This is a genomic window from Nonomuraea rhodomycinica (assembly GCF_013363995.1).
Classification (GTDB): Bacteria; Actinomycetota; Actinomycetes; order Streptosporangiales; family Streptosporangiaceae; genus Nonomuraea; species Nonomuraea rhodomycinica.
The window spans coordinates 227,205-283,518 of sequence record NZ_JABWGO010000011.1 but is presented as its reverse complement, the minus strand read 5'-3'; the positions used below and the strand labels follow the sequence as shown (position 1 = coordinate 283,518).

Below are 56,314 nucleotides of genomic sequence, written 5' to 3'. Positions count from 1 at the left end.
CTGCTGCCCGACGAGAGCCTGCTCGTGTCGGGCGGTGACGCGCGCGGCCGCGCGGAGGCGTGGGGACGGGTGCCGCGCACCTACATCAGGCACGCGCGGGACCGGACGATCCCACCCGCGCTGCAGGATCGGATGATCAGGGAGGCCGACGCGGCAACCCCGGGCAATCCGTTCGACGTGCACACGGTGGAGGCTACCCACGCGCCGACGGCGGCGGTGTACCGGCAGATCAGCGACATCCTGGATCGGCTGGCGACGGGAAAGCCGGTGACATGAAAAACGGACGCCTCGGTTTCCGAGACATCCACTGCTCACTGCTGGGGTACCAGGACTCGAACCTAGACTAACTGAACCAGAATCAGTCGTGCTGCCAATTACACCATACCCCACCGCTCCGAGCCCCGTGGGGCGCGTTCGGCGACGTCCGAAAGAATAGCCCAGCTTGGGGAGAAGACCAAAACGATTCCCCCGGACCGCCCGGCGGGTCCCTCCCCGTGCCAAGCTGAGGGGGACAAAACACCATGTGGAGGAGCCCGAGCGTTGGCCGAGAACCCCTTGTTCGCCCCTAGTTCCCTGCCGTACCAGCTGCCGCCTTTCGCGGACATCCGCGAGGAGCACTACCTGCCCGCGTTCGAACGGGGGATGGCCGAGCAGCTGGCCGAGGTCGACGCGATCGCCGGGAACGCCGAGCCGCCGACGTTCGACAACACGGTCGCCGCGCTCGAACGCTCCGGCCGGCTGCTCGCCCGGACGGCCACGGCGTTCTACAGCGTCGCCGCGTCCGCCTCGACCGACGGGATCATGGAGATCGAGAAGCGGATCTCTCCCGAGCTGACCCGGCACAGCGACGCCATCCGCCTCAACCGCGCCCTGTGGGCCCGCGTCAAGCAGGTCGCCACCGAGGACCCCGAGGAGGCGTGGCTGCTGGAGAAGTACCGCGAGGACTTCGTCCGGGCCGGCGCCGACCTGTCCGAGACCGAGCAGGAGCGGCTCAGGCAGCTCAACGAGGAGCTGGCGCGGCTGTCCACCGAGTTCGCCCAGAACCTCATGCGCGCCTCCACCGACTCGGCGCTCGTGGTGGACGACCCCAAGGAGCTCGACGGGTTCGACGAGGACCGGATCGCGTCGCTGCGCCGCGACGGCGCGTACGTCCTGCCGCTGCTGAACTTCACCAACCAGCCGGGCCTGGCCCAGCTCACCGACCGGGACGTGCGCCGCCGGCTCTACACGCTGAGCGTCGGGCGGGCGCCGGGGAACTTCGGCCTGGCGGCCCGCATGGCGACGCTGCGCGCCGAGCGGGCCCGGCTGCTGGGCTTCCCGAACCACGCCGCGTACTCGGTGGCCGACCAGACCGCCAAGACCGTCGAGGCGGTCGAGGAGATGCTCGGGCAGCTCGTCGGCCCGGCCGTGCGCAACGCCCGCAAGGAGGCCGAGGCGCTGGCCGAGCAGGCCGGGTTCCCGATCGAGCCGTGGGACTGGTCCTTCTACGCGGAGAAGGTGCGCCAGGCCCGTTACGACTTCGACGCGAGCGCGATGCGGCCGTACTTCGAGCTCGACCGCGTCTACCGCGACGGCGTCTTCCACGCGGCGACCCTGCTGTACGGCATCACCTTCACCGAGCGTCCGGAGCTGCGCGGCTACCACGAGGACGTGCGGATCTTCGAGGTGTTCAACGAGGACGGCAGCGCGCTGGGCCTGTTCGCGCTCGACCCGTACGCCCGCGAGGGCAAGCGCGGCGGCGCCTGGATGAACAACCTGGTCGACCAGTCGCTGCTGTTCGGCGAGAAGCCGGTCGTGGTCAACAACCTCAACGTCTCCAAGCCGGCCTCGGGCCCGACGCTGCTGACCTACGACGAGGTCAACACGGCCTTCCACGAGTTCGGGCACGCCCTGCACGGGCTGTTCTCGGAGGTGCGCTTCCCGCGCGTCTCCGGCACCAGCGTGCCGCGCGACTTCGTCGAGTACCCGTCGCAGGTCAACGAGATGTGGGTCACCTGGCCGGAGGTGCTGGCGAACTACGCGCGCCACCACGAGACGGGCGAGCCGATGCCGGCCGAGCTGGTCGAGAAGATGAAGGCGGCCGAGCAGTTCAACCAGGGCTTCATGACCGTGGAGTACCTCGCGGCCACGCTGCTCGACTGGGCCTGGCACAAGCTGGAGCCGGGCCAGGAGGTGGCGGACGCCGAGGCGTTCGAGCAGGCGGCCCTGGAGGCGGCCGGGATCGCCTTCCCGCCGGTCCGGCCGCGGTACCGGACCAACTACTTCGCGCACATCTTCTCGGGCGGCTACAGCGCCGGCTACTACTCCTACATCTGGAGCGAGGTGCTGGACGCGGAGAGCGTCGAGTGGTTCAAGGAGAACGGCGGGCTCAGGCGCGAGAACGGCGACCACTTCCGGCGCACGCTGCTGTCGCGGGGCGGCGCCACCGACCCGCTGACGGCCTTCCGCGCGTTCCGCGGCCGTGAGGCGTCCATCGAGCCGCTGCTGAAGCGCCGCGGCCTCGTCTGACCGGACCGTGCGTGGCGTGGGGGCCGGCGACCCCCACGCCCGCGGCGGCGGGTTGCATGGTCAGCCGGCGTTGGTGAGGGGCAGCAGGCCGCGCTCGGCGAACACCTTCTTGGCCACGAGGGTGGCGTTGATCGCGCGCGGCATGCCGCAGTAGACGGCCGAGTGCAGCAGCGCCTCGGAGATCTCCGCGGGGGCGAGGCCGACGTTCAGCGCGGCGTTGACGTGCACCTCCAGCTCGATCTCGCAGCCTCCGAGCGCGGTGAGCACGCCGAGGGTGACCAGTTGCCGCTCGCGCGGCGGCAGCTCCGGGCGGGCGTACATGTCGCCGAAGGCCCAGGCCACGACCTGGTGGCCCAGCTCGGGTGAGATGTCGGCGAGCGAGTTCACGACGCGCTGCCCGGCCTCGCCGTCGATCTGTTCCAGCACCTTCATGCCGTGTTCGTAGCGTTCCTGGCGGTTCATGGTTTCTCCCGATGTTTCATGCGGTTCGACGGGTTTCAGTCTGTCGAGCACGGCGCCGGGATCTGCCTGAGCGCGCATCCTTCCTATACTCGCCATGCCTGGGAGGTATGGCATGGAGTTGCGGTTGCTCACGTACGTGGTCACGATCGCGGAGGAGGGCAGCGTCAGCGGCGCGGCCAGGCGGCTGCACCTGACGCAGCCGACCCTGAGCCGCCAGCTCCGCGAGCTGGAACGACAGGTCGGCGGGGCGCTCTTCGACCGCACGGGACGCGGGCTGACCCCGACCCCGGCCGGCGAGGCCCTGGTGCGGCGGGCGCGCGTCGTCCTGGCCGAGGCGCGGGCCGCCCTGGACGAGGCCCGCCTGGCCGGCCAGGGACTGTCGGGGCGCTTCACCGTCACGTTCGCCGGCTCGGGCATCAACGGGCCGCTCGGAGCCGCCCTGGGCCGGCTGCGCCGTGAGCTGCCCCGCGTGGACCTGCGGCTGCGCGAGAGCTTCAACGACGCCGAGATGTCGCAGGCCGTGCTGGACGACCACTGCGACCTCGCGGTCCAGCGGCTCCCGCTGCGCGACGCCCGTCTGGCCACGCGGCTCTGGTGGCGGGAGCCGATGACGCTGTTCCTGCCCGAGGGTCATCCACTGGCGCACGGCGCCGAACCCGCCCCGCTGTCGGCGCTGGGCCAGATCCCGCTGGTCCTCTGGCCTCGCGAGGTCTCCCCGCGATCGCACGACGAGATCATCGCCCTGTGCCACCACGCCGGCGTCGTGCCGCGGATCGGCGCGGAGGGCCACAGCGTCCAGACCCTGCTGGCGCTCGTCGCGGCCGGGTTCGGCGGGGCCGTGCTGGCCGACTCGCACCGGGCGCTGCGCCGCGTCGGGGTGACCCCGCGCCCGCTGGCCGGCACCTCCACGGGGCTGTACCTGGTGTGGCGGGCTGGCGACACCGGCCCCTTGCTCCAGCGGGTGCGCACGGTCCTCACCGAGCTGGGGCAGGGCTGACGCGCGCTCGCTCAGCAGGCGTCGGCGAGGCGCTCGCGCAGCCACTCCTTCTCCGCCCGGCTCATGGCCCGCGCCACCAGCAGCATCCCCTTCCGGTACGGGTCGGGCTCCTCCTCCGCGCGCACCGGCCGACCGCCCTCGTAGAAGAAGCCGGCCGGCGCCTCCAGGAAGTCGAGGCGGCGCCGGAGCACCGCGGCGCGGTCGGCCGGGTCGGGCAGGGCCGACAGGAACGTCAGCAGGACGAAGAAGCGCGCCTGGTCGCTGATCTGGAGGTCGGCGGGGTTGCGGAGGCGGTCGAGCAGCTCCTCGCGGCCGGCGGGGGTGAGGGTGAGCACGTACCGGCGCGCCGCCGCCACGCCCGCCTCCTCGTGCCGCTCGACCAGGCCCGCCGCTTCGAGCCGTGAGATGGCCGGGTAGAGGGCGCCGTCGCTGACCGGGCGCAGGTGGCCGGACAGCGCCGCGATGCGCGCCTTCAGCTCGTAGCCGTGCATCGGCCGTTCGTTGAGGAAGCCCAGGATCGTCAGGGCCAGGTCGCCGCCGCTTGCCATGGGCCGCATCGTACCGCTATACCTCTCTTCGATATACAACGAAACGAGGTAGATGATGATCCGGCTGGCGATCCCCGTGTACGTGGAGCTGCTGACGGCCGTCGTGGCGGTGGGGCTGATCGACCTGCTGTGGGTCTCCGGGCTGGGCGAGGCCGCGGTCGCCGCCGTGACCGTGGGCACCACCGTCGAGTACCTGGCCTACGGCCTCTTCCTGGCCGTCCCGACGGGCGTCACGGTGCTGGTCGGCCGCCGGGACGGGCACGCGCCCGTCACGCCCGTCGTCCGCGCCGGCTGGGCGCTGTGGGCGGTCCTGTCGGTCGCGATCGCGGTGCCGGGCGTGCTGCTGCGCGAGCCGCTGGCCGCGCTGTTCACCGACGACTGGCGGCTCACGGCCGGCTTCTTCCTGGTCTCGCTCGGCGGGCTGCCCGTGTACTTCGCCCAGACCGTCGTGGACGGCATCCTCAAGGGCCGCGGGGACACCCGGCGGCCGATGCGGCACGCCATCCTCTGCAACGTGCTCGTGGTCGCGCTGGACCCGCTGTTCATCTACGGGCTGGACCTGGGCGTGCAGGGGGCCGCGCTGGCGACCGTGGCGGCCCGGCTGCTGACTCTGGTCGTGGCGCTGGCGACCTCGCGCCGCCTCATCCGGCCGCCGTCCACGGAGGGGGACGCCGGTGTGGGTGCCGGTGCTGACGCCGTCGGGGGCGCGGCGGTCGCGTGGGACGTGGTGCGGACCGGCCTGCCGATGTCCGGCGACTTCCTCGCCCGCTCGGCCGTGGGCATGGCCCTGGTGGACCTGGTGGCCGGATTCGGCACGCGGGAGCTGGCCGGCTACGGCATCGGGCAGAAGGTCATGCTCGCCGGCGTCATGGTGTTCTACGCGCTGCGGCAGGCCGCGATGATCCGCACCGCCCGCTCCGAGCCGGTCGGCTCGCCGCTGCTGCTCGGCCTCGGCGCCGGCGCGGCCGTGGCGCTCGCCGTCAACGCCGTGGCGGCGCCCGTCGCCGCGCTCTTCACGGCGGACCCGGAGCCCGCCGTGAGCTTCCTGCGCTGGATGACGCTCTACCTGGTGCCGTTCGGCGGGCTCATCGCCGTCGGCGGGGTGCTCCAGGCGAGCGGCCGGGGCGGGCGGCTGCTGGCCGCCACGCTCGCCGGGTTCGCCGTGCAGGTGCCGCTGGCGTACGCGCTGAGCGCGCACGCCGGCGTCACCGGGGTGTGGCTGGCGATGGCCGCCGGGGCGGCCGTCAGCCTCGCAGGCGCGCTAGCGCCGCGCGCAGCCGCTCCTGGCTCCGCTCGCGGCCGAGCACCTCGATCGACTCGAACAGCGGCAGACCGACCGTCCGGCCGGTGACCGCCACGCGGACGGGGGCCTGCGCCTTGCCCAGCTTGAGGCCGTGGGCGGCGCCCACCTCCTCCAGCGCCTCCTTCAGCGACTCGGGGTCCCAGCTCACGGTGTCGAGCCGCTCCAGGTAGCCGGTGAGGATCTCGACCGGGGCGTTCTTCATCGCCTTGTCCCAGGACGCCTGGTCGAACACCGGCTGGTCGAGGAAGAGGAAGTCGACGTTCTGCCGGATCTCCGACAGCACCGTGATGCGCGTCTGGGCGAGCGCCGCGACCTTGCTGAAGGTCTCGCGGTCCCAGTCGGGGTCGAGGTACGGCGAGCAGCGCTCCTCGAAGACGTGGATCGGCAGCGCCCGGATGTACTCGCCGTTGAAGGCGCGCAGCTTCTTCTCGTCGAAGAACGCGTTGGAGCTGTTGACGTCCTCCAGCCGGAACAGCGGCACCATCTCCGACCACGGCATGATCTCGCGGTCGTCGCCGGGGCCCCAGCCGAGCAGCATGAGGTAGTTGACCATGGCCTCGGCCAGGTAACCCTCCTCGCGGTAGTCCTCCAGCGCCACCTTGTCGCGCCGCTTGGACAGCTTCTTGCGCTGCTCGTTGACGATGACCGGCAGGTGCGCCCACACCGGCGGCGTCGCGCCGAGCGCGGGCCACAGCAGCTCCTGCCTGGCCGCGTTCGGCAGGTGCTCCTCACCGCGGGCGACGTGCGTGATGCCCTGCGTGATGTCGTCGACGGCGTTGGCGAGCACGTAGAGGGGCGAGCCGTCGCTCCGCGCGATCACGAAGTCTTCCTGCGCCTTGTTGGGGAACTCCACCCGGCCGCGGATCAGGTCGTCGACCACGGTGACGCCCTCGTCGGGGGTGCGGAAGCGGACCGCGCCCTCGGTCAGGCCGCGCTCGCGGCAGTGGCCGTCGTAGCCCTTGTCCTTGGAGCCGGTGCGCTCCTGGACCTGCTCGCGGGTGCAGTCGCAGTGGTACGCCTTGCCGTCGGCCAGCAGCTTGGCCACGGCCTCGCGGTGCTGCGGCTCGTACGCCGACTGGAAGTAGGGCCCCTCGAACGCCGGGTTGGTGCCGTTGATGCCGATCCAGTCGAGCGCCGAGATGATGCCCTCGGTCCACTCGGGCCGGTTGCGGGTGGCATCGGTGTCCTCGATGCGCAGGATGAACCGCCCCTTGTGCTGCTCGGCGACGGCCCAGTTGAAGAGCGCGGCGCGGGCGCTGCCCACGTGGAACATGCCGGTGGGGGACGGCGCGAACCGCACCCGGATGTCAGTCACGAGCGACCACCTTGTTCGTCAGAGTGCCGATGCCTTCGATGCCGACGCTGACCTCGTCGCCGATCTCGACCGGGCCGACGCCCGCCGGGGTGCCGGTCAGGATCACGTCGCCGGGGATCAGGGTCATGACCGCGCTGACGTAGGCGACGAGCGCGGGGATGTCGTGGATGAGCTGGCTGGTGCGGCCGCTCTGGCGCACCTCGCCGTTGACCGTCGTGGTGAGCGCGAGGTCGCTCGGGTCGAGGTCGGTGCGGATCCACGGGCCCAGCGGGCAGAACGTGTCGAAGCTCTTGGCGCGGGTGAACTGCACGTCGCGCTTCTGCAGGTCGCGGGCCGTCACGTCGTTGGCGCAGGTGTAGCCGAAGATGACGTCCTTGACCCGCTCGACCGGGACCTCCCGGCACAGCCGCCCGATGACCACGGCCAGCTCGCCCTCGTAGTCGACCCGGTGGGACAGCGAGGTGGGGTAGGCGACGGCCTCGCCGTGACCGATGACGGAGGTGGACGGCTTCATGAAGATCAGCGGCTCGTCGGGCACCTCGTTGCCCAGCTCGCGGGCGTGCTCGGCGTAGTTGCGGCCGATGGCCACCACCTTGCTCGGCAGCATGGGGGCCAGCAGCTTCACCTGGGACAGCGGGTATCGCTCGCCGGTGAACTGGACCTCGCCGAACGGGTGGCCGGTGATGGCGGAGACGAACTCCTCGCCCGGTCCGCCCTCGACCACGCCGAACGTGACGCCTTCGCCTGTGGAGAACCTCGCTATACGCACCCGACAAGGCTATCGCCGCCGCCGAGCCGGTCCGCCCCCCGGAGGTGCGGCAGGTTAGCCTGGCAGACGGCACCGGGTCGCGACGGGGCACCCGGTGCGGTGAGGCTGCCGCGAGAGGGGTCGCGTTGTCCGTCGTGAAGATCAATGTGCTGACGGTTCCCGCCGAGATGCGGGAGGAGCTGGAGCGCCGGTTCGCCAACCGGGCGGGGATGGTGGAGTCGTCCGACGGGTTCGAGTGGTTCGAGCTCCTGCGGCCGGCCGAGGGCACCGACCGCTATCTCGTCTACACGCGCTGGCGCAGTGAGGACGACTTCCAGAACTGGCAGAAGGGCATGGCGTTCCAGCGCGGCCACGCCCAGGCCGCCGCCGACGCGGGCCGCGCCGGCGGACAGGGGCAGGGGCACGGCCACGGGCAGGGTCCGGCCGCCACGGACTCGGAGGTGTGGTCCTTCGAGGTGGTGCAGAGCGCCGGCCCGAAGTCCTAGCCGGCGCTTCCGGGGGCGGTCAGTCGTCGAGGGGGTTGCGGGCGATGCGCTCCGCGATCCCCGACCGGACGAACCCGCCCGCCAGGCTGGACGGCTTGCGCTCGCCCTGCTCGGCGATGCAGGCGGCGAACTCCTTGGCGATGTCCAGGCGCGGGTGGCGGGCCAGGACCTCCTCCCGCAGGCCGGGCGGGATCAACTCGGTGCGCCGGCCCGAGATGTCCATGCCCGTGGACAGCTCCAGCAGGTGCCCCTCAGGATCGTCCTCCAGGGACACCTCGGCCCACATGTGCCGGACGATCACTTCGAGGGCGCGCTGCCTGCGCTCGCGCGACCAGCCGGCGCCCGCGCAGAACGCCCACGCCACGTGCCCGCCCGCCTCCTCGAACGGCACGGTGTGGCTGTCGAACTCGGCGGTCAGCCCGAGGTCGTGGAGCATCGCCGAGACGTAGAGCAGCTCCGCGTCGAAGCCGATGCCCTGCTTCCTGGCGTAGGCGGCGGCCCACAGGTAGGCCCGGACGGAGTGGTTCAGCAGCGAGGGCGTGTGGTATCTGGCCGCCACCTCCAGCGCGCCGCGGCAGGCGGCGGTGTCGGGGATCACCAGGTCGTTCAGCTTCATGGGGCCATCATGGCTCAACGGGCGCGGGCGGCGGGCCGGGGGACGCCCCGGCGGCCCGGCGCGGCGTCGCCCGGGTCCGCGGGCGGGGTGCGGCGGGCCAGCGCCAGGCCCGCCGCCAGGCAGGCGAGCGGCACGCCGGGCAGCACGTACCGGTGGTCGAAGGCGGCGATGAGCACGGGCAGCAGGAGCAGCGTCACCGAGGCCGCCCACGGCAGCAGCACGTCGCCGCCCAGCGACCGCCACCTGACCACGACCCCGGCCAGGCCGACCAGCAGGAGCGCCCCGAGCAGCGGCCCCCGCAGGAAGCCCCAGCCCTGGTAGCCGCGGATCAGGCCCGCGTACGGCTCGACGACCGCGCTCTGGCCGGAGGCGCCCTGGTAGTCGGTGGTGATCTCGGCGGCGGTGCGGTCCTTGGAGGCGGGCACGTCCTTGAACGGCGGGATCCGCTCCGGGAAGGAGTAGGCGCTCTGCGGCCCGTCGACCGGGTACACCCAGCGCTCCCAGCTGAAGATGTGCGCCGAGTCGGCGAGCCCCGCGGCGAGGAAGTCGAGGGGCTGGGCGAGGATGGCCTGGCGCGCGAAGCGGCTTGCGGCCTCGTCGCGCGCGGCGTTGCCGCCCTTGATCGTGGTGATCGGCGAGTCGGCGTCCCAGATGTACTCGGGCGGCTGCCGGCGCTGCCCCAGCGGCTCCTTCGGGCAGAGCTGCGGCAGGTCCGGCTGGATGCGCGCGCAGTCGGCGAAGGTCAGCGTGCGCGCCCACAGGAACGTGCCGCCGCGGCTCAGCGCGAACGTGCCGTGGACCGAGGCGAACCACGAGGCGTAACCGGCGAGCGGGATCGCGGCGGCCACGGCGAGCGCGGCGACGGGGCGCCAGCCGGCGCGGCGCAGCAGCAGCGCGACCGCGACCACGGCGATCAGCGGGAGCCCGATCGTGCGGGTGACGGTGGCGGCGGCCAGCAGGACCCCGGCCGCGGCGGCCGTTCCGGCCGAGGGGCGGGGCCGCCACAGGACCAGGGTCACCGCGGCCATGACGAGGAACACGAACAGCAGATCAGCCATGATCATGTGTTCGAGCTGGATCTGGTACGCGTCGGCGAGCACCGGCAGGGCGAACAGGGCCGCGGCCCAGCCGGGCAGGCGGCGGCGCAGCAGGGCGTACACCATGACGCCGATGCCGAGCCCGAGCAGGTGCTGCACGACCACGACCGCCTCGATGCTCGACAGCGGGCGCAGCGCCCACAGGAAGAACGAGTAGCCGGACGTGCGCGACTCCAGCGGGCGCGGGTCGAGCGCGGCGTTGAGGTAGGCGAAGGAGTCGGCCCAGAACCAGATCGCCGGCCGGTAGCCGAGGAGGGCGAGGCCGCGCAGCACGACCCCGGCGAACACGGCAAGGAGGAACGCCCTGTGCGCGCGTACCAACGACATCAGCGGCCTCCTCAGCCTCCCGGCGAGCAAACAGGATACAAAGGGCGAATAGCTCTCGGGCCGCTAACGATCTGGCACCCGGTCTGTCGCCCGACTTGACCGGTTGATCGCGATTCGGACAGCATGTTCCGCCCCCATTTCATGGTCCGGAAGGAAACCGGCGTGCGCCGCCTCACGATCACCCTCGCCTCCCTGCTTCTCCTGTGCGGGCTGGCACGTTCAGCGCACGCCGACACGCCCGCGGACGGCACGGAGAAGGTCAAGCGGACCGCCCAGTGCCAGGGCGACTGGCTGCCCGCCACACCCACGGCCGACGAGGTCATGCGGGGCGAGATCTCCCTGGTCGGCCTGCCGCCGTACAAGCTCGGCAGCAAGATCAACTGGGCGGCCAGCCCGTACCGCAACCGCTCGTGGGAGTTCGTCTTCCAGTCGCTGCGCTGGATGGGCACGCTCGTCGTGGCCTACGAGAACAGCGGCGACGAGCGCTACCTCGACCGCGCCAAGGCGATCACCAAGGACTGGGTGGCGAGCAACCGGCGCGGCGCCCGCGGCACCCCGTCGTACGCCTGGAAGGACCACCCCGTCTCCCTGCGCTCGCAGGCGCTGGTCTGCCTGAGCATGCACGTCAAGGACGGCTGGCTGAAGGACAGCCTGGCCGACCACGCCCGGCTGCTGGCCGACCCGAGGCTCTACAAGAAGGGCCACAACCACGGGATGGACCAGGACATCGCGCTGATGGGCATCGGCTGCCGCTACGGCCGCTCCGACTGGGCGGGCCTGGCCTCCAGGCGCCTGACCGGCACCGTCAAGCTCGACGTGGACTCCCAGGGCGCGCTCATGGAGCAGGCTCCGCGCTACGCCGTCTACGTGTACGGCCGGCTCCAGGTGGCCATCGCCAACATGAAGGACTGCGGGCGCAAGGTGCCGGGCGAGATCTCCGCGCGGGCCGACGCCCTCAAGGACTTCATCGCCCACTCCACCATGCCCAACGGCTACATGGCGCCCCTCGGCGACGGCAGCGCCGAGACCGAGCCGCGGGTGGAGACCGGCACGCCCAAGCAGGAGGTCAAGGTCTACCGGGCCGGCTATGTCTACGGCCGGACCGCCTGGAACAAGCCGGACTCCGCGTACTACTCGATCAGGTTCGGCCCCGGCCTGAAGTTCCACGGCCACGAGGACCACCTGGGCGTGACGTACTACGCGCACGGCCGCGACATCCTCATGGACGCCGGCTTCCACTCCTACGAGAAGAGCGCCTACCGCTACTGGACGCTCTCCCCCGAGGCGCACAACGTCCCCATGGTCGTCGGCCAGCGCTTCCGGCCGCGCACGGCCAGCAAGCTGACCAGGTCGGTGATCGGCGCCGACCGGCAGGCGTTCCGCCTGACCGACAAGGCGTACGGGACGGCCCGCACCCGGTCGGTGCTCGTCAACCACGGCGACGACCTGATGGCGGTGCTCGACACGGCGGCCGGCGGCAAGAAGGTGCGCAACCTGTGGCGGTTCGCCCCGTCGCTCAAGGTCGTCTCGAACGAGGGCGGCCGGGTGGTGCTGGGCGACGGCAAGTTCCGGGTGACGCTGCTCCAGTTCGGCCCCTCCTGCCGTCCGGTGGGCGGGCAGAAGGTCGAGCGCGGCGGGAAGCTGGGCTGGGTGTCGCCGACCTACCTGTCCAAGCAGCCGGCGTCCGTCGTCGTGTCGCCGGACGCCGCGTCGCTGCTGACGGTGATCGTGCCCGGCACGGACGACCCGAAGGTGTCGTGCTCGGGCGGCAAGGTGAAGGTCGAGGGCGTGTCCTTCTCGGCCGGCCTGCTGTGACCGGCCCTGCTCTGACCGTCTCGACTCGCCTCAGCTTGTCGCGGCGGCGAGCCCGGTCCGCAACGCCTCCGCGTTGGCGGCCGCGAACTGCGCGAACGTACGCGGCGGGCGGCCCGTGAGCTCCTGGACGGCCGTCGTCGTGGCGGCCAGGTAGCCGGTCGCGACCTGCCGGGACAGCTCGGCGACGTCGTCGGCGAAGGACGCGGGCAGCCCACGGGCTCGCAGCGCCGCGGCCAGCTCGTCCGGAGGCAGCGCGACGCACCCGACGGTCCGGCCCAGCACGGCCGAGAGCTCCTCCGCGACCTGAGCATGGGTGAGCCCCCGCGGTCCGGTCAGCACGTGCGTCGCCCCCGGCCCGGGTGATCCGGTGAGCAGCGCGGCGGCGCAGGCGGCGATGTCGTGGCAGTCGATGTACGACACCGGGACGCCCGCGTAGGGGTCGAGGAGCTTCCCGTCGGCGGAGAAGGCGCCGGCCCCGGTGATGAAGTTCTGCATGAACCCGCTGGGCTGGAGCATCGTCCAGCCGAGACCGGACCCCTTGAGGTACTCCTCGACCTCCCAGTGCGCGCCCTCGGCCAGCCGGCCGCCGTGACGGGCGTGCCAGACCGACACCTTCACCACCTGCGACACGCCGGCGGCGCGCGCGGCGTCGATGGCCGCCTTCTGCTGGCGGATCATCGGCTGCTCGCCATCCACGGGCTGGGCTCCGCCCGCGTTGAGGAACAGCCGGTCGACCCCCTCCATCGCGGGGATCAGCGAGGCCGGGTCGTCGAAGTCTCCCACGACGACGTCGCAGCCCAGGCTGCTCGCCTTGGCCTCGTCGCGGACCAGCGCGCGGAAGGGCGTCGCCCGGTCGCGCAGCAGGCCTACGAGGTGGCGTCCGATGGATCCGGTGGCTCCGGTAACCAAGATCATGTCAGTTCCGTTCAGGAGGAGGCAGGCGACCCACGGTATTCTGAGGCAGCCTCGACTAAACTATACTGAGGCTGCCTCGAATTACCAGGGACTCCACATGACCACCACCCGCCGGCCTCGCGCCGACGCCCGCCGCAACTACGAACGCCTGCTGGCCGAGGCCGACGCGGCCTTCCGGGAAGGAGGCGTCGAGTCCAGCCTGGAGAGCGTCGCCCGCCGCGCCGGCGTCGCCATCGGCACCCTCTACGGCCACTTCCCCACCCGCCGGGCACTGGTCGGCGCGCTCCTGCGCGAACGCAACGAAGGCCTGTTCGAACTCGGCGAACGGCTCCTGGCCCGCCCCGAACCGGACGCGCTCGCCACCTGGGTCCGCGCGGCCACCGCGCACGCCGCCGCCTACAGCGGCCTGGCCGCCCTCCTCGCCGACGGCCTGGACGACGAGACTTCCGACCTGCACGCCTCCTGCCGGCGCATGGCCGACATCGGGGAACGGCTCGTCGCCCGCGCCCGCGAAACGGGCGCCGTACGCCCCGACGCGACGGGCGACGACGTCATCGCGCTGACGACCGCGGCGGCCTCGCTCCACGAGCACCGCTCCGCGGCCGAGGCCGACCGCCTCATCACCCTCACCATGGCCGGCCTCGCCGTCCGGCGCCTTTGAGACGGCCGGCCACACCCGAGATCCGTCGTGCCCGCGACTTCTCGTCTTCGAGACCGCGACCACCCCAGACCCAGCCGTCTCCGGCTTCGGCCATCCCAGGGCCCGAAGATCCCGGAGCGCGACCATCCCGGCGGGCACCATCGTGACCGCTCTGCCAGGGAGCGTCGTGCGCTGAGCGGGGCCGGCGGGTGTAGATCGGGCGCGACGGCGTGTGGCGAGGGGACACCGGGTCACGTCGGCACCGCCCGCCCGGCCTGACAGCGTGGTCCACGCCGGACGACGTCAGGTGAAGTCCTGGCCGTGCCGTCCGGGACTCGCCCCGTTGCTCATGACCGGGCGGCCGAGTCTCCGCGGCCACCATGGGCTCGCTCTCCCCGGCTCACTCCATGCCGTGCTACCGCTGCCCCGGACGACACGACGCGATCGGGCGTACGACCGGGGGTCTGGGGTTCGGAAGACCCCCGGGTGGGGGTGCGGGGGCTTGCCCCCACAGAGCGCGGCCCGGAGCCCCATGGCGCGGAGCGCCCCCTGCGGAGGGCCATGCTTCGCGCCCCGGAGCCCCCCGGCCGGAAGCTCGTGTCAGCCGGTCTCGCGGCCCGCGCGCAGGAGGCCGTAGGTGACCGCCTGCTCCAGCGCCTGCCAGGAGGCGTCGATGATGTTCTCGGCGACGCCGACCGTGGCCCACTCGGCCGTGTCGTCGCTGGAGGTGATGAGCACGCGGATGACCGCGCCCGAGCCGTGCGTGCCCTCCAGGATGCGCACCTTGAAGTCGATGAGCTCCAGCCTGGCCAGCTCGGGGTAGAGCTTCTCCAGGCCGAGCCGCACCGCCTTGTCCAGGGCGTTGACGGGGCCGTTGCCCTCGCCCGTGGCGACGATGCGCTCGCCCTTGGCGTGCAGCTTGACCGTGGCCTCGCTGACCAGCTCGCCGTCCTTGGTGCGCTCGACGATCACGCGCCACGACTCCACCTCGAAGTGGCGGCGCCGCTCGCCGTGGACGGTGTCGCGCAGCAGCAGCTCGAAGGAGGCGTCGGCCGCCTCGAAGGTGAAGCCCTGGGACTCCAGGTCCTTGACCCGCTCGACCAGGGTCTTCGTGTGCTCGGGGGTCAGCTCGTACCCCAGCTCGCGGCCCTTCAGCTCGACCGAGGCGCGGCCGGCCATGTCGGAGACCAGCATGCGCATGTCGTTGCCCACCTGGGCGGGGTCGATGTGCTGGTAGAGGTTGGGGTCGACCTTGATGGCGCTGGCGTGCAGGCCGGCCTTGTGGGCGAACGCCGACGCGCCGACGTACGGGGCGTGGGAGTTGGGCGTGACGTTGGTGACCTCGGTGATCGCGTGGGCGATGCGGGTCATGTCGGCCAGCGCCTGCGGCGGCACGAGGTCGAAGCCCCGCTTGAGCTGGAGGTTGGCGACCACGGTGAACAGGTTGGCGTTGCCGGAGCGCTCGCCGTAGCCGTTGGCGCAGCCCTGCACGTGGGTGGCGCCGGCCTTGACCGCGGCCAGGGTGTTGGCGACCGCGCAGCCGGTGTCGTCGTGGCAGTGGATGCCGACGCGCGCCCCGGTCTGCGCGGCCGCGTGGACCACGTCGGCCAGCTCGTCGGGGAGCATGCCGCCGTTCGTGTCGCACAGGGCGACGACGTCGGCGCCCGCCTCGGCGGCGGTCCTGAGCACCTCCAGGGCGTACGCTGGGTTGGACTTGTAGCCGTCGAAGAAGTGCTCGGCGTCCAGGAAGACTCGCTGTCCCTCCGCACGGAGGTGGGAGACCGTGTCGCGGATCATCGCGAGGTTCTCCTCGAGGGTCGTGCGGAGGGCCAGCTCCACGTGCCGGTCGTGGCTCTTGGCGACAAGGGTCACGACCGGCGCGCCGGATTCGCGCAGAGCGGCCACCAAAGGGTCGTCGGCTGCCTTCACACCGGCCCGGCGGGTCGCGCCGAACGCGGCTAGCTGCGCGTGCTTCAGGTCGAGCTCGGTCCGAGCCCGCCGGAAGAACTCTGTGTCCTTGGGGTTGGCACCGGGCCAGCCCCCTTCGATGAAACCGACGCCCAGCCCGTCCAGATGGCGCGCGACAGCGAGCTTGTCGGCGACGGTGAGGTTGAGCCCCTCCTGCTGTGCGCCGTCACGCAGCGTCGTGTCATAGACGTGGAACCGGTCGTCGGCCATGGTGTCCTCTCCCTGGAAAACAAAAAGACCCCTCACGGACGTGAGAGGTCTGCGCGCTGGCTATGTCCCTGTGTCAGCCAGCGCGCCTGCCGATAATGAGCAGACCGTAGAACATGGTGCTCAGCAGTCTGCCATACCGACTCACCATTCGGCACATCGGTCTCAGGGTATGGACACCCGGTGTCACACCGTGACGCCGGAGCCCCCGGTGATGGCCGTCTCCAGGGCCTTCGGGTCGAACGCCTCGTCGCCGAGCAGCCGCCCGTCGAGCACGACCGTGGGGGTGCCTTCGAGGCGGATCCTGGCGCTCTGCTTCAGGTGGTCCTCGGCGTAGGTCTGGGAGGTGACGCACTGGTCGACCGACGCGCCCGCCTGGCGGGCCGCCCTGGCCAGCTCCTCCAGGGTGAAGCCGGAGGCCACGCCGTGGGGGGCGGGCTGCATGCTGTACAGCTCGTCGCGGAAGGCCAGCCAGTTGTCCTCGGGGACGCAGCGGGCCGCGGCGGCGGCGCGTACGGAGTTCGAGTGCATGGGCTCGTCCTGGAAGATCGTCACCGGGTGGTAGACGACCTTGACCTTGCCCTCCGCGGCCAGGCGGCGGATCGTGGCGTCCACCCGCGTGTGCAGGTCCTTACAGACCGGGCAGTCGAAGTCCTCGTACAGGTCCAGCACCGGAGCGCTGGCGCCGGTGTCGGCGAGCACCATGCTGCCGTCGGGCTGCCGCAGCAGCCGTACGCCCCGCGACGTCCCGTCGCCCCCCACGGTCTGCAGCACCACGAGCCCGGCCAGCACCGCCAAGGCGGCCAGCACGGCCGCCACCCTCTTCGTCATTCGCCCCGTCCCTCGATCCGGTCGCCGCGACCTTACCGGAATCACCTGAGAAACCCCTGAATAGGGGATCAAAGACGGCAGAACCGGCGCGACCGGCCCGGGGTGACGACGGGCCGGTCGCGCGGTGAGGTGGCTAGAGGACCTTGTGGATCCAGCCGTGCAGGTCGGGGCGGGCGCCGTACTGGATGCCGAGCAGCTCCTCGCGCACCCGCATGGTGACCGGGCCGGGCGTGCCGTCGGCGATCGTCCAGGACCGGTCGGCGCCCTTGACCGTGCCGACCGGGGTGACCACCGCCGCCGTGCCGCAGGCGAAGACCTCGGTGATCTCGCCGGACGCGCAGCCGTCCGCCCACTCCTCGACGCTGATCAGCCGCTCCTCGGCCTCCAGGCCGAGGTCGTCGGCCAGCGCGATGATCGAGTCGCGGGTGATGCCGGGCAGCAGCGTGCCGGTCAGCGCGGGGGTGACGAGCTTGCCGCCGATGACGAAGAACAGGTTCATCCCGCCCATCTCCTCGACGTACGCGTGCTGCGCCGCGTCGAGCCACACCACCTGGTCGCAGCCGTTCTCGACGGCCTGGCGCTGGGCGACGAAGGCGGCGGCGTAGTTGCCGCCGCACTTGGCGAAGCCCGTGCCGCCGGGCGCGGCGCGGGTGTACTCGGTGGACAGCCACACCGAGACGGGCTTGACGCCGCCGGTGAAGTACGAGGCCGCCGGCGAGGCGATCACCATGTACTTGTAGGTGCGCGACGGGTAGTTGACGCCCAGCCCCACCTGCGTGGCGATCATGAAGGGGCGCAGGTAGAGGCTGTGCCCCTCGGTGGTCGGCACCCAGTCGCGGTCGGCCTGCACGAGCTGCTCCAGCGACTCGACGAACGTCTCCTCGGGCAGCTCCGGCATCGCCATGCGCGCCGCCGACTGGTTGAAGCGGGCGGCGTTGGCGTAGGGGCGGAAGGTCACGACCGAGCCGTTGATCTGCCGGTACGCCTTCAGGCCCTCGAACAGCTCCTGCGCGTAGTGGAAGACCGCCGTGGCGGGGTCGAGGGTGAGCGGCGCGTACGCCTGGAGCCGCGCGTCGTGCCAGCCCCTGCCCTCGGTGTAGTCGATGGAGACCAGGTGGTCGGTGAAGGTCGCGCCGAAGCCCGGGTTCGCCAGTACCTGCTCGCGCTCCGCCGCGGTGCGCGCATGGTCGGACAGCTGCACGTCGAAGCTGAGCTTCTGAGCGATGGTCATGACGATGGTCCTTCTCTCTACGACGGGGTGATGCCGGCGGCACTGCGCGACGGCAGTCCGTACTTCCTATTGTCTCGCTATTTGGGATGGCAAGGGGGCAGCAGGGTGTATATCCCCCGGAACATGCGAAAAGCGCCTGGCGGGTCCCTGTGCGGACCGCCAGGCGCTGGTGGAGCTAGGGCGGCCCTAGCTCGATACTCGCGCGGTGATGTCGTCGCCGATCTCGTGGGTGGTCCGGCTCGCCCACCCGCTCAGCCGCTCCAGGATGTCCTCGGAGACGGCCTGCTCGATCTTGGCGGCCTCGGCGTGCCGGCCGAGGTGGTCGAGGAGCATGGCGGCGGACAGGATGGTGGCGGTCGGGTCGGCCTTGCCCTGGCCCGCGATGTCGGGCGCGCTGCCGTGGACCGGCTCGAACATGCTGGGCGCGGTGCGGTCGGGGTTGATGTTGCCGCTGGCGGCCAGGCCGATGCCGCCCGCGATGGCCGCGCCGAGGTCGGTGATGATGTCGCCGAAGAGGTTGTCGGTGACGACCACGTCGAAGCGCTCGGGCTGACTGACGAAGTACATCGACGCCGCGTCGATGTGCGCGTAGTCGGTGGTGACCTCGGGGAACTCCTCGGCCACCCGGTTGACCGTGCGCTGCCAGAGGTCTCCGGCGTAGGTCAGCACGTTGGTCTTGTGAACGAGCGTGAGCTTCTTGCGCGGCCTTGACTGCGCCTTGGCGAAGGCGTAACGCACCACGCGCTCGACGCCGTGGGCGGTGTTGAGCGACTCCTGCGTGGCGATCTCGTGGGGGGTGCCGGCGCGCATGACGCCGCCCGTGCCCGCGTAGAGGCCCTCGGTGCCCTCGCGGATCACGATCATGTCGATGTCCTCGGGGCGGGTGTCGGCCAGCGGCGTCTCCACGCCCGGGAAGAGCTTGACCGGGCGCAGGTTGACGTAGTGGTCGAAGGTGAAGCGCAGGCGCAGCAGCAGGTCGCGCTCCAGGATCCCGGGCGGGACGCTGGGGTCGCCGACCGCGCCGAGCAGGATCGCGTCGTAGCCGCGCAGCTCCTCCAGAACGGAGTCGGGCAGGGTCTCGCCGGTGCGGTGGTAGCGCGCGGCGCCGAGATCGTAGTGGGTGGCCTCGATCTTCGTGCCGACGGCTTCGAGCACCTTGAGCGCCTCTGTCACGACCTCGGTGCCGATGCCGTCACCGGGGATAACTGCCAGGCGAATGTCGCGCGAATCCATGGCCGGTACCTTACCTGGTCGTCTCGACTGACGAACACACCATCTCACTCAACGGACATCCGTTTTGAGGGGGATTGCGCGTATTTGACCGTTTCGTTAGAGTCCCTCGAGCCGAATCCACGCAGCGGTTGCGTGGAGCCGGGGACCCATTCCCCTCATGGGGCGAATCGGCAGGTCACCGCCGTAGGGCCGCTTCCAGGCCCGAGCCCGTCAGCTAACCCGGTAGGCCGTATGGAAGGACCTTCGTGTCTCGCTTCGCCATGCTCGCCGCCGTCGCGACCGCCGGGATCGCCATCGCCGCCCCGGCCGGCGTCTCCCTCGCCTCCACGCGACCCAGCACCCCCCTCTCCCCCCTTTCTGGAACGTTCCAGAACGCCTCCTCCTCCGTCCCCGGAAGCTCGCAGGAGGACACCTCCACCGCCCGGCTGACCTCGCCGGTCGTCACCCTCACCGGCGCGGACGTCAAGGCCGCCCGCGTCAAGAAGACCCCCCTCCCCGCCTGGAAACGGGCGCTCAAGTACGCCCTCGACAAGCGCGGCACCCCGTACGTCTGGGGCGGCGCCTCCCCCGCCGGCTACGACTGCTCCGGCCTGATGCTGCGCGCCTACCAGCACGCCGGCATCACGCTGCCGCGCACCGCGGCGCAGCAGTACAACGCGTTCTCCCGGAAGATCTCCTGGAAGAACCTCAAGCCCGGCGACCTCGTCTTCTTCCATGGCCTCGGGCACGTCGGGATGATCTCCAAGCCCGGGTACATGGTCCACTCCCCGCACACCGGCGACGTCGTCAAGGTCGAACGCCTGTCGGCCTGGCGCCGCTCCTCCTTCGTCGGCGCCGTCCGCCCCGACCCCAAGGGCGTCAAGGCCTGGGCCGCCCGGAAGGCCGCGGGCGAGGAGCCCGCTCCGGCCATGCCGATCGCCTCGATCCTGTAACCCCCGCCCGGCGGGCCGGCCGCGCTCGGGCGGCACCCGAGCGCGCCCAGCCCGCCCTGACGGCGGCGCGGGCGTAGCGTGATCCGTATGGCTGCCGAAAAGGTGCGTCTCAGCGAGGAGAAGGCGACCCTGCTCGCCACCCTGTACGGCAGGGCGCTGGACGCTCGCTCACCCCGGCCGATCCTCGGCGACACCATGGCCGCCGAGACCGTCTCCAGGATCGACCACGACTTCCGCCGCGTCGGCGTGGGCCCGCGCACGGCCGCGTCCGTGGCCCTGCGGGCGCGCCTCATCGACGACTGGGCGCGGGACTTCCTCACCGCGACGCCCGCGGCGACCGTGCTGCACCTCGGCTGCGGCCTCGACACCCGGGTCCACCGGCTGGGGCCGCCCGCCGGCGTGCGGTGGTACGACGTCGACTATCCCGACGTCGTCGAGCTGCGCCGGCGGCTCTACCCACAACCGCCGGGCTGCACGACGATCGGCACGTCGGTGACCGATCTCGGCTGGCTGGAGGGGATCCCGCGCGACCGTCCGGTGCTGGTCGTGGCCGAGGGGCTGGTCTACTACCTCGGCAGGGAGGAGGGGCGCGCGCTCGTGCGGGCCGTCGCCGAGGGGTTCCCCTCCGGCCAGTTCGTCTTCGACGCCCTCAACCGCCGCGGCATCGCGCTCCAGGTGGTCAACCGGCCCGTGCGGAAGGCGGGCGCGACGATGCGCTGGGGCATCGAGGGACCCGGGGACCTGCTGTCGATCAGTCCCCGGCTCCGGTGCGTGACCGCGCTCAGCGCGTTCGACATGGAGGGCTTCGCCGAGCTGTCACTGTCGCACCGGCTGGCGGCCGCGGTGGCCCGGGTGTCGCGCACCCTGCGGAACATGGCCGTGTTCTACCGGCTGGCCTTCTGACCGCGAGCCCCCCCTGACCGGAGAGCGCGCCGGATGACCGGAGACCGCGCGGACGGTCCCCGGCCCGGGCGCCGGGGTCAGCGGTAGTCGGCGGTCAGCGGGGCGCCGCCGTTGTCACGGCGGTCCAGCGCCGTCTGCAGGGCCTCGGTCGCCTCGTCGTCGTGCTCTTCGGCGCCGTTCCAGGCGTACATCTCATACATGTGGCTCATCTCATTTCGCGGGGCGTCGTACGGACGGAAGCCGGACCCCGGTCGCGAACCCGACCCGGGCCTGCGGCGCACGGTCCGGATCACGGACCGGGCGATGGGACTGACGGCCGACGCGACGCCACGCACCGCGGCGGGTCGCCGGCCTGCCCTAACAGGCCCCGCCGCGGCAGGTAATGAGTACGAGAACCTGGCGCATTGACAGCCAATGTACCTTCCGGTCACCGGGCTGTCTCGTTGGACGTCCTAATATCTCGCATCGTGAGACGACAAACGGCCGCCGCCGGACACATGAGGTCCGGCGGCGGCCGTTCGCGTCGGTGCGGGAGGATCAGCCGTCGAGGTCCACCGAGCGGCCGCTGTCGGCGCCGATCTCGGCGATGATCTGCTCGACCACGTCGGCCGGGATGGCCGAGTCGACGGTCAGCGCGATGAGCGCCTTGCCGCCCTTGACGTCACGGGCCACCTGCATCGAGGCGATGTTGATGCCGTGCTCGCCGAGGAGGCGGCCGACGACGCCGACGACGCCGGGCCGGTCGGTGTAGGTGAAGAACGACAGGTGCTCGGTCGGCTCGATCTCCATCTCGTAGCCGTTGACCTCGACGATCTTCGTGATCTGCCGCGGGCCGGACAGCGTGCCGGACACCGAGACCTGCCGGCCGTCGGCCAGCACGCCGCGCACGGTCACCACGTTGCGCCAGTCGGGGCTGTCGGAGCTGGTCACCATCTCGACCGTGACGCCGCGGTCCTTGGCCAGCAGCGGCGCGTTGACGTAGGTCACGGAGTCCTCGACCACGTCGGTGAAGACGCCCTTGAGCGCGGCCAGCTCCAGCACCCGCACGTCCTGCGCGGCGATCTCGCCGCGCACCTCGACGTCGAGCTTGGTGGCCACCTCGCCGGCCAGCGCGGTGAAGACGCGGCCGAGCTTCTCGGCGAGCGGCAGGCCCGGCTTGACGTCCTCGGCCACCGCGCCGCCCTGGACGTTGACCGCGTCGGGCACGAACTCGCCCGCCAGCGCCAGCTTCACGCTGCGCGCGACCTGGGTGCCGGCCTTCTCCTGGGCCTCGTGCGTGGAGGCGCCGAGGTGCGGCGTCACGACGACCTGGTCCAGCTCGAACAGCGGGCTGTCGGTGCAGGGCTCCTTGGCGAAGACGTCGAGGCCGGCGCCCGCGACGCGGCCCTCCTTGATCGCGGAGTAGAGCGCCGCCTCGTCCACGATGCCGCCGCGGGCCACGTTGATGATCCGCACCGACGGCTTGACCTCGTGCAGCTCCTTGTCGCCGATGAGGCCGAGGGTCTCCTTGGACTTGGGCAGGTGGACCGTGATGAAGTCGGCCTGCTTGATGACCTCGTCGAGGCTCACCAGCTTGACGCCCATCTGCGCGGCGCGGGCCGGCGGCAGGTAGGGGTCGTAGGCGATCAGCTCGACGCCGAACGGCTGGAGCCGCTGCGCCACGAGCTGGCCGATCTTGCCGAGGCCGAGGATGCCGACGACCTTCTCGTCGAGCTCGACACCGGTGTACTTGGACCGCTTCCACTCGCCGTTCTTGAGCGCGGCGTGGGCCTGGGCCGTGTTGCGGGCGCTGGCCAGGATGAGGGCGACGGTCTGCTCGGCGGCGCTGGTGATGTTGGAGGTGGGCGCGTTGACGACCATCACGCCGGCCTTGGTGGCCGCCTCGACGTCGACGTTGTCGAGGCCCACGCCGGCGCGGGCCACCACGCGCAGCTTGGGCGCGGCGGCGATCGCCTCGGCGTCCACCTGCGTGGCGGAGCGGACGATCAGCGCGTCCACGTCCGCGAGCGCGGGCAGAAGCTGGGAGCGGTCGGCGCCGTCGGTGTGGCGGACCTCGAAATCGGCGCCGAGCACGGCGAGGCCGGCCTCGGACAACTCCTCTGCGACCAGGACGACAGGCTTTGTCACGGGTGGATCCTTACGGCGAGCGGCGGGCTGGAGGGGCACGTCGGCGAGCCCCTCGGAGTCCCCCCGAGTGTATCCGCGCTTGTGAACGCGTTCACGAGGGACCCGGAATGTGAGACGGACGCCGCCCTACCCGCCCCGTGCCAAGGTCATCCACGTCGCGCCCATCTTTGTCTTGCTCAGGAGTTTTCTTCGCCATTAGCCTGATAAGCCGTGGCCCACTACCTATGGTTCGTCATATGAGCATCGGGAATCCTGCGCTCGCCGACGTGCTCGCCCAGCACGGCACCCCGCACCGCCTGCTCGCGGCCCTGGCCGACGGCGGAGTACTGGTGGCCGTGCGGCCCGACCGGTCCGTCGTCCTGGGTACCACGCAGGCCGGCGATCGGGTTCTGCTCGGTTACACCGGCCCGGGCTCCTACGCCCGGCACCGCGGCTGCCATTCCCTGTCGGCCTGCGACGCCGACACCATCCTCGACATCCAGCGCGTCACGGGCGTGCGTGAGATCGTCATCGACGCGGCCGGCCCCGCCGCGGCCGCCGTGCCGATCGACGACCTGCAGCGATTCCTGACCTCGACGCGCAGCGGGCCGACGCCCGTCCTGTCGGGCGCCGCCCCCGCCGCGTACGCGACCGGCGCCATGGCCATGGTGTCGCGCGGCGCGCCCGCGCTCGCCCAGGTGGCCCCGCCGGCCCCCGAGTCCCCGCCCATGCCGTGGATCCCCGCGCCGCGCCCGCACCTGTCGGGCCCGATGCAGCAGGTCGATCCGGGCTACCGGCGCTGCACGCACCCGATCCTGCCCGCGCTGCGGCGGGCCATCGCGCACCTGCTGGCGGACTTCCCGCTGGTCCACCACGTCTGGATCTCCGAGGCCCGCACCGCCTCCGGCGTCCCCGGCATCATGCTGCACGTCAAGGTGCACATGTCGGCGGCCGAGGACGTGGTGCGCGACCTGCACCGCGGGGTGCGCGCCCGGCTGCCGCAGTTCGCGGCCAGCGGGGCGCCGATCCTCATGGCGCGGGTGGCCGACGCGCGCAGCGAGCGCCGCATGATCGAGATCGGCGCGCACGTGGTCTGCGCGAACGTCATCGACTAGCCGGACGTACGCGGGAGGCCGGGCGTACCCGCTGGAAGCGGGCCCTACCGAACAAGCCCTCGCTCGGTTTAGATGAGGGCATGATCGCAACGCCCGCCGGCGCCCCCACCGTGTCCAGGGGCGTGCGCCTCGGGTATGGCGTCGGGTCGTTCTGCACGGCCACGTTCAACGCCGTGCCCGGCCTGCTGCTGCTGTACTACATGACGAACTTCCTGGCCGTGCCCGCGTGGCTGGCCGGCGCCGTGGTCGCCGGCCCCAAGGTGTGGGACCTGGTGATCAACCCCCTCGTCGGCCGCTGGTCGGACCGCACCACCTCGCGGCTCGGCCCCCGGCGGCCGTGGCTGCTGGCCGGGGCCTGCACGCTGCCGGTCGCGTTCGTCCTGGTCTTCGCCGGGCCGCCGCTGACCGGCGTGCCGGCCGCCCTGTACGTCGGGGCCTGCTTCATGGCCGCCGCCACCGGATACGCGCTGTTCGAGGTGCCGTACAAGGCGATGCCCGCTGAGATGACCGGCGACTACCACGAGCGGACCTCGCTGCTGCAGTGGCGGATGGTCTTCATCGGGGCCGCCACCGTGATCAGCGGCATCGTGGCGCCGGCGATCGTCAACAGCGACGGCCACGCCGGCACCCTGGACAGCTACCGGCTCATGGCGGTGACCGTCGCGTCGGTGCTGCTCGCCTCGATGCTCGGCGCGTTCTTCGGCACGGCCCGCGCCCCCATGACCGGCGCGCCGGAGCCGGACTCGGGGAGCCTGCGCGAGCAGTTCGCCGCGGCCCGGGGCAACTCGGCGTTCGTCTGGCTGCTCGCGCTGAGCTGCCTGCAGATGATGGCGGTCAGCATGCTGCTGGCCGGGGCGCCGTACTTCGCCGCGTACATCCTGGACGACCCGAAGACGACGAGCACGCTGTTCGCGGTGTTCGTGGGACCGATGCTGCTGGCCATGCCGGCCTGGGTGTGGCTGGCCAGGCGCTACGACAAGCGCGGCGCGATGATCCTGGCCGGGCTGCTGTTCGGCGGCGGCACGCTGGCGAACCTCGCCACGCCGCTGTTCGGCTCCTGGTACGCGCACACCATGCTGCTGGTCGTGGGCCTCGGCTACGCGGGCGTCCAGCTCCTGGAGTTCTCGATGCTGGCCGACGTGATCGCCGTGGACGCCGAGACGACGGGCAAGCGGCGGGCCGGGGTGTTCACCGGGCTGTGGACGGCGATCGAGAGCGGGATCAGCTCGTTCGGGGCGTTGATCTTCGGCGGGGTGCTGACGCTGGGCGGGTTCGTGGAGTCGGACGCCGGCCGGCCGGTGGCGCAGCCGGACAGCGCCGTGACCGCGGTCCTCCTCGGAGAGACCGCGATCCCGGCGCTGGTGCTGTTCCTGGCGGTGCTGATGACGCTGAAGTACCGGCTCAGGCCAGGCGGCGTGCCGGCGTCCAGCGCGTCCGGGTGAACACGCCCGCCACCAGGGCCGCCAGCAGCGGCAGCCCGAGCACGATCGCGGCGACGGGCAGCCCCGGGACGTCGAGGACGGCGGGCTCGACCGAGCTCGTGTCGCCGAAGCTGATCGTGCGGGCCATGGAGAAGGTCAGCGCGACGCCGGTGCTCAGCCCGCCGGCCAGCCCCACGAGCGCGCCCGCGCCCGCCACGAACCCCGCCTGGGCCGCCACGACGAGCCGGCGGGTCCGCCGGGCGGCGCCGACGGCCGAGAGCGTGTCGAGGTCACGGCGCATGTCGGCGGCGGCGAGCCCGGTGGCGGCGAGGGTACCGCCGAGGCCGAGGACGAGCGCCAGGCCGAAGGCCACCGGGACCATCGCGTCGTCCTCGTCGCCGGGGCCGATCTCGGTCATGGTCGTCATCCTGCTGTCGATCGCGTTGAGGTCGCGTTCGAACCGGTCCCGGTCGGCGGGGCGATAGCTCAGGTACAGCTCCTGCTCGGCCGCCTTGAAGCCCTCCCGGGTGAACACCGCGGGCGAGACGACCGCGCCGACCTGCTTGCGGTCGGCGCCCTGGGCCGCCACGGCGGGGACCCGGAACCGGTGGCGGTCCTCTCCCTCGCTGGTCACGTCCACCACGAGCGTGTCCCCGCGCAGGAGGTCACGGTCGAAGACGACGGCCTTGCCCTGCGCCAGCGCCGCCGCGGCGGCGTCGTCACGCCGGCCCTGCAGGAAGGCGAGCAGGCGAGCGTCACCGATCATGATCTGCCCGCTGCCGCACCCGTCGGGGCACTCGTGCCGGAAGGTCACGAACGCCGGTGTGACGTCCTGACCCTTGGCGTCGCGAATCCGCTGGCCGGCGACCATGTCCACACCCGGGAGGCGCTTGCGGACGGCGTCCCGGACCCTGGCCCAGGCCGCGTCGTCGATCGGGTCGAACGCCGTCACCACGGTGGAGCCGACGGGCAGGTGCGGCCGGTAGCGCTCCACCCGGGTCGCCTGCGCGCTGGCCACGCCGACGCCCATCGCGACCGCCGCCATCGTGGCGGCCATGACCGCCGCCGCGGCCGACGCCGTACGGACGCGGTGCCGGACGGCGTCGCGCACGGACAGCCGGGCCGGCAGGGGCAGCCGGGGGGCGAGCCGCCCCAGGAACCGGACCAGCCACGGCATCAGCGCGACCAGCCCGAGCACGACCAGGACCGAGGCCATGACGATGGGCAGCGTGTCACCGCGGCTCAGGAACACTCCCGCCGCCGTGGCCCCCAGGCCGAGCAGCACCAGGACGAGCCCCAGGACGGGCCGGCCACCGCGGGCGCGGATCTCCCCGACCTCGCCCTCGCGCCCCGCCAGCACCTGGGCAGGACTCTGCCGTGCGGCCTGCACCGCCGGCACCACGGCCGCCACGAGACCGCTGACCAGACCGAGCGCGGCCACGCCGAGCACCTGTCCCCACGGAACGTCCAACGGTCCGAGCGGCGCTCCCCAGCGCGCGACGAAGGGGGCCGCCAGCCACGCGCCGCCGATGGCGAGGGGGACGCCGAGCAGGACGGCCACGCCGCCGAGCACGAGGCCGTCGGCCAGCACGATCATCTTGAGCTGGGCGGCCGACGCGCCCTGGGCCGCGATCATCGCCAGTTCACGTCTGCGCCGCCGCAGGCCCACGGCGAAGGCCGGCCCGGCCAGCAGAACGGTCTCCATGACGACGAGGATCACGATGGTGGCGATCCAGAGCAGCGTGTCGCTCGTCAGCCGATCGTCCCGGAGGACGGAGGCCCTGGGTGGTTCGGGGGCCTCGATGACGGCGCGGGACGACACCCGCAGGCCCACGGCGTTCAACCTGCGCACGTCGTCCCACTGGAGAGGCGCGGTCGTGTCGGCGAGCCAGGAGGTGCTGAGGGTCTGGTCCTTCAGGATCGAGCCGGGTAGGGCGATCATCTCCATGTCGCCCGGCTCGTTCGGGTTCTCGGCGATGCCCACGACCTTCCGGGCGCGGTCCCACCGGGTGACCTTGAGGGTGTCGCCCATCCGCACGCCCGTGTCCGCGAGCGGCGGCGTGATGGCGATCTCGTCCTGCGTGGCGGCGAACCTGCCCTGCGTGAGCCGGCGGAGCCCGCGGGCGATCGGATCGCGCAGGTCGCCCTCCAGCAGGCGCACCCGTTCGTAGCCGCCGGCCAGGCGCGCCTCCACCTCACTGCTCCGCAGGGAGATCAGCCGGCCGCCGCCGAGGAAGTCGCGGAGGGTCTCCGCCGTCCACCGGCGCGGCTCGCGGTCGTCCTCTCCCCGTCCGTCGACGACCGTCCAGGCGTCGCCCGCGACGTCCTGCTTGATGGGGTGGCCCGAGGCCGTCACGGAGATCCGCGCGTCGGCCGCGCCGAGCCGGGTCGTCAGCCCTTCGAGCGGGCTCACCTCCAGCGTGCGGTAGCCGGTGAACAGGGCGGCGAAGACGAGCACCGGTAAGCCGATCATCACCACGATCAGGGCGCTGCGTCCCTTGAAGCGCCGCGAGTCCCTGCGGGAGACGCGAAGCGCGGCGGTCAGGGCGCTCATCGGGCGCTCTCCAGGCGGACGGCGGCGGCGTCCGCGATCTCGCCGTCGCGCAGGTAGACGACCCGGTCGGCCCAGGCCGCGTACCGGGGCTCGTGGGTGACGAGCAGCACCGCCGCGCCCGCGTCGCAGCGCTCGCGCAGCAGCCGCATGATCTCGTCGCCGGTCGCCGTGTCGAGCGCGCCGGTCGGCTCGTCGGCCAGCAGCAGCCTGCGCTCCCCCGCCAGCGCCCGCGCGATGGCGACCCGCTGCCGCTGCCCCCCGGACAGCTCCTCGGGGAAGCGGTCGGCGATCTCCCGCACCCCGACCTCGGTCAGGGCCTCCAGCGCCTCGGTCCGTGCCCGGCCCGCGCGCACCCCGTCGAGCTCCCGGGGCAGCATCACGTTCTCGGCCGCCGTGAGCGACGGGATGAGGTTGAGGTCCTGGAAGACGTAGCCGACCTCGCGGCGGCGCAGCGCCGCCAGGTCCTTGACGGCGGCCAGATCCGTGTCGCCGATGGTCACGCTGCCCGAGGTGGGGCGGTCCAGGCCGCCGGCCACGTTGAGCAGCGTCGACTTGCCCGAGCCGGACGGTCCCATCACGGCGACCAGCTCGCCGCGCGCGACGTCGAGGCTCACCCCCTTCAGGGCGGGTACGTCGCCGTGGACGCGTGTCACGTCCCGCAGCTTCACGACAGTCATGAGTGCTTCTCCCTGAGAACGGCCTCGCAGTGGTCCAGCCAGCGCTGTTCCGCCTCGGCCTTGAAGATCAACGAATCGAGGACGAGCCGTTCGGCGAGCTCGCCCGAGGCGGCCCGCTTGGCCCGCGTGAGGTCCTGGAGCGTCCGCATGGCGGCCATGCGCTGCGCCAGGATGACCGCCTGGACATCCACGTCCCCCATGGAGACGGCCATGGCCAGCTTGATGGCCAGTTCGTCCCGAGGCCGGCCGGCCTGGTCGACGGGGGTGCTGAACCATCGCCCCAGTTCCTCCCGGCCGGCCTCGGTGATCGTGTAGACGGCCCGCCCCTGGTCGTCGGTGCCGCCAGGGGCGACCAGGCCGTCGCGTTCCATCCGGGAGAGCGTCGTGTAGACCTGGCCGATGTTGAGCGGCCAGGTCGCCCCCGTCGACGCCTCGAATTCCACCCGGAGCTGATAGCCGTACCGCGGCCCCTTGCTCAGCAAGGCGAGGAGCCCGTGTCTGATCGACATGGATACTGAGTATGCATACTGAGTATGCTGACGGCAAGCCGGACGCCCGAACGGCCGTGGAATGCGCGGTTTCTGGACAGAGAACGCGCACTGGCCCGATACTCGGGGCATGAGCTCGACGCATCCTCCGTTTCGCGCCTCCGACGGAGAACGTGATCGCGCGATCGGCGAGCTCCGCGACCGGGCCGTGGAGGGCCGCATCTCCCACGACACCTTCGTGGGCCGGGTGGACCAGGCCCTGCGTGCCCGCAGCCGCGACGAGCTCGACCGCCTGGTGGCCGACCTGCCGCGCCGCAGGACGCTCCGGCAGCGCGTGACGGACATGGTGTCCTCGGCCTCCGACTTCACCACCGGCCTGCGCGCGGCCTGGCGCCGGCCGCGCCTGCCCCGGCTGGCGCTGCCCGAGGACGACCGCGTCCGCTACGTGGTGGGCCGGGGCGCGGCGTGCGACCTCGTGCTGTCCGACCTCACCGTCTCGCGCGTCCACGCCGAGCTGCGGCGCGAGGAGGACGGCGGGTGGATGCTGGTCGACCTCGGCTCGCTCAACGGCACCCGGCTCAACGGCTGGCGGCTGGTGGGGCCGGCCCGGGTCAAGTCGGGTGACGAGATCTCGTTCGGCGACTGCGGCTTCCTGCTCAGCTCCGGACAGCCCTCCGCCTGAGCCGTCCCACCTCTCGGACGGGGTCACCCGCCGTCGCGCCCCGCCAGAACGCCGAAAGATACGGATATTTGCGGATTACACCGCGTACGCGCTGCCTGATGATCCAGGGCGAGACCCCCAGCTCTTTGGAGACTCCATGCGGCGCACCTCAGCCTCCCTCGTCGCGGGCGCGCTCGTCGCGGCCGTCGCGTGGGCGTCCAGCCCCTCCACCTCCGCGATCGCGCTCGAACCGTCGGCCGGCGTGGCCGACCTGACCCAGGACATCAACCAGATCCTCGCCGACTCGCGGCTCACCATCGCCCGGGCCGGCGTGGTCGTCAAGAGCGCCGCCACCGGCGAGGAGCTCTACTCCACCGACGCCGGCAAGCAGATGATCCCGGCCTCCAACACCAAGCTGTTCACCTCGGCCGCCGCCGCCGAGACACTCGGCCTCGACTACCGCTTCCCCACCACGGTCCTGTCCGCCGGCCGCAAGATCGGCTCCGCGCTGACCGGTGACCTGGTGCTGCGCGGCACCGGCGACCCGACCATGCTGGCCGAGGACTACGACGCGCTGGCCGCCAAGGTCGCCGCGGCGGGCATCAAGCTCGTCACGGGCAAGCTGGTCGCGGACGACACCTGGTTCGACTCCACCCGGCTCGGCAGCGACTGGGCGTGGGACGACGAGACGGCGTACTACGCGGCGCCCATCTCGGCGCTGACCGCCGCGCCCGACCGCGACTACGACGCCGGCTCGGTGATCGTCTCGGTGGCGGCCGACGGCGACAAGGTCAAGGTCTCGACCACCCCCGAGACCGACTACCTGAAGATCGTCAACAAGGCGACGGTCGGCTCGTCCACCGACGTGCTCATCGAGCGCCAGCACAACAGCCGGACCGTCGTCATCACCGGCACCGTGGCCGACCCGTACCAGGAGTGGGTGGCCGTGGACGACGCGACCGCCTACGCCTCCTCGCTGTTCCGCAAGGCGCTGGACAAGCACGGCGTGCGCGTGCTCGGCCCGACCGTGACCGGGGCCGCCCCGTCCGGCGCGACCGAGCTGGCCGAGCACGAGTCGATGCCGCTGAGCGAGCTGCTGGTGCCGTTCCTGAAGCTGAGCAACAACATCCACGCCGAGATCCTCACCAAGGCGATGGGCCGCAAGGTCTCCGGCCAGGGCACCTGGTCGGCCGGCCTCAAGGTGGCCACGGACTTCGCCAAGGCGAACGGCGTCCAGGTGATCAACATGCGGGACGGCTCCGGTCTGTCGCGCCGCGACGGCTTCTCACCGGGCTCGATCGCCCAGCTCCTGACCGCCGTGCGCGGCAAGCCGTGGTTCAAGACCTGGTACGAGGCCCTGCCCATCGCCGGCAACGCCGACCGTTTCGTCGGCGGCACGCTGCGCAGCCGGATGCGCAACACGCCGGCCGCCGGCAACGTCCACGCCAAGACGGGCTCGCTGACCGGCGTGACCTCGCTGTCGGGGTACGTCACCAGCGCCGAGGGCGAGCCGCTGGTCTTCTCGATCATGCTGAACCAGTACCTGTCGGGCTCGCCGAAGGACATCGAGGACAAGATCGCCGTCCGCCTGGCGCGGTTCTCCCGCACCGCCACGGTGGACGCCGCCCCGCAGCTCCGCCAGGCCGCGACGGACGCCCCGGACCTCGAGTGCTCCTGGCTCAAGCCCGCCGAGTGCTGACCCGGCCGGCTCCGTAGTCACCCGCTCAGCCCGAGCCCTTCCGCGTGGACGGGGCTCGGGCTGTGGCGTTCGCCGGCGCCTCGCCCGTGCGGCTGATCGCGACGAGGCGCCGTCAGCCGGCTTCCAGAACGAAGAACAGGAAGCTCAGGAACCTCGGACCGGTGATCTCGCGGAGCTCGTCGGGGAACAGTTCGCGGGCTTCCGGCGCGAACGGCGGTTCGCTGATGACGCTGATGCGGAAGCCGGCCGCGGTGAAGGACTCGGTCATCGCGTGCAGCGGCCGGTCCCAGAAGGTCAGCTGGGCGGTCTGCCCACCCATGGTCCATCGTTCGGTCCGGCTACGGATTCCGAAATAGCGGGGCTTCTCCCCGGCCATGTGACGTGTGAGGGGGATCACGAACGGATGGTCGACCGAGACGAGGAGCCGGCCGCCGGGTCTCAGCACGCGTCGCAGCTCGGCCAGTGTCGGCCCCCAGTCCTCCAGGTAGTGCAGCACCAGGGACGCAATGACGTCGTCGAAGGCGCCATCGGGGAAGGGCAGCGGGCCGGCCAGGTCGGCGACCCGGAGATCCGCGTCGGCGCCCAGCCGCCGTCCGGCCAGCTCCAGCATCCCGGCGCTCGCGTCGATGCCGGTCACGATGGCGCCTCGATCGCGCAGCGCGGCGAACAGGGGGCCCGAGCCGCAGCCGGCGTCGAGGATCCGCCGGCCGGTCACCTCCCCGGCGAGCTCCAACATCGCGGGCCGCTCGTAGTACGCGTTCGGCAGGCTCGTCTCGTTCTCGGCCGCGTACCCCTCGGCGATCAGGTCGTAGGCGTTGGACGGGGAGGGCCGTGCGGACTCATCGTGATCTTCGGGCGCGGTAGGCATGCGGGCCATTGTGGACCATTGGTGGGCCATCGAGGAGTTCGTCAATCGCAGGCGTACAGGTTTCGATCACGATTGGGACACCTGGAGCTCCAGATATAGCCCCACTTTTCCTGACATGCCCGATGCGCACCCACCAGAATGCGGGTTCGACGCAGTGTCTAACCCTCATCGGAGGACATCGTGCGCGGACCACTCCAGGCTTTCGCCTGCCTCGGAAGTGTGGCGGCCTTGATCTTCCCCGTTCCCGCCACGGCGGACACGGCCGCGAGCCCGGCCGCCACCACCGCCTCGGGTTCGGCCGCGTGCCGCGTCGTGGCCGCCAAGCCGTTCGTCGACGCCAAGGGCCTGATCCGGGGTTCGGCCACCAGGTCCGGCTGCGGCGACCGCACCCGCCTCCGGGTACGGATCACCAAGGACACGCTCGGCCCGGACCGCGTCGTCAAGAGCGGCTCCCGCGTCCTCGCCAACGGCACGATCACGGCCGGCCTGCGCTGCGTCCGCACTCCGGCCCGCTACTACGTGCAGGCCGTCGAGGAGGGCGGCCGGACCAGCCGCTCCCGTACGGTCAGCCTGTCCTGCGCCCGCGTGACCCCGCCCACCACCGGCGGCGGCGCCTCCACCGTCGAGGAGGAGGTGGTCGCGCTCACCAACAAGGCCAGGACCGGGAACGGCTGCCGCCCCCTCACGCACGACCCCAAGCTCCACCTCGCCGCCGAGCGCCACTCGGCCGCCATGGCCGCCCAGGGGTTCTTCGACCACACCGCCCCCGACGGGAGCGACCCCGGCGACCGCATCCGGGCGGCCGGTTTCACCCCGGTCCGGGCGTGGGGCGAGAACATCGCCATGGGACAGCGGACCGCCGCCCAGGTCGTCCAGGGCTGGCTCGACAGCCCCGGCCACCGGGCCAACATCATGAACTGCACGTTCACCCACATCGGCGTCGGGCACGCGGCGAAGGGCCCATACTGGACGCAGGACTTCGCCACCCACTGACGCGCCGAGCCAGGGAGCGCCTGGCCTCCACCGAGCGCGCCACCGCGCCGGTTCCCACCGCCCGCCATGGCGCTCCCCTCCCGGCGGGCCCGGCCGCGACTCCCCCGCACACGGACTCGCGGCCGGGCCCGCCCTTCCTCTCCTGCACCCGTCCTGCGCACGGCGTCGCCGCGGCGGGGTGGGACACGAGCGGCCCGGGCGGGAAGGACCCCTGGTGGGAGCCGTGAGCGTTGGGGGTGGCCGGTGCACTGGCATGCCTACGTCTGGGTCGGGAACGGCGCGGACCGCGAGCGCGAGGAGGAGCGGCGCCCCGGCTCGCCGGAGTTCCGCGCGTCGGACCTGCCGCCCATGCTGACCGGCGACTGGCTGGCCCGGCCCGCCTCTCGCGTCGCCGCCACCTTCGACGACCCCGGCCCGGCGCTGGAGTGGCTGTCGGCCCGGTACCGCCGAATCGAGGGTTCCTTCCCCCGCCCGGACGGGGTGGGGCTGCGGGCACGGCTCGACGGGGCGGCCGACGCCTTGCCGCGCGGGGTGGACGTGGTGTGGGGCGAGTGGCTGACGGGCGGGCGGTTCGCGAGCATCGCGATGATCTGCTGCCCGAACCGGCACACGGCGCACCCGTGCCCCGTCCGCCGCCCCGCCGCCCCTCATCGATGAGCCGACGGCATGCGGCCCGTGGAGCCCTCCCGGCCGCCTCGGTCGCCGGCGGGCCCGTCCGCTCTCGCCCCACCGCTCGCGAGCTTCACGCCGAGGACGATCAGCACGGCTCCGGTCATGGCGGTCGCCGAGGCGGTGAGGCCCGCCGCGCTGAACCCGAGGCCGCCGGTCAGCGCCCCGAACGCGTACGGCGCGATGATGGCGCCGGTGCAGACGCCGACCTGGACGACGTGTCCGGCGGTCTCGGCGTGGCCCGGGACCAGCCGCAGGGCGGCGGACAGCAGCAGGCCCGTCCACCCCCATCCGGCGGTTGGAGGGCCGTAGCGCGGTCCCTTCCGGAGAGCGCGTCACCGATGGGTGGCGGTCAGGCGACGGGGATCCAGGTGAACCGGCCGTCGGGCTGCGGTTCGGCCCGGCCGAAGACCACGTCGGCGAAGTGCCCGCCGTAGCCGATGGTGCCGGGGCAACTCAGCTCCTCGACCAGGCGGCGGCGGTGCTCGGCGGACGCGACGGGGTCGTGGTCGATGCCGCAGGACCATTCGGGGTGGGTCACCTGGATCGGCGCGTGGAGGGCGTCGCCGAACGCGATGAGCCGCCGGCCGCCGCCGGTGATGGTGTAGGTGGTGTGGCCGACGGTGTGCCCGGCCGCGAACGAGGCCCGTACCCCGGGGAAGATCTCCTCGCCGTCCACGACCGTGCGGACCCGGGGTTCCATGACGGCGAGCCGCGGCTCGGCGTCGAGGTCGCGCCCCTCCCACTCGGGCGCCGCCACCAGATGAGCGGCGTGCGCGAAGGGCGGCGCGGTCTCGCCCGGCGCGGCGCTCCAGGCCCAGCCCAGGTGGTCCGGGTGCAGGTGGGTGATGGCGACGGCCTCGATCCGCTCCGGTGTACGGCCCAGCCGCCTCAGGCTGTCCAGCAGCTCACCGCCGTACAGCCGGCCCAGCAGCGGGTTGGCCGGGTCGTCGGGGTGGGACTCGGGCCCGAACCCGGTGTCGATGAGCAGCGCCCGGTCGCCTCGCTCGACCAGCAGTCCCCCGATCCCGGCGACCAGGAAGCCGTCGTCGTCGAGGTGGTCGCGGTGCTCCGCCCAGTCGGCGGCGGTGGCGGCGGGCAGCCAGCCGCCCGGCTTGAGCCGGACCGCCCCGTCCGGGACGTAGGTGATCGTCAGGTCGTCCAGCTCGATCGAGCGGACGCGCGGCTCGCGGCTCAGTCGCGCGGGGTCGACAAGGGTCGTGGTGGTCATGATTCCCGCCTCGTGCTCAGGGAGACGCCGCCGGACGGCAGCACGGGCAGAAAGTTACAACTAGAACCGTTCTAATTGCAATCATTCGAGTTGTAGTAAAGTAGGGCCATGACGGAGGAGAGGGAGACGCAGCCCCAGGCCGATCGCGAGATCTGCGGCCTGATCAACGGCCTGGCCAAGCAGATCGAGGCGCATGTCCGCTCCCGCGCGGCCACCCTCGGCCTGACCGCCTCACAGGGCGTCGCGCTGCGCGAGCTGACCGGCCCCATGACCCTGCGCGAGCTCGCCGAACGGATGAGCTGCGAGCCCTCCAACGCCACCTTCGTCGCCGACCGCCTGGAGGAACAGGGCTACCTCGAACGCCATCCCCACCCGGGCAACCGCCGCGCCAAGCAGCTCGTCCTCACGCCGGCGGGCAGCGAACTGCGCGAGCGCCTCCTGGGCCTGCTCTCCGAGAACTCCCCGCTGGCCCCGCTGGCCCCCGAGGAGCAGGACACCCTGCAGCGCCTCCTCGCCCGCGCCGTCGTCCGCTGACGGAACCGGACAGAGAGTTTCGAGGCAGCCGAGCTTCCCATGACCGCGCCTCCACAGGGCCCCTCATGCCGGAGAGCCGAAGCTCCTCAGACCAAAAGGGCCTCTTGAGCGCTATCCGCCCGATCTTCGACGAGATTCACGGGGATCCTTCGACGGATGGCCTTGCCGCGCGCCGGTGAACGTCATCCGGCGGGACGCGTCGGGCGTACCACGCCGGATTCCGGTGAGCGGCTGGCGTCGCGGGGGTGCGGGGGCCGCCGCGACGACCTTGCCTACCGAACCTCGAGCCTTGGACCCGAGGAAGGGGCGGGTCAGAGGCGCTGGTCGGAGAAGCGGGCCAGGACCAGGGACTCCACCACGCCCACCACCGCGTACGCCACGATCGACACCGCCGTCACCACCACGATGTCGGCCCACACCTCGTCGTAGCGGAACCCGCCGATCGCGCGCAGGATCCCCGCGCCGATGCCCTCGCCCGTGGCCAGCCACTCGGCGATGAGGGCGCCGATGATCGAGGAGGGCACGGAGATCCGGGCCGAGGCGAAGACCGAGGGCATGGCCGTCGGCACCGCCACCTTGCGCAGGACCGTGAGCCGCCCGCCCCCGTACGCCATGATCAGGTCCGTGGCCTGCGGCGACGCGGAGCGCAGCCCGAAGGCGACGTTGACCAGCGCCGGGAAGAACACCACGATCCCGCCGATGACCGCCACGCCGGCCAGGTCCCGCCCGAACACCAGCGTGATCAGCGGCGTCATGACGACCAGCGGCACAGAGCGCAGCAGCATGGCGACCGGCATGAACGTCTGCTCGACGGTCCTGAACAGCACGAACGCCACGGCCACCGCCATCGCGGCGACCATGCCGGCGGTGAAGCCGATGGCGGCGTCCCGCACCGTGACGCCGAGCGCCCCGAACACGGCGTCCCGGTGCGCCGCGGCGCCGTCCACGAACAGGTACTCCCACACCTGCCAGGGCCGCTTGCCGACGAGCGGGCTGATGCCGAACGCCTCCAGGAACAGCCACCACCCGGCGACCACGATCAGCACGGCCGGGGCCAGCGGCCCGACCACCCGCAGCAGGCTCCGCCACGCCACGGTCCCGGCGCCGCTCGCCGCGGCGCGTCCCGTCACGGCGCCGTTCGGCTCGACGCGTCCCGTCACGGCGTCGTTCTGCTCCACGTCCTTCGTCACCGCCCCCGCCATCCCCGCACGTTCCGTCGACCCGCCTTCCGTCACAGCGCCGACCCCGATTCCGTACGGCCGGACGACCACGGCGTCACCACGCGCGCCACCAGCGCGACCGCCGCGTACCCGAGCCCGGCGACCAGGCCCGCCACCAGCGCCAGCCCCCACGTGCGGGGCACCTGGAACTGCTGCTGGGAGATCATGAGCGACACCCCGAGCCCCTGGTCGTCGCTCCCCAGGTACTCCCCGATGATCGCGCCCAGCAGCGCGGACGGCGCCGAGATCCGCAGCCCGGCGAAGGTGCTCGGCAGTGCCGCGATGACCTGCACGTACCGGAGCCGGGCCAGGCGGCCGCCGCCGTACACGGTGACGACGTCGAGGCTGGCCCGGTCGGCCGAGCGCAGCCCGAGCAGGGCGCCGATGAGCGTGGTGAAGAACACCGAGACGGCGGCGAGGAAGACCACGGTGGCCGGTCCGCCGAAGACGACGAGGATGATCGGCCCGATCGCGAGCAGCGGGATGCAGTAGCTGATCACGGCGAGCTGCGTGGCCACGGCTTCCAGCCGCGGGACGAGCAGGACCAGCATCGCCACGGCGATGGCCAGGCCGTTGCCCCACAGGAACCCCTGGAGGGCGGCGCCGACGGTGCTGGTGACGTTCGGGCCGTAGAAGGCCCAGCCGTCGCGGGCCATGCCGGCGAGCACCTGCCACGGGGTGGGCACCGCGCCGCCGTCCGCGAAGAGCGTGACGGCGAGCAGCCACCACAGCCCGACGAGCGCGACGACGCCGGCCAGCCCGTGGACCCGCCTCATGAGCCGTGCCCCGCGGGCTCCGTCCGGCCGCCGCCGAACAGCAGCGCGCTGAGGTGGTCGTGGATGGCGTGGAACTCCGGCGTGCGCATCATCTCGGGGGTGCGCGGCCGGGGCAGGTCGATCTCGACCAGCTCCACCACGCGGCCCGGGCGCGGGCTCATGACGGCCACGACGTCCGACAGGAAGATGGCCTCGCCGATGCCGTGGGTGACCATGAGCGTGGTGGCGGGCTTCTCGGTCCAGATGCGCAGCAGCTCCAGGTTGAGCCGCTGGCGGGTCATGTCGTCCAGCGCGCCGAACGGCTCGTCGAGCAGCAGCACGCTGGGCTTGACGACGAGGGCGCGGGCGATGGACACGCGCTGGCGCATGCCGCCGGACAGCTCCGCCGGCCGCGCCTTCTCGAAGCCTTCGAGGCCGACCAGCCGGACGAGGTCCTCGACGACCCCGGGCTCGGGCCGGATGCCGGCGACCTCCAGGGGCAGCCGGATGTTGGCGGTGACGCTGCGCCAGGGCAGCAGCGCCGAATCCTGGAAGGCGATGCCGAGGTGGTGGCCGCGGCGCAGCTCCTCGGGCGTCTGGCCGTTCACCCGGATCTCGCCGGTCGTGGGCTGCTCCAGGCCGGCCAGGATGCGCAGCACGGTCGACTTGCCGCAGCCGGACGGGCCGAGCAGCGACAGGAACGAGCCCTTGGGCGTGCTCAGGTCGACGTGGTCGAGGGCGGTGACCCCCTTGCCGAACGTCTTGCCGAGCCCGGAGACGGAGATTCCGCTCATGAGAGCTTCAGGCTCGGGTCGGCCTTGTAGACCTCGTCCAGGATCGTCAGGTCGAACAGCTGCTCGGCCTTGACGTTCAGCCCGGCCTTGGCGAGCGAGGCGATGTTCTGCTCGATCAGCTCGGAGGTCATCGTGAACAGGCCGTTGGCCTTGGCGTCGGGCGTGACGACCAGCTCGTTCTGCATCTTGGCCTCCTCGGTCTGCTCGGCGACGTCGAGGTTGAGGTCCTTGCCGTACGTCTTGGCGGCCATCTCGGCGGACTTGGCCGGGTCGGCCACGGCGTCCTTCCAGCCCTTGATCTCGGCGGTGAGGAACGCCTTGAGCTTGTCGCGCTCGGTGTCGATGGTCTGCTGCGTGACGGTGAACGTCTCGGCGACGAGCGGCAGGCCGTGGTCGGCGAACAGCAGGTGGGTGGCGTCCACGCCCTGCATCTTCAGCCGTACGGGGCCGCTGGTGACGAAGCCGACGTAGCCGTCGAGCTGGCCGGAGGTGAGCATCGACGGGTCCGACTGGAACGGCACCCGCGTCACGCTCGCCGGGTCGATGCCGTTGGCCTTGAGCAGCGCGTTCCAGACCAGTTCGTTGGAGTCCTGGACGCCGATCTTCTTGCCGACCAGCGCCTTGGGGTCCTCGATGGGGTTCTTGGACAGGGAGATGATCGCGAACGGGTTCTTCTGGAACGTCGCGCCGACGATCTTCAGGGGTGCGCCCTGGAGCACGGCGGGCGCGGTGATCGTGGGGGCCGACAGGCCGATCCAGCACCGGCCGGTGGCCAGGCCCGACTCGACCGAGGTGCCGGAGCCGCCGCCGGACAGCAGCTCCACCTGGGAGAACCCGGCCGCCTTGTAGTAGCCCTTGCTGTCGGCGAAGTACTCGCCGGCGAACTCGACGTTCTTCTTCCACGAGAGCTGGAGCTTCACCGAGCCGAGGCCGCCCTCGCCGCCACCGCCGCCGGTGGAGGCGGAGTTGTCGCCACAGGCGGCCAGGCCGAGCGCCAACCCGGCCAGACCGGTCGTCCGCAGGAACGCGCGACGGTCGAGGGTAGCCATGATTCTCCTTGGGGCGGGGGAGGTTCGGCGGTGAATCCGCAGGTCAGGAAGCTATCCCTCGATTATTACCATCTTGTGACGGAATTTCGGTCATCCGCAGAGGCGGCCGGCGGTCCACCGGGTCCCGTTCGCGTTCCGGCCGCGTACGCAGGGAAAACCGCGACGGGGCCGCGGAAGGCTCCTGTAGGTCCCTACGAGAGGGTTCGCGCAGGTCCGTAGATCCCTCCAGCCGTCCCGGGGCTCCGGTAGCGTCGGCGAGGAGATGAGGCTGGACGAGATGAGACTTGACGGAATCCTGCTCTGGGACGGCACCGAGGCGCGCGGCCCGGTGGACCTCACCTGGGAGCCCGACCGCATCGGCGAGATACGGCCCGCCGAGGTGCGGCACGACGACCTGTGCGTGATCCCGGGGCTGGTCGACACGCACGTCCACCTCGTGGGGTACGCCGGGCCTCTGCGTCCGCCGCCCGACTTCGCCACCTGGCCGCTCGTCACCACCCGCGACGAGCAGGTGCTGCACGGCCTCGCCCACGCCCAGCGGGCGATGCGCAACGGCGTCACGACGCTGCGCGACCTCGCGGGCGACGAGGCGCAGATCGCGCTGCGCCGCGCGTTCGACGCGGGCGTGCTGCCCGGTCCGCGCGTCCAGGTCCACGGCGTGGTCGGCATGACGGCCGGCCACAACGACCTGTTCGTGCCCCCGGCGTTCCCGCAGCGCAAGCCCACGGCCGACGGCCCCGACGACTGCCGGAAGCTGGTGCGCACGTGGGCGCGGGCCGGCATGGACGGCATCAAGCTCACCACCAGCGGCGGCGTGCTGTCGATCGGCGACAAGAACGCCTGGCGCAACTACACGCGCGAGGAGATCCGGGCCGTCGTCGACGAGGCGCACGCGCTCGGCATGCTGGTCGCCTCGCACGCCCACTCCGAGGACGGCATCCGCGTCGCCGCCGAGGAGGGGGTCGACTCGATCGAGCACGGCACGCTGATGAGCCGCGACCTGGCCGAGACGCTGGCCGCGCGGCGCACCCCGGTCGCGCCCACCCTGCTGATCAACGAGGCCATCGCCACCGGCCGCGTGCCCGTCACGCCCGAGGCCATGGCCAAGGCCGCCGAGCTGGTCGCCAGGCGGGACGTGCTGCTCGCCGAGGCCGCCCGGCTCGGGGTGCGCTTCGTGCTCGGCACCGACGCGAACGGCCACCACGTGCAGTTCGGCGACCAGCTCGCGGAGGTCGTGCGGATGACCGAGGTGCTCGGCATGGACGCCGAGGCGGCGCTGCGCGCGGCCACCTCGGACGCGGCCGACGCGATCGGCGCGCCCGTCGGCCGGATTGCGCCCGGCCTCGGGGCCGACCTGGTCGTGCTGCGCGGACGCCCGTGGGAGCGGATCCAGGACCTGGCCACCGAGAACATCGTGGCCGTGGTGTCACGCGGACGGCTGGTCGCCGGAGCCCTGCCCACCGTGCGCTCCTGACGCGGGCGATCTCAGCGCCAGGTACAGGTCCGTACGGTCGCGCATCGACGACATGCGCCGCCCGGTCAGCTCCTCGATGCGCTGCATCCGGTAGCGCAACGTGTTGACGTGCACGTACAGCTCGTCGGCGGCCCGCTGCCACGACCCGCACGTCTCCAGGAAGACGTCCAGCGTCCGCAGCAGCTCCGAGCCGTGCCGCGCGTCGTACTCCTCCACCGGCCCGAGCACGTGCTCGCGGAACGTGCGCCGCACCCCGCCGGGCAGCGCGGCCAGCAGCAGGTCGAAACTGGCGATGTCGGCCACGGACATCACCGACACGGGCCCCTCGCCGTCGAGCGCCGACTCCATGCCGCGCCGCGCCGTCTCCAGCGCCTCGCCGAGCTGCGACACGCTGGTGGCCGCCTCGCTGATCCCGGCCGCGATCCGAAGGCCGGGCCACGTGGCGGCGAGCGCCCGCAGCTCCTCGGTCAGGCTCTTGCGCGAGGCCCGGCCGTTGACCAGCACCACCGCCTCGTCCGGCCGGCCGCCGACGACGAGGTGCCGCCCCTTCCTGGCCAGGCCCTCGTGCAGCAGCGCGGGCAGGTCGGGCTCGCCGGCCGCCGTCCCACGCCCGTCCACGCCCGGCCGCCGCACCTCCGCCGCTCCCGGCCGCCGTGCCTCCGCCGCTCCCGGCCGCCGTACCGTGGCCACGACCATGGCGATCGTCGGCAGCCCGGGGTCGGCGCCCAGCAGGCGCAGGTGGGCCGAGACCTCACCCGGCGCGAGCTGCTGCGCGCCGAGCACGTCCAGCAGCGTCTGCGCCCGGGCCCGCTCGGCCTTGCGCTGCTCGACGGCGAACCCCTCCGCCGTCACGGCCTCGGTGATCGCCCCGAACGACTGGTCCGGCGCGGCCAGCAGCAGCGGCACGCCCCGGCGTTCGCAGGCGCGCACCAGCGCCTCGGGCAGCTCGCCGAGCACGATCAGCCCGACGACGAGTCCGGCCGCGTCGCACGTCCACAGCGCGTCGGCGAAGGTCTCGCAGTCGGCGGGCTCGCCGGTGTACCAGACGCCGCTGGTGAGGACGAGGTCGCCGGAGCGCAGGTAGCGGCGGGGGTCGGGCAGGTCGGTCGGGTAGGCGCGGCGTACCTCGCGGTCGAGCGCGTCGTGGCCGGTCACGGTGGAGAGCTTCAGGTCGTCACGCGCCAGCAGGTCGGCCAGCCTCATGCAACACCCCCGATTTCCCGAAATTTGATGTTATGCCAGGTCAGGGGGCAACACTTCAGAGGTTCGCACGATATCGCAGCGGCCCGCGGTCCGGTTTACTCGGTCCCATGCGGCCCAAAGCGGAACTCCACCTGCACATCGAAGGCACTCTCGAACCCGAGCTCGTCGTCGAGCTCGCCCGGCGCAACGGGGTCGAGCTGCCCACCTTCGACACCGAGGAGATCCGGGCCCGCTACGACTTCGCCGACCTCCAGTCGTTCCTGGACGTCTACTACGACAACATGGCCGTGCTCCGCACCGAGCAGGACTTCCACGACCTCGCCGCCGCCTACCTGCGCCGCGCCGAGGAGCAGGGCGTGCGCCACGCGGAGATCTTCTTCGACCCGCAGGCGCACCTGACGCGCGGCGTCCCGCTGGAGGCGGTCTTCTCCGGGCTGAGCGCGGCTCTCGGCGACAGCCCGGTGTCCTCCGCGCTCATCCTGTGCTTCCTGCGCGACCGGGGCGCCGAGGAGGCCGAGGCCGTGCTGCGCGCGGCGCTGCCGTTCCGTGAGCACTTCATCGGCGTGGGACTGGACTCGGCCGAGGTGGGGCACCCGCCGTCGCTGTTCCGGCGCGTGTTCGACATCGCTGCCGGCGAGGGACTGCGGCGCGTCGCCCACGCCGGCGAGGAGGGCGGCCCCGACTACGTGTGGGAGGCGCTGGACGTGCTCAAGGTCGAGCGGGTCGACCACGGCATCCGCTCGATGGAGGACCCCAAGCTCGTGGCGCGGCTGCGCGAGGAGCGGATCCCGCTGACGGTGTGCCCGCTGTCGAACGTGCGGCTGCGGGTCGTGCCCACGCTGCGCGACCACATCCTGCCCGCGATGCTGGACGAGGGGCTGATGGTGACGGTCAACTCCGACGACCCGGCCTACTTCGGCGGGTACGTGGAGGACAACTACCGGGCGCTGCGCGACGAGCTGGGCATGACCGACGAGCAGCTCGACCGGATCGCCCGCAACTCGTTCGAGGCGTCGTTCGTCCCGGTGGACGCCCCGGCCTGAGACGCGCGCGCCCGCCGGCGCGGGACCCCGGTGCGGGGCCCGCGCCGGCGGGCGGCGGACTAGGCCTTCAGCCAGCTCATCATCGGGCGCAGCTTGGCGCCCGTCTTCTCGATCGGGTTGCCCGCGAGCTCCTCGCGGTGGCGCTGGAACTCCTTCTGGCCGCCGTCGAACTCCTCGACGAGCTGCCGGGCGAACGTGCCGTCCTGGATCTCGCCCAGGATGCGGCGCATCTCCTGACGGGTCTCGTCGGTGATGACGCGCGGGCCGCGGGTGTAGCCGCCGTACTCGGCGGTGTCGGACACCGACCAGTACATCTTCGAGATGCCGCCCTCGTACATGAGGTCGACGATGAGCTTCATCTCGTGCAGGCACTCGAAGTAGGCGACCTCCGGCTGGTAGCCGGCCTCGATCAGGGTCTCGAAGCCCGCCTTGATCAGCTCGGACACGCCGCCGCACAGCACGGCCTGCTCGCCGAACAGGTCGGTCTCGGTCTCCTCGGTGAAGGTCGTCTTGAGCGCGCCGGCGCGGGTGCCGCCGATGCCCTTGGCGTACGACAGGGCGAGGTCGAGCGCCTTGCCGGAGGCGTCCTTCTCGACCGCGACGAGACACGGGACGCCGCGGCCGGCCTCGAACTGGCGGCGCACGAGGTGGCCGGGGCCCTTCGGGGCCACCATGCAGACGTCGACGCCCTCGGGCGCCTCGATGAGGCCGTAACGGATGTTGAGGCCGTGGCCGAAGAACAGCGCGTCACCCTCGACGAGGTTGGGCGCGACGTGCTCGGCGTACAGGTGACGCTGGATGTGGTCCGGCGCCAGGATCATCGTGAGGTCGGCCTCCTCGACCGCCTCCGACGGGGTGAGGACGCGCAGGCCGTCGTTCTCCGCCTTCTCGCGGCTCTTGGAGCCCTCGGGAAGACCGACGCGCACGTCGACGCCGGAGTCACGCAGGGAGAGCGCGTGGGCGTGGCCCTGGCTGCCGTACCCCAGCACGGCCACGTGACGCCCCTGGATGATCGACAGGTCGGCCTGGTCGTCGTAGAAGATCTCGGTCACTTGCATTAAACCTTTCAGGCGGTACGGTCCAGTGCCCTGAGGGACCGGTCGGTGATGGAACGGGCGCCGCGGCCGATGGCCACCATGCCCGACTGGACGAGCTCCTTGATCCCGAACGGCTCCAGCACCTTCACGAAGGCGCCGAGCTTGTCGGTGGTGCCGGTGACCTCGATGGTCACGGCGTCGGCCGCCACGTCCACGCAGCGGGCGCGGAAGAGCTGGACGAGCTCCAGCACGTGGGAGCGGTTCTCGGCGTCGGCCTTGACCTTGATCAGCATCAGTTCGCGCTGGACGCACTGCGCCGGGTCGAGCTCGACGATCTTGAGGACGTTCACCAGCTTGTTGAGCTGCTTGGTGACCTGCTCCAGCGGCAGCTCCTCGACGTTGACCACGATGGTCATGCGGGAGATGTCGTCGTGCTCGGTCTGCCCGACCGCCAGCGAGTCGATGTTGAAACCCCGCCGGCTGAACAGCGCGGACACCCTGGCGAGCACACCGGGCTTGTTCTCCACAAGCACGGACAGCGTGTGCCTACTCATCCTCGTTCTCCCACGTCGGCGCCATGTCACGGGCGATCTTGATGTCGTCGTTGCTGGTGCCCGCCGCCACCATCGGCCACACCATCGCGTCCGCGTGGACGACGAAGTCGATCACGACGGGCACGTCGTTGATCTCCATGGCCTTCTCGATGATGGCGTCGACGTCCTCCGGACGCTCGCACCGCAGCCCCACACAACCATAGGCCTCCGCCAGCTTGACGAAGTCGGGGATCCGGCGCACGGACTGCAGATCGGTGTTGGAGTAACGCTGGTCGTAGAACAGCGTCTGCCACTGGCGGACCATGCCCAGGTTGCCGTTGTTGATGATGGCGATCTTGACCGGCACACCCTCCAGGGCGCAGGTGGCCAGCTCCTGGTTGGTCATCTGGAAGCAGCCGTCGCCGTCGATGGCCCACACCGTGGACTCGGGCCGGCCCATCTTGGCGCCCATCGCCGCCGGGACCGCGAAGCCCATCGTGCCGGCGCCGCCCGAGTTGATGAACGTGCCCGGCTTCTCGTACTTGACGAACTGCGAGGCCCACATCTGGTGCTGGCCGACGCCCGCCACGTAGAAGGCGTCCGGCCCGACGATCGCGCCCAGCCGCTCGATGACGTACTGCGGGGCCAGCGAGCCGTCGTCGTAGTCGTCGTAGCCCAGCGGGTAGGTCTCCTTGTAGCCGTTGAGCAGCGTCCACCAGGCGGAGTAGTCGCCCCGCTGGTCGGAGCCCTCGATGGCGGCGATGAGGTCACCGAGGACCTCCTTGCAGTCGCCCACGATCGGCACGTCGGCGTGGCGGTTCTTGGAGATCTCGGCCGGGTCGATGTCGGCGTGGACCACCTTCGCGTACGGCGCGAACGTCTCCAGGTCGCCGGTCACCCGGTCGTCGAAGCGCACGCCCAGGCCGATGATCAGGTCGGACTTCTGCAGCGCCCCGACCGCGGCCACGGTGCCGTGCATGCCGGGCATGCCGAGGTGCTGCGGATGGCTGTCGGGGAACGTGCCGCGCGCCATCAGCGTGGTGACCACGGGGATCTCAGTCAGCTCGGCCAGGCGGCGCAGCTCGGGGGCCGCGCCCGCCTTGTTGACGCCGCCGCCGACGTACAGGACCGGGCGCCGCGCCTCGGCGATCAGCTTGGCGGCCTCGCGGATCTGCTTGGAGTGGGGGCGGGTGACGGGACGGTAGCCGGGGAGCTGCATGACCGGCGGCCAGGAGAAGGTCGTCTCGGCCTGCAGCGCGTCCTTGGAGATGTCCACGAGCACGGGGCCGGGACGGCCGGTGGAGGCGATGTGGAACGCCTCCATGATCGTGCGGGCGATGTCGGCCGGGTCGGTCACCAGGAAGTTGTGCTTGGTGATCGGCATCGTGATGCCGGAGATGTCGGCTTCCTGGAAGGCGTCGGTGCCGATGGCCTTGCTGGCCACCTGTCCGGTGATCGCCACGATCGGCACGGAGTCCATGTAGGCGTCGGCCAGCGGCGTCACCAGGTTGGTGGCGCCGGGGCCGCTGGTCGCCATGCAGACGCCGACCCTGCCGGTCGCCTGGGCGTAGCCCTCGGCCGCGTGGCCCGCGCCCTGCTCGTGCCGTACGAGCACGTGCCGGACCTTGGTCGAGTCGTAGAGGGGATCGTAGGCCGGGAGGATGGCGCCGCCCGGGATCCCGAACACGGTGTCGACTCCGACGTGCTCCAGAGCCCTGACGAGGGCCTGTGCACCTGTCATCCGTTCGGTCATCGGCTCGTTTCCTTGCGTGGCTGTCTCGTGAGGACATAAAAAATGCCCCTGCCCCACCGGAGAGGCGGGACCAAGGGGCGGCGCGCAGGTCGAAGTGCTTCGCTATCGGCCTGCGCGCCGGCGAAGTACTACGAGGATCTGCATGCGAAGCATGGCCTCACCATAGCCCCTCGCCGCGGGTGGGTGTCAACTTGATGGGACGCGTGTCTCACACCGTGAGACTGGTCCTCATCAGCGAGTCCACTCCGCGGGCCGCCATCGGCCTGGCCACGAGGAAGCCCTGACCTCGGGTGCAGCCCATCTCACGGAGCAGTTCGAGCTGCTCGGGCCGCTCGATCCCCTCGGCCACCACGATGAGACCGAGGTCGTGGCCGAGCCGGACGATGGTCCGGGTGAGCAGGGTGAGCGTGTCGTCGCGGCCCAGCCCGGACACGAACGACGGGTCTATCTTGATCATGTCGACCGGGAGCTGCCGCAGGAACGCCAGCGAGGCGTACCCGGTGCCGAAGTCGTCGATCGCCAGCCGCACGCCGAGGGCGCGCAGCTCCGACAGGCGCCGGATGGTCTCCTCGGCGTCCTCGACGAGCATCTCCTCGATCACTTCCAGGGTGAGCGCCGATGCGGGCAGCCCGCTCTCGCTCAGCGCCTCCTCGACCGTCTCGACGAAGCGCGGCGCGGTGATCTGCCGCGCCGACAGGTTGACCGACAGGCCGATGTCCCAGGAGGAGGCCCGCCAGGCGGCCACCTCGCGGCACGCCTCGCGCAGGATCCACTCGCTCAGCGGCACGATCAGCCCGGTGTCCTCGGCCGGCCCGAGGAACTGCTCCGGCGGCACGAACACCGAGCCGCGCCACCAGCGCACCAGCGCCTCGACGGCGGTCACGCGGGAGGTGGCCAGGTCCACGACCGGCTGGTACTCGATGGCGAACTGCTGCTCGATCAGCGCCCGCTGCAGGTCGGCGGCCAGCTCCAGCCGGCGCACCACGTCGGCGTGCATCTGCGCGGCGAACACCTCGACCCGGCGCCCGCCCAGCTCCTTGGCCCGGGCCATGGCCACGTCGGCGTTGCGGATGAGGTCGCCCGCGGGCAGCTCCTCCTCGGCGAACGCCACGCCCACGCTGGCGGTCAGCGCCACGTCGCGGTCGGCCACCCGGAACGGCTCCTGCGAGACCGCCCGCAGCAGCCGCTCGGCCATGTCGACGGCGATCTGCGCCTCTCCCCCGGTCTCCACGAGCACCGCGAACTCGTCGCCGCCCCACCGGGCGAGCGTGTCGTCGGCCCGCACGGCGCCGCGCAGCCGGCGGGCGGCCTGCCCGAGCAGGTAGTCGCCGCTGGCGTGGCCCACGGAGTCGTTGACCGAGGTGAACCCGTCGAGGTCGAGGAAGATGACCGCGACCTGGCCGGCGCGGCCGGAGAGCACCTCGCGGGTGCGCTCCTCGAAGTAGGCGCGGTTGGGCAGGCCGGTGACGCCGTCGTGGAAGGTCAGGTGGGCCACCTGGTTGCGCAGGGCCTCCTCGTCGCTCACGTCGCGGGTGGTGACGAGCAGCAGGTCCTCGCCGCCCACGTGGCGGGTGGCGACCGACTCGGTGGGCCGCCAGGTGCCGTCGGCGGCGCGCACCCGGCAGGCGATCATGCAGGCGCCGGGGCTGCCGCCCTCGTCGTCGAAGCCCATCGCGCGCAGGGCCGCCTGGATGCCGGGGACGTCCTCGGGGTGGATGTACTCGAAGATCGTGCCGCCCACCAGCTCCTCGGGGCGGTAGCCGTAGGTGACCTCGACGCCGGCGCCGATCTCGCGCACGATGCCCTCGTAGTCGCACAGCAGCACCACGTCGCCGGTGCTCTCGGCCAGCTCGCGCAACTGCCGGTCGCCGAGCGCGACCAGGCGGCGCAGCCGGGCGTTGGCGCCCGACAGCACGAACAGCCGGAACAGCAGCAGCAGGACCGCCGAGCCGGCGAGCACCACCACGCCGGTCACCGGCTGGAACGCGCGCACGCCCGCCAGGTGGACGAGCAGCGTGACGGTGGCCACGCCCACGAGCACCAGCGGCACGAGCGCGATCAGGTTGCCGACGGACGTCCCCCCGGACGCCGGGCCGGACTCGCGCACGGCCCACGGCACGGCGGCCAGCAGCAGGAACGCCATCGGCGCGAGCATGACGCTCCACACGGGCGGCACGGCGTCGGTCAGCCGCGCGACGGCCTCGGCGATCCCGGCGATCGTGGTGGTGGCCAGCACCCCCACCCCCGCCGCGGCCGGCGGCGCCGCGCGCCCCCTGACGGCCGACGGCACCGCCGCGCAGGTCACGAGCAGCGCCAGCATCGGCGGGAGCATGGTGAAGGTGAACGTCGCGGGGTCGGCCTGCTCGTACACCCGGCGCAGCGCCACCACCCAGCCGATCAGGAACAGCGAGACGGCGCACAGGTAGGAGTCGGTGACGAGCCGTAAAACGGCGGTGCCCGACAGGGAGCGGCCGCTCGCGATGAGCGCGCCGCCGGCCAGCAGGACGGTGCCGACCAGGACGAGCAGGTCGGCGAAGCTCACCATGAGGCCGGTGTTCTCGGCGACCGGCCGCAGGGCCACGCCGCCGGCCCAGACGACGGCGCCGCCGCCCATCCAGCGGGTGCCCGTCGCCGTCGCGCGCTGGTCGCCCAGCCGCGCGGAAGTCGTGAGCAGGGAGGCGGCGGCGAGCAACGCCGCGAGAACGCCGGCGACCGCGCCGGTGACCGAGGTCTGACCGCCCACGAGGAGCGCAGCCGCGAACCCGGCCACACCGGCCGCCGCGGCGGCGGTCAGCGGTGCACGTGGATCACGCCAGCGGATCACAGTCGTCGCCCATCCCGTCTCGAACTCGCTCAGTGACCGCCGAAGGCCGTCGGCCACATCGCCAGTGTGTGCGGTCGCGCGCGTCCGGGTGGTGACAACGCCTATGTCGTCACCGATCTGATAACCGCGCGGACCAATCTGTTCCGAGAACTATCTTGACAGTGAGTCAGGAATCGTTGGTAGAAGCAACCGTACGCACCGAAGGTCACGGTGCAGCCACTTTCCGGAATCCTCTCAGTACGCGTCGCCGCTGCCTGTCGGCCTATGCCCGGTCAGGGGGTCAGTACGCGTCCGTGATGACGTTGTTGAGCGGCTCTCCCGCGAGGTGGCGAAGGAGCTGCGAGCGCAGCAGCCGCAGCAGCCGGCGGCCGGAGGCGGGGGTGCTGCCGGCGACGTGCGGCGTGATCAGCACGCCGGGGGCGCTCCACAGCGGGTGACCGGCGGGCAGCGGCTCCGGGGCGGTCACGTCGAGGGCGGCGCGCAGCCGCCCGGTCTTCAGCTCGGCGACCAGCGCGTCGGTGTCGACGATCCCGCCGCGGGCGGCGTTGACCAGCACCGCGCCGTCCTTCATCCGCGCCAGGAACCCCGCGTCGACCATGCCGGCCGTGTCGGCGGTCGCGGGCACGAGCAGCACGACGACGTCGGCCCCGGGCAGCAGCGCGGGCAGCTCGTCCATGCCGTGGACCCGGCCGTGCTCGCCGTCGCGGGCCGTGCGCGCCACGCGGACGACCTCGACCTCGAAGCCGTCGAGGCGCCGCTCCAGCGCCGCGCCGATCGACCCGTAGCCGACGATCAGCACGGTGGCGTCGGCCAGCACGTCGGTGTGGTGGTAGGTCCACTCGCCGCGCCGCTGCGCGTCCACGAACCCGGGGAACTCCCGCAGCACCGCGATCATGGCGCCGACCGCCCACTCGGCCGTGCCCGCGTCGTGGACGCCGCGGGCGTTGCACAGCACCGCGCCCTCCGGCACGTACGGCCGGTACGGCTCCACGCCCGCCGTCACCGTCTGCAGCAGGCGCAAGGAGGTCATCCGGGACAGGATGCCGGGCACGTCGGGCACCGTGACGAGCGGCGGGATCCAGACCTCGACCTCCTCGATCCCCTCGGGCAGGGGTCCGGAGCCGTCGTACACCGCGCACTCCACGCCGGGGAGGTCGGACAGGACATCGGCCGCCGCGTCGGAAGGAACCCAGATCCTCATGCCGAGAACCTTACGACCTGGCGGGAAGTATGAACCATATGAGGAAGCTCAGGAAGATCCTTCTGGTGGCGGGGCTGGCGGTGGCCGTGGGGGCGTGCTCGGCCACGGGCGGGACGGCGAGCGGCGAGGTCGCGACGGCTCCGCCCCCCGCGGACCCGCCCTCGACCGCGGCGGACGACCCGGGCAAGGGCGCCCCTCCGCGCGACGTCGCGCGGCCGGGCGAGCCGCGCACCGTCGCCCGTGACCTGGCGGTGCCCTGGGCGATGGCGTTCCTGCCGGGCGGCGACGCCCTGGTGACCGAGCGCGACACGGCGCGGCTGCTGCGGGTCACCCCCCGGGGGCGCGTCACCGAGGTGGCGACCGTGGACGGTGTGCGGCCCGACGGCGAGGGCGGGCTGATGGGCGTGGCGGTGAAGGGCGAGGAGGTGTTCCTCTACTTCACGGCCGCCGAGGACAACCGGATCGTGCGCTACCCGTTCGCCGGCGGCCGGCTGGGCGCCCCCAAGGTGATCGTGCGCGGCATCCCCAAGGGCGGCATCCACGACGGCGGCCGGCTCGCGTTCGGCCCCGACGGCTACCTGTACGCCAGCACGGGCGAGACCGGTCACGACCAGCTCGCCCAGCGGCGCGACTCCCTGGGCGGCAAGATCCTGCGCATGACCACGGACGGCGCCCCCGCGCCCGGCAACCCGTTCGGCACGCTCGTGTACAGCCTCGGCCACCGCAACGTTCAGGGCCTGGCCTGGGACCCGGCCGGCCGCCTGTACGCCTCGGAGTTCGGCCAGAACGCCTACGACGAGCTCAACCTCATCAGGCCGGGCGCCAACTACGGCTGGCCGGAGGTCGAGGGCCGCGGCGACGACCCGCGCTTCACCAACCCCGTGGTCACCTGGCGCACCTCCGAGGCGTCGCCGTCGGGCCTGGCCTACGCGGGCGGGTCGCTGTGGATGGGGGCGCTGCGCGGCCGGCGGCTGTGGCAGATCCCGCTGGACGCGAGCGGACGGGCGGGACGTCCGCTGGCCCGCTTCACCGACGTCTACGGCCGGCTGCGCGGCGTGGCGGCGGCGCCGGACGGGACGCTGTGGGTGTCGACCAGCAACAAGGACGGGCGCGGCTCGCCCCGCGAGGGCGACGACCGCATCCTGTCGGTGCCGCTGCGCACCCCCTAGCGCCCTATTCGGCCGCGCAGACCACCTGGGCCTGGGGGCGGTACTTGGTGGTCTGCTTGCGGTCGCGCTTGACCTCTTTGCCGTCGTTGACGAACACCCGGGTGACGTCGATCGTGAAGCCCTGCACCCCGGCGGTGGGCACGCACCCCGGGTCGCTGCTGGTCTGGGTGCGGAACGCGGTGAAGTCCCGCTTCTCCGACTCGACCGCCTGGACCTTGTCGTAGCGCCGGGTGCTCCACAGCGTGACCGTCACCGACGTGCCGGTGGCGGCGGTCTTGATGAGCACCCCGTAGTCGGAGTCGTTGCGCCACTTCAGGTCACGGTCCGGGTAGAGGAGCGCCGCGTCGCGGCCGGCCGGGTAGCGGACGGCGTAGTAGTCCATCGGCGTGCGCTCGACCTCCTCGAACCCGGCGAAGTACGCCGCGTTGTAGAGGGTGGTGGCGAACTGGGAGACGCCGCCGCCGACGATGGTGACGAGCCGGCCGCCGACGATCTGCCCGGCCTCCACGTAGCCGCCCTCGCGGGTGCGCTCGCCCGTGGCGTCGTTCAGCGAGAACGTCTGGCCCGGCCGCACCACGACGCCGTCGAGGTCGGCGGCCATCCGCTGGATGTTGGTGGCCCGGGGCTGGCAGCACTCGAACGTGGTGGTGAACTCGCCCACGTTCTCCTTGATGCCGAGGCCGCTCACCTCGGCGGTCGCCACCTCGGGTCTGACCGTGGCCAGCTTCACCGGGACGACCCGGCTGCCCTGCCCGGCGACCACCTTGGCCACGTCGTCGGCGAGCCGCTCGGGGTCCACGCCCCGGCCCGTGCGGGCGGGGACGAGGACGGGCTTGCCGTCGACGATGTCGTAGGTGGCGTCGCGGGGCGCCTGCGCCTCGTCGATGAGCCCGCTCTCCACCGTGGCCAGGGCCTTCTCGGCGTCGAAGCGCGGCACGAGCTCGCCGTCCTCGCCGGCGGTGAAGGTGAGGCTGGCGGCGATCGTGGCGGGCGGGATCTGGGCCTGCCTGCCGCCGAGCGCCAGCGTGATGGGGGCCGCGACGGCCCGCTCGGCCAGGGCCTTGGCCTTGGCGACGGTCTCGGGGGTGCTTTCGGGTTTGGCGGGCCGCAGGGTGAGGACGACCGAGTCGCGGCCGCCGCGGAAGGCCGCGTCGATGGCGCGGACCGCGTCGTCGCGGTCGAGCAGCACGCCGTCGCGCGGCTCGGTCACGACCGGGCGCAGCCCCTCGAAGGCCACCCGGCCCTCGCGCGGGACCTTGTCGTGGCTCTCGGCGAGCCCCTCGACGGTCCGGGTGAGCTGGGAGAGGTCGATGGTGACCTTCGGCTCCAGGTCGGTGGTGCCGGTCAGCCCGCGCCACACGTCCATGGGGCCGGGGAAGCCGCTGCGGGCCTGGCCGATCGTGCCGACCACGTCCAGCTCCAGCCCGGCGTCCTCGGCCTGGATGATCTCCTTCTGGCCGCCGATGTCCACGGTGACGGGCTTGTTGAGCTTGACGGCCAGCTCGTCGCGGAGCTTGTCGGCCGCCTGGGTGACGGTCAGGCCGCCGATGTCCACGCCGCCGACGCGGGTGCCGCGTAAGACCGAGCCCGACATCAGCACGGCCGGCACCAGGTACGCGAGCACGGCCAGCACCACGACGACCACCAGCACGGCGGGCAGCAGGCGGCCGCGGCGGGAGGGCTCGGGGTCGAGGAAGACGGGCTCAGGGCCAGGCTGCTCGGGCAGGCCGAAGGCGGCGGCGCGGGAGGTCTCGGCCCGGGGCCGGCTCACCGGCCATGGCTGCACGGGGGCCGCCATCGGAGGCAGCGCGCTCTTGCCGTCGCCGGGGCCGGAGCCGCGGTCCGCGCCGTCGGGGGTGCCGCCGTTCCTGGGGCCGTTCCTGGGGCCGTTCCTGGGGGCGCCCTGGCCGGGGGGCGGAGCGGGGCGCGGCGGCGCCGAGGGGCCGAAGATGTCGGGTGACACGCCGGGAGGCAGGCCCTCGATCCGCGGCCTCCTGCTCGTGGTCCCCGAGCTGGGCAGGGGGACCGAGGAGAAGGGGTCTGTCGGCGAGTCGATCGGCCCGGCGTTACGCACGCCTCAATCTCCTCCCGCTACGCTGCCACATCTTCAGGCAACAGTAAGGCACGAGCATCTGGATATGTCACGGAATACGGCTACGGATGGGTGTCAACCTCTCCACTGGTAGCGATGTTCGGGACGGCCCGCCGTGCCGTACCTGGGCCTCAGCTCGGCCCGGCCCTCCGCGCACAGGTACTCCAGGTAGCGGCGGGCGCTGACCCGCGACAGGCCGGCCAGCTCGGCCGTCTCCGCCGCCGACAGGTCGCCGCCCGCCTCGCGCAGCGTCTCGGCGACCAGCGCGCAGGTGGCCGGCGACAGGCCCTTGGGCAGGGACGCGGCCGAGGAGGGCGTGCCGAAGAGCCGGTCCACCTCGTCCTGCCGGGCCTCGGGGCCGATGGAGGTGAGCTGCCTTCTGGTCTCCGCGTACTGCCGGAGCCGTTCGGCCAGGGCGTCGGCGGTGAACGGCTTGATCAGGTAGTTGACGGCGCCGCGCCGCATGGACTCCCGGACCGTGGGCACGTCGCGGGCCGCGCTGATCACCAGCGCGTCGGTGTCGCGCAGGTCCTTGAGCACGTCGAGCCCCGACATGTCGGGCAGGTAGATGTCGAGCAGGACGAGGTCCGGCCGGTGCCGGGCCGCCTCGGCGAGCGCGTCGGCCCCGGTGTGCGCCGTCGCGACCACCCGGAAGCCGGGGACGCGGGCGACGTACCCGCTGTGGATGCGCGCCACCATGAAGTCGTCGTCCACGACGAGCACGCGGATCTCGCCCCGCTCGTCACCGGCGGGCCCCGGCCGGGCGCCTTCAGGGAGGTCACCGGCACGGGCGGGCCCGGACCGGGCGCCTTCACCGAGGTCGCCGGCGCGGGCGGCCGGCGCCGCGGCGGCCTCCGGGTCCCGCGTCATCGGGCCGCCACCGCCTCGGCCGGGGGCGGCAGCAGGGCCGTGAAGACCGCGCCCCGCTCGTTGCGCACCCTGACCCAGCCGCCCCGGCGCAGGCACGCCTGCCGGGTCAGCGCCAGGCCGAGCCCGCGCGGCCCGGAATGGGCGGCCTTGGTGGTGAAGCCCTCCCGGAACACCTCCTCCACCAGATCCGGCGCGATGCCCGGGCCGGAGTCGCCCACCCGCACCCGCAGCCCGTCGTCGCCGGCCCGCACGGACACCTCGATCGTGCCGGGCGCGCCGTCCAGCGCGTCGATCGCGTTGGCCACCAGGTTGCCGACCACGAGGACCGCGTCGCGCGGGTCGCCGAGCGAGCCCTCGGGCACGGCCGAGTCGTCGGCCAGGACCAGCCGGGCGCCGCGCTCGGCCGCCTCGGCGGACTTGGCCAGCAGCAGCGCCGCGAGCGTCGGCTCCTGGACCCGTTCGCGCAGGTCGGCGGCGTACGCGGTGCCGGTGCCGCGGGTGATGAAGCCGATCGCGGCCTCGTGCTCCCCCAGCTCCAGCAGCCCGACGACCGTGTGCATGCGGTTGGCGAACTCGTGCGCCTGGGCCCGCAGCGCCTCGGTCGCGCTGCTGGTGTCGTCCAGCTCGCGGGCCAGGCGTACCAGCTCGGTGCGGTCGCGCAGGGTCACCACCCAGCCGCGGTGCTGGCCCCGTACGGACACGGGCGTGCGGTTGAGCACCAGCACGCGGTCGCCGTGCAGCACGATCCGGTCCTCGCCCGGGTCGGCGCCGCCGAGCACGTCGCGCATGCGGCCGGAGACCGGCAGCCGGGTCAGTTCCTCGCCCACGAGGTCGTCACCCACGAGGTCGAGCAGCTCGCGGGCGGCGTCGTTGACCAGCGTCACCCGGCCCGCGAGGTCGAGGGCGAGCACGCCCTCCTTCACGCCGTGCAGGACGCCCTCGCGCTGCTCCAGCAGCGCGGCGATCTCGCTCGGCTCCAGCCCGAACGTCTGCCTGCGCACCCGCGCGGTGATCAGCGCGGCGGCGGCGAGCCCCGACACCAGGACGGCCAGCGCGGTCCACAGCAGCGGCGGCAGCGCGTCCGCGAGCTGGCCGGTGACCGTGGTCTGCAGCACGCCGACCGACACCAGGCCGATGACCTCGCCGTACTCGTCGAAGACGGGCGCCTTGCCGCGCACG

Annotated in this window: 50 protein-coding genes, 1 tRNA gene and 1 riboswitch (2 of these 52 only partly in view); of the genes, 19 read left to right on the top strand and 32 right to left on the bottom strand. The window is 72.2% G+C overall.

The features are described 5' to 3' along the window. On the top strand, positions 1-276 hold the 3' end of the coding sequence (locus HT134_RS35075) for an alpha/beta fold hydrolase (RefSeq protein WP_175604772.1). The gene continues 609 nt to the left of window position 1, outside the view; 276 of the gene's 885 nt are visible here — the last part of the coding sequence; the start codon falls outside the window, past its left edge; its stop codon occupies positions 274-276. Positions 277-317: 41 nt separating this feature from the next. Here HT134_RS35075 and HT134_RS35070 read toward each other — a convergent pair. After that, positions 318-389: transfer RNA gene (locus HT134_RS35070), tRNA-Gln, on the bottom strand. 151 nt (positions 390-540) lie between these two features. Between HT134_RS35070 and HT134_RS35065 the strand changes: the two genes are divergently transcribed. Then, positions 541-2,508: a M3 family metallopeptidase gene (locus HT134_RS35065; protein ID WP_175604771.1), complete on the top strand. Its 1,968-nt coding sequence runs from the start codon at positions 541-543 to the stop codon at positions 2,506-2,508. Between the two features lie 60 nt (positions 2,509-2,568). Here the strand turns inward: HT134_RS35065 and HT134_RS35060 are convergent, their stop codons facing one another. Next, the gene (locus HT134_RS35060) at positions 2,569-2,970 is read right to left on the bottom strand and encodes a carboxymuconolactone decarboxylase family protein (protein WP_175604770.1); all 402 of its coding nucleotides are present in this window, start codon (positions 2,968-2,970) and stop codon (positions 2,569-2,571) included. Positions 2,971-3,082: 112 nt separating this feature from the next. Here HT134_RS35060 and HT134_RS35055 point away from each other — a divergent pair, with 112 nt between their 5' ends. After that, entirely contained in the window at positions 3,083-3,967 is an 885-nt protein-coding gene (locus tag HT134_RS35055) for a LysR family transcriptional regulator (protein ID WP_175604769.1), read from the top strand. A gap of 11 nt (positions 3,968-3,978) precedes the next feature. On the opposite strand, the gene HT134_RS35050 is transcribed toward HT134_RS35055, so the two are convergent. Continuing rightward, positions 3,979-4,515, bottom strand: coding sequence for a PadR family transcriptional regulator (locus HT134_RS35050; RefSeq protein ID WP_175604768.1), 537 nt, complete (start codon positions 4,513-4,515; stop codon positions 3,979-3,981). 52 nt (positions 4,516-4,567) lie between these two features. On the opposite strand from HT134_RS35050, the gene HT134_RS35045 reads away from it, so the two are divergent. After that, positions 4,568-5,866 (top strand): MATE family efflux transporter, encoded by a 1,299-nt coding sequence (locus tag HT134_RS35045; protein WP_175604767.1) that lies wholly within the window; start codon positions 4,568-4,570, stop codon positions 5,864-5,866. Here the strand turns inward: HT134_RS35045 and gltX are convergent. Both gltX and HT134_RS35035 read right to left on the bottom strand, forming a co-directional pair. After that, positions 5,760-7,133: a glutamate--tRNA ligase gene (gene gltX, locus HT134_RS35040; RefSeq protein WP_175604766.1), complete on the bottom strand. Its 1,374-nt coding sequence runs from the start codon at positions 7,131-7,133 to the stop codon at positions 5,760-5,762. The two genes, HT134_RS35045 and gltX, sit on opposite strands and share 107 nt — an antisense overlap. Then, positions 7,126-7,902 (bottom strand): fumarylacetoacetate hydrolase family protein, encoded by a 777-nt coding sequence (locus HT134_RS35035; RefSeq protein ID WP_175604765.1) that lies wholly within the window; start codon positions 7,900-7,902, stop codon positions 7,126-7,128. Before HT134_RS35035 ends, gltX begins: the two co-directional genes overlap by 8 nt. Before the next feature lie 125 nt (positions 7,903-8,027). Between HT134_RS35035 and HT134_RS35030 the strand changes: the two genes are divergently transcribed. Continuing rightward, positions 8,028-8,387, top strand: coding sequence for an antibiotic biosynthesis monooxygenase family protein (locus HT134_RS35030; RefSeq protein ID WP_175604764.1), 360 nt, complete (start codon positions 8,028-8,030; stop codon positions 8,385-8,387). Between the two features lie 19 nt (positions 8,388-8,406). Here HT134_RS35030 and HT134_RS35025 read toward each other — a convergent pair whose 3' ends face one another. Both HT134_RS35025 and HT134_RS35020 read right to left on the bottom strand, forming a co-directional pair. Further along, positions 8,407-9,003: an HD domain-containing protein gene (locus HT134_RS35025; RefSeq protein ID WP_175604763.1), complete on the bottom strand. Its 597-nt coding sequence runs from the start codon at positions 9,001-9,003 to the stop codon at positions 8,407-8,409. A gap of 14 nt (positions 9,004-9,017) precedes the next feature. Beyond that, positions 9,018-10,427 carry a hypothetical protein gene (locus tag HT134_RS35020; RefSeq protein ID WP_175604762.1) on the bottom strand — a complete coding sequence of 470 codons (1,410 nt, stop codon included), beginning with the start codon at positions 10,425-10,427 and terminating at the stop codon, positions 9,018-9,020. Positions 10,428-10,589: 162 nt separating this feature from the next. Here HT134_RS35020 and HT134_RS35015 point away from each other — a divergent pair, with 162 nt between their 5' ends. After that, complete coding sequence (locus HT134_RS35015) at positions 10,590-12,242, top strand: heparinase II/III family protein (protein ID WP_312888673.1); 1,653 nt, start codon at positions 10,590-10,592, stop codon at positions 12,240-12,242. A 30-nt stretch (positions 12,243-12,272) separates the two neighbouring features. Here HT134_RS35015 and HT134_RS35010 read toward each other — a convergent pair whose 3' ends face one another. Next, a complete protein-coding gene (locus HT134_RS35010) occupies positions 12,273-13,157 on the bottom strand; it encodes an NmrA family NAD(P)-binding protein (protein WP_175604760.1) in 885 nt (294 codons plus the stop codon). Between the two features lie 97 nt (positions 13,158-13,254). Here HT134_RS35010 and HT134_RS35005 point away from each other — a divergent pair, with 97 nt between their 5' ends. Next, positions 13,255-13,818, top strand: a complete 564-nt coding sequence (locus tag HT134_RS35005) for a TetR/AcrR family transcriptional regulator (RefSeq protein WP_175604759.1) — start codon at positions 13,255-13,257, stop codon at positions 13,816-13,818. Positions 13,819-14,397: 579 nt separating this feature from the next. Here the strand turns inward: HT134_RS35005 and cimA are convergent. From cimA to HT134_RS34985, 4 genes are all read right to left on the bottom strand, one after another. Beyond that, a complete protein-coding gene (gene cimA / locus HT134_RS35000) occupies positions 14,398-15,975 on the bottom strand; it encodes a citramalate synthase (RefSeq protein ID WP_175604758.1) in 1,578 nt (525 codons plus the stop codon). Positions 15,976-16,158: 183 nt separating this feature from the next. Further along, a complete protein-coding gene (locus tag HT134_RS34995) occupies positions 16,159-16,803 on the bottom strand; it encodes a DsbA family protein (protein ID WP_175604757.1) in 645 nt (214 codons plus the stop codon). Positions 16,804-16,936: 133 nt separating this feature from the next. Then, a complete protein-coding gene (locus HT134_RS34990; RefSeq protein WP_175604756.1) occupies positions 16,937-18,034 on the bottom strand; it encodes a branched-chain amino acid aminotransferase in 1,098 nt (365 codons plus the stop codon). A 186-nt stretch (positions 18,035-18,220) separates the two neighbouring features. Then, positions 18,221-19,267, bottom strand: coding sequence for a 3-isopropylmalate dehydrogenase (locus HT134_RS34985; RefSeq protein WP_175604755.1), 1,047 nt, complete (start codon positions 19,265-19,267; stop codon positions 18,221-18,223). Positions 19,268-19,366: 99 nt separating this feature from the next. Further along, positions 19,367-19,511: riboswitch (cyclic di-AMP (ydaO/yuaA leader) on the top strand. Between the two features lies 1 nt (position 19,512). Here HT134_RS34985 and HT134_RS47295 point away from each other — a divergent pair. Next, positions 19,513-20,199, top strand: a complete 687-nt coding sequence (locus HT134_RS47295; protein ID WP_175604754.1) for a C40 family peptidase — start codon at positions 19,513-19,515, stop codon at positions 20,197-20,199. An 87-nt stretch (positions 20,200-20,286) separates the two neighbouring features. Then, on the top strand, positions 20,287-21,102 hold the full coding sequence (locus tag HT134_RS34975; protein WP_175604753.1) for a class I SAM-dependent methyltransferase: 816 nt from the start codon (positions 20,287-20,289) through the stop codon (positions 21,100-21,102). A gap of 77 nt (positions 21,103-21,179) precedes the next feature. On the opposite strand, the gene HT134_RS47290 is transcribed toward HT134_RS34975, so the two are convergent. Beyond that, entirely contained in the window at positions 21,180-21,311 is a 132-nt protein-coding gene (locus HT134_RS47290; RefSeq protein ID WP_281387819.1) for a hypothetical protein, read from the bottom strand. A gap of 328 nt (positions 21,312-21,639) precedes the next feature. Next, on the bottom strand, positions 21,640-23,229 hold the full coding sequence (gene serA / locus HT134_RS34970) for a phosphoglycerate dehydrogenase (protein WP_175604752.1): 1,590 nt from the start codon (positions 23,227-23,229) through the stop codon (positions 21,640-21,642). Between the two features lie 236 nt (positions 23,230-23,465). On the opposite strand from serA, the gene HT134_RS34965 reads away from it, so the two are divergent. Both HT134_RS34965 and HT134_RS34960 read left to right on the top strand, forming a co-directional pair. Then, on the top strand, positions 23,466-24,323 hold the full coding sequence (locus HT134_RS34965; protein ID WP_175604751.1) for a hypothetical protein: 858 nt from the start codon (positions 23,466-23,468) through the stop codon (positions 24,321-24,323). An 80-nt stretch (positions 24,324-24,403) separates the two neighbouring features. After that, positions 24,404-25,765 carry an MFS transporter gene (locus HT134_RS34960; RefSeq protein WP_175604750.1) on the top strand — a complete coding sequence of 454 codons (1,362 nt, stop codon included), beginning with the start codon at positions 24,404-24,406 and terminating at the stop codon, positions 25,763-25,765. Here HT134_RS34960 and HT134_RS34955 read toward each other — a convergent pair. From HT134_RS34955 to HT134_RS34945, 3 genes are read right to left on the bottom strand one after another with little or no spacing between them, the layout of a single operon-like run. After that, entirely contained in the window at positions 25,725-28,298 is a 2,574-nt protein-coding gene (locus HT134_RS34955; protein WP_175604749.1) for an ABC transporter permease, read from the bottom strand. The genes HT134_RS34960 and HT134_RS34955 overlap by 41 nt on opposite strands. Then, on the bottom strand, positions 28,295-28,975 hold the full coding sequence (locus HT134_RS34950; protein ID WP_175604748.1) for an ABC transporter ATP-binding protein: 681 nt from the start codon (positions 28,973-28,975) through the stop codon (positions 28,295-28,297). The genes HT134_RS34955 and HT134_RS34950 overlap by 4 nt, the downstream gene beginning before the upstream one ends. Further along, on the bottom strand, positions 28,972-29,484 hold the full coding sequence (locus tag HT134_RS34945; protein WP_175604747.1) for a PadR family transcriptional regulator: 513 nt from the start codon (positions 29,482-29,484) through the stop codon (positions 28,972-28,974). The genes HT134_RS34950 and HT134_RS34945 overlap by 4 nt, the downstream gene beginning before the upstream one ends. Positions 29,485-29,593: 109 nt before the next feature. Between HT134_RS34945 and HT134_RS34940 the strand changes: the two genes are divergently transcribed. Next, on the top strand, positions 29,594-30,145 hold the full coding sequence (locus HT134_RS34940) for an FHA domain-containing protein (RefSeq protein ID WP_175604746.1): 552 nt from the start codon (positions 29,594-29,596) through the stop codon (positions 30,143-30,145). Between the two features lie 136 nt (positions 30,146-30,281). Next, entirely contained in the window at positions 30,282-31,823 is a 1,542-nt protein-coding gene (gene dacB / locus HT134_RS34935) for a D-alanyl-D-alanine carboxypeptidase/D-alanyl-D-alanine endopeptidase (RefSeq protein ID WP_175604745.1), read from the top strand. A gap of 112 nt (positions 31,824-31,935) precedes the next feature. On the opposite strand, the gene HT134_RS34930 is transcribed toward dacB, so the two are convergent. Beyond that, the gene (locus HT134_RS34930) at positions 31,936-32,700 is read right to left on the bottom strand and encodes a class I SAM-dependent methyltransferase (RefSeq protein WP_376768142.1); all 765 of its coding nucleotides are present in this window, start codon (positions 32,698-32,700) and stop codon (positions 31,936-31,938) included. A gap of 210 nt (positions 32,701-32,910) precedes the next feature. On the opposite strand from HT134_RS34930, the gene HT134_RS46320 reads away from it, so the two are divergent. Next, positions 32,911-33,684 (top strand): CAP domain-containing protein, encoded by a 774-nt coding sequence (locus HT134_RS46320; RefSeq protein ID WP_312888671.1) that lies wholly within the window; start codon positions 32,911-32,913, stop codon positions 33,682-33,684. Between the two features lie 243 nt (positions 33,685-33,927). Beyond that, positions 33,928-34,341 (top strand): hypothetical protein, encoded by a 414-nt coding sequence (locus tag HT134_RS34920; RefSeq protein ID WP_175604743.1) that lies wholly within the window; start codon positions 33,928-33,930, stop codon positions 34,339-34,341. 364 nt (positions 34,342-34,705) lie between these two features. Here HT134_RS34920 and HT134_RS34915 read toward each other — a convergent pair whose 3' ends face one another. Further along, complete coding sequence (locus HT134_RS34915) at positions 34,706-35,584, bottom strand: MBL fold metallo-hydrolase (protein WP_175604742.1); 879 nt, start codon at positions 35,582-35,584, stop codon at positions 34,706-34,708. A gap of 108 nt (positions 35,585-35,692) precedes the next feature. On the opposite strand from HT134_RS34915, the gene HT134_RS34910 reads away from it, so the two are divergent. Beyond that, a complete protein-coding gene (locus HT134_RS34910; protein ID WP_175604741.1) occupies positions 35,693-36,118 on the top strand; it encodes a MarR family winged helix-turn-helix transcriptional regulator in 426 nt (141 codons plus the stop codon). A 311-nt stretch (positions 36,119-36,429) separates the two neighbouring features. Here the strand turns inward: HT134_RS34910 and HT134_RS34905 are convergent, their stop codons facing one another. From HT134_RS34905 to HT134_RS34890, 4 genes are read right to left on the bottom strand one after another with little or no spacing between them, the layout of a single operon-like run. Further along, positions 36,430-37,308: an ABC transporter permease gene (locus HT134_RS34905; RefSeq protein ID WP_312888670.1), complete on the bottom strand. Its 879-nt coding sequence runs from the start codon at positions 37,306-37,308 to the stop codon at positions 36,430-36,432. A 41-nt stretch (positions 37,309-37,349) separates the two neighbouring features. Then, entirely contained in the window at positions 37,350-38,114 is a 765-nt protein-coding gene (locus HT134_RS34900) for an ABC transporter permease (protein ID WP_175604739.1), read from the bottom strand. Next, positions 38,111-38,887 (bottom strand): ABC transporter ATP-binding protein, encoded by a 777-nt coding sequence (locus HT134_RS34895; protein WP_175604738.1) that lies wholly within the window; start codon positions 38,885-38,887, stop codon positions 38,111-38,113. Before HT134_RS34895 ends, HT134_RS34900 begins: the two co-directional genes overlap by 4 nt. Further along, entirely contained in the window at positions 38,884-39,936 is a 1,053-nt protein-coding gene (locus tag HT134_RS34890; RefSeq protein WP_175604737.1) for an ABC transporter substrate-binding protein, read from the bottom strand. The genes HT134_RS34895 and HT134_RS34890 overlap by 4 nt, the downstream gene beginning before the upstream one ends. Before the next feature lie 277 nt (positions 39,937-40,213). On the opposite strand from HT134_RS34890, the gene HT134_RS34885 reads away from it, so the two are divergent. After that, positions 40,214-41,410 (top strand): amidohydrolase family protein, encoded by a 1,197-nt coding sequence (locus HT134_RS34885; protein WP_175604736.1) that lies wholly within the window; start codon positions 40,214-40,216, stop codon positions 41,408-41,410. Here the strand turns inward: HT134_RS34885 and HT134_RS34880 are convergent. Beyond that, positions 41,363-42,613 (bottom strand): PucR family transcriptional regulator, encoded by a 1,251-nt coding sequence (locus HT134_RS34880; protein WP_175604735.1) that lies wholly within the window; start codon positions 42,611-42,613, stop codon positions 41,363-41,365. The genes HT134_RS34885 and HT134_RS34880 overlap by 48 nt on opposite strands. 107 nt (positions 42,614-42,720) lie before the next feature. Here HT134_RS34880 and HT134_RS34875 point away from each other — a divergent pair, with 107 nt between their 5' ends. Further along, on the top strand, positions 42,721-43,656 hold the full coding sequence (locus HT134_RS34875; protein WP_175604734.1) for an adenosine deaminase: 936 nt from the start codon (positions 42,721-42,723) through the stop codon (positions 43,654-43,656). Positions 43,657-43,715: 59 nt separating this feature from the next. Here the strand turns inward: HT134_RS34875 and ilvC are convergent, their stop codons facing one another. From ilvC to HT134_RS34850, 5 genes are all read right to left on the bottom strand, one after another. Next, a complete protein-coding gene (ilvC, locus tag HT134_RS34870) occupies positions 43,716-44,708 on the bottom strand; it encodes a ketol-acid reductoisomerase (RefSeq protein ID WP_512698722.1) in 993 nt (330 codons plus the stop codon). A gap of 14 nt (positions 44,709-44,722) precedes the next feature. Next, entirely contained in the window at positions 44,723-45,247 is a 525-nt protein-coding gene (gene ilvN, locus HT134_RS34865; RefSeq protein WP_175604732.1) for an acetolactate synthase small subunit, read from the bottom strand. Continuing rightward, positions 45,240-46,979 (bottom strand): acetolactate synthase large subunit, encoded by a 1,740-nt coding sequence (locus HT134_RS34860; RefSeq protein WP_175604731.1) that lies wholly within the window; start codon positions 46,977-46,979, stop codon positions 45,240-45,242. The genes ilvN and HT134_RS34860 overlap by 8 nt, the downstream gene beginning before the upstream one ends. A 208-nt stretch (positions 46,980-47,187) precedes the next feature. Then, positions 47,188-49,860 (bottom strand): putative bifunctional diguanylate cyclase/phosphodiesterase, encoded by a 2,673-nt coding sequence (locus tag HT134_RS34855; RefSeq protein WP_312888669.1) that lies wholly within the window; start codon positions 49,858-49,860, stop codon positions 47,188-47,190. 223 nt (positions 49,861-50,083) lie between these two features. Then, positions 50,084-51,004 carry a 2-hydroxyacid dehydrogenase gene (locus HT134_RS34850; RefSeq protein WP_175604730.1) on the bottom strand — a complete coding sequence of 307 codons (921 nt, stop codon included), beginning with the start codon at positions 51,002-51,004 and terminating at the stop codon, positions 50,084-50,086. A 38-nt stretch (positions 51,005-51,042) separates the two neighbouring features. On the opposite strand from HT134_RS34850, the gene HT134_RS34845 reads away from it, so the two are divergent. After that, the gene (locus tag HT134_RS34845; protein ID WP_175604729.1) at positions 51,043-52,173 is read left to right on the top strand and encodes a PQQ-dependent sugar dehydrogenase; all 1,131 of its coding nucleotides are present in this window, start codon (positions 51,043-51,045) and stop codon (positions 52,171-52,173) included. A 4-nt stretch (positions 52,174-52,177) separates the two neighbouring features. Here HT134_RS34845 and HT134_RS34840 read toward each other — a convergent pair whose 3' ends face one another. The 3 genes from HT134_RS34840 to HT134_RS34830 form a co-directional block, all read right to left on the bottom strand. Then, the gene (locus tag HT134_RS34840; RefSeq protein WP_175604728.1) at positions 52,178-54,247 is read right to left on the bottom strand and encodes a VanW family protein; all 2,070 of its coding nucleotides are present in this window, start codon (positions 54,245-54,247) and stop codon (positions 52,178-52,180) included. A 93-nt stretch (positions 54,248-54,340) separates the two neighbouring features. Beyond that, positions 54,341-55,135 carry a response regulator gene (locus tag HT134_RS34835; protein ID WP_175604727.1) on the bottom strand — a complete coding sequence of 265 codons (795 nt, stop codon included), beginning with the start codon at positions 55,133-55,135 and terminating at the stop codon, positions 54,341-54,343. Continuing rightward, on the bottom strand, positions 55,132-56,314 hold the 3' portion of the coding sequence (locus HT134_RS34830) for an ATP-binding protein (RefSeq protein WP_376768141.1). It continues 410 nt past the right edge of the window; the window shows 1,183 of its 1,593 coding nt (coding positions 411-1,593); its start codon lies off the right edge, out of view; its stop codon occupies positions 55,132-55,134. Before HT134_RS34830 ends, HT134_RS34835 begins: the two co-directional genes overlap by 4 nt.

What these genes read in the sequence shown, in the direction of transcription:
- HT134_RS35060 (WP_175604770.1), bottom strand. Translation starts at nt 2,970, where the DNA reads ATGAACCGCCAGGAACGCTACGAACACGGCATGAAGGTGCTGGAACAG.
- HT134_RS35055 (WP_175604769.1), top strand. Translation starts at nt 3,083, where the DNA reads ATGGAGTTGCGGTTGCTCACGTACGTGGTCACGATCGCGGAGGAGGGC.
- HT134_RS35050 (WP_175604768.1), bottom strand. Translation starts at nt 4,515, where the DNA reads ATGGCAAGCGGCGGCGACCTGGCCCTGACGATCCTGGGCTTCCTCAAC.
- HT134_RS35045 (WP_175604767.1), top strand. Translation starts at nt 4,568, where the DNA reads ATGATGATCCGGCTGGCGATCCCCGTGTACGTGGAGCTGCTGACGGCC.
- HT134_RS35025 (WP_175604763.1), bottom strand. Translation starts at nt 9,003, where the DNA reads ATGAAGCTGAACGACCTGGTGATCCCCGACACCGCCGCCTGCCGCGGC.
- HT134_RS35020 (WP_175604762.1), bottom strand. Translation starts at nt 10,427, where the DNA reads ATGTCGTTGGTACGCGCGCACAGGGCGTTCCTCCTTGCCGTGTTCGCC.
- HT134_RS35010 (WP_175604760.1), bottom strand. Translation starts at nt 13,157, where the DNA reads ATGATCTTGGTTACCGGAGCCACCGGATCCATCGGACGCCACCTCGTA.
- HT134_RS35005 (WP_175604759.1), top strand. Translation starts at nt 13,255, where the DNA reads ATGACCACCACCCGCCGGCCTCGCGCCGACGCCCGCCGCAACTACGAA.
- cimA (WP_175604758.1), bottom strand. Translation starts at nt 15,975, where the DNA reads ATGGCCGACGACCGGTTCCACGTCTATGACACGACGCTGCGTGACGGC.
- HT134_RS34995 (WP_175604757.1), bottom strand. Translation starts at nt 16,803, where the DNA reads ATGACGAAGAGGGTGGCGGCCGTGCTGGCCGCCTTGGCGGTGCTGGCC.
- HT134_RS34990 (WP_175604756.1), bottom strand. Translation starts at nt 18,034, where the DNA reads ATGACCATCGCTCAGAAGCTCAGCTTCGACGTGCAGCTGTCCGACCAT.
- HT134_RS34985 (WP_175604755.1), bottom strand. Translation starts at nt 19,267, where the DNA reads ATGGATTCGCGCGACATTCGCCTGGCAGTTATCCCCGGTGACGGCATC.
- HT134_RS34975 (WP_175604753.1), top strand. Translation starts at nt 20,287, where the DNA reads ATGGCTGCCGAAAAGGTGCGTCTCAGCGAGGAGAAGGCGACCCTGCTC.
- HT134_RS47290 (WP_281387819.1), bottom strand. Translation starts at nt 21,311, where the DNA reads ATGAGCCACATGTATGAGATGTACGCCTGGAACGGCGCCGAAGAGCAC.
- HT134_RS34965 (WP_175604751.1), top strand. Translation starts at nt 23,466, where the DNA reads ATGAGCATCGGGAATCCTGCGCTCGCCGACGTGCTCGCCCAGCACGGC.
- HT134_RS34960 (WP_175604750.1), top strand. Translation starts at nt 24,404, where the DNA reads ATGATCGCAACGCCCGCCGGCGCCCCCACCGTGTCCAGGGGCGTGCGC.
- HT134_RS34955 (WP_175604749.1), bottom strand. Translation starts at nt 28,298, where the DNA reads ATGAGCGCCCTGACCGCCGCGCTTCGCGTCTCCCGCAGGGACTCGCGG.
- HT134_RS34950 (WP_175604748.1), bottom strand. Translation starts at nt 28,975, where the DNA reads ATGACTGTCGTGAAGCTGCGGGACGTGACACGCGTCCACGGCGACGTA.
- HT134_RS34945 (WP_175604747.1), bottom strand. Translation starts at nt 29,484, where the DNA reads ATGTCGATCAGACACGGGCTCCTCGCCTTGCTGAGCAAGGGGCCGCGG.
- HT134_RS34940 (WP_175604746.1), top strand. Translation starts at nt 29,594, where the DNA reads ATGAGCTCGACGCATCCTCCGTTTCGCGCCTCCGACGGAGAACGTGAT.
- dacB (WP_175604745.1), top strand. Translation starts at nt 30,282, where the DNA reads ATGCGGCGCACCTCAGCCTCCCTCGTCGCGGGCGCGCTCGTCGCGGCC.
- HT134_RS34930 (WP_376768142.1), bottom strand. Translation starts at nt 32,700, where the DNA reads ATGGCCCGCATGCCTACCGCGCCCGAAGATCACGATGAGTCCGCACGG.
- HT134_RS34915 (WP_175604742.1), bottom strand. Translation starts at nt 35,584, where the DNA reads ATGACCACCACGACCCTTGTCGACCCCGCGCGACTGAGCCGCGAGCCG.
- HT134_RS34910 (WP_175604741.1), top strand. Translation starts at nt 35,693, where the DNA reads ATGACGGAGGAGAGGGAGACGCAGCCCCAGGCCGATCGCGAGATCTGC.
- HT134_RS34900 (WP_175604739.1), bottom strand. Translation starts at nt 38,114, where the DNA reads ATGAGGCGGGTCCACGGGCTGGCCGGCGTCGTCGCGCTCGTCGGGCTG.
- HT134_RS34895 (WP_175604738.1), bottom strand. Translation starts at nt 38,887, where the DNA reads ATGAGCGGAATCTCCGTCTCCGGGCTCGGCAAGACGTTCGGCAAGGGG.
- HT134_RS34890 (WP_175604737.1), bottom strand. Translation starts at nt 39,936, where the DNA reads ATGGCTACCCTCGACCGTCGCGCGTTCCTGCGGACGACCGGTCTGGCC.
- HT134_RS34885 (WP_175604736.1), top strand. Translation starts at nt 40,214, where the DNA reads ATGAGACTTGACGGAATCCTGCTCTGGGACGGCACCGAGGCGCGCGGC.
- HT134_RS34880 (WP_175604735.1), bottom strand. Translation starts at nt 42,613, where the DNA reads ATGAGGCTGGCCGACCTGCTGGCGCGTGACGACCTGAAGCTCTCCACC.
- HT134_RS34875 (WP_175604734.1), top strand. Translation starts at nt 42,721, where the DNA reads ATGCGGCCCAAAGCGGAACTCCACCTGCACATCGAAGGCACTCTCGAA.
- ilvN (WP_175604732.1), bottom strand. Translation starts at nt 45,247, where the DNA reads ATGAGTAGGCACACGCTGTCCGTGCTTGTGGAGAACAAGCCCGGTGTG.
- HT134_RS34860 (WP_175604731.1), bottom strand. Translation starts at nt 46,979, where the DNA reads ATGACCGAACGGATGACAGGTGCACAGGCCCTCGTCAGGGCTCTGGAG.
- HT134_RS34850 (WP_175604730.1), bottom strand. Translation starts at nt 51,004, where the DNA reads ATGAGGATCTGGGTTCCTTCCGACGCGGCGGCCGATGTCCTGTCCGAC.
- HT134_RS34845 (WP_175604729.1), top strand. Translation starts at nt 51,043, where the DNA reads ATGAGGAAGCTCAGGAAGATCCTTCTGGTGGCGGGGCTGGCGGTGGCC.
- HT134_RS34835 (WP_175604727.1), bottom strand. Translation starts at nt 55,135, where the DNA reads ATGACGCGGGACCCGGAGGCCGCCGCGGCGCCGGCCGCCCGCGCCGGC.